This is a genomic window from Chloroflexus sp., from assembly GCF_049970315.1.
Lineage (GTDB): Bacteria > Chloroflexota > Chloroflexia > Chloroflexales > Chloroflexaceae > Chloroflexus.
Genome location: NZ_JBMFNE010000017.1, coordinates 1 through 57,504, shown reverse-complemented (window position 1 = coordinate 57,504; position 57,504 = coordinate 1). Strand labels below are relative to the sequence as shown.

The following is a 57,504-nucleotide window of genomic DNA, read 5'->3' as shown; positions in this document are numbered from 1 at the left end:
GGTTGGTCGAGTTGCAGCCGACTAATGGTCCTGGCGATGGTCAACGGCTGGCCCGCCAGGCGGTTGATTGCGGGTACGATCTCGTCGTGGCTGCCGGTGGCGATGGGACTATTAACGAGGTGGTGAACGGTTTGGTCGGTAGCCAGACGATGTTGGCTACGTTGCCGTTAGGAACGATGAATGTCTGGGCACGAGAATTGGGTTTGCCACTCCAACCACGTGTCGCTGCTCAGACGATGTTGGGGTGGTCGCCGCGATCAATTGATGTCGGGCGCGCCGGCGAACGTTATTTTCTCTTGATGGCGGGGATCGGTTTTGATGCCGCGATTACGGCTAATATTCGTCCTGCAGAAAAACGGCGTTTTGGCGCGTTGGCGTATGTTGCCCGTGGTATCGAAGAGGTAATCCGGATTCGGGGTACACGAGCAAATCTCTTCCTTGATGGTCGTCGGATCAAGGCTCGTGTGCTGATGATCGTGATCGGCAATTCGCAGTTGTATGGTGGTTTAGTCAAGATTACTCACCGTGCCAGTATTGATGATGGGTTGCTCGATGTGTGCGTGATTAAAGGCGACAATGGTCTGAACGCTATCGGTCATTTGATTGCTATTCTCCGGCGCCGATTCAGCCTCAACCCCGACATTGCCTATTATCGTGCCCACGAGATTGAGGTGATTACCCGACCACCCTTGCCGGTCCAAGTCGATGGTGATCCTATCGGAACCACGCCGATGCGGTTTACCGTTGTGCCGGCAGCACTGCGGGCTTTGTTGCCATCTGAGCTGCCCGACGATTTAATCCAGCAACCACCACCGAGTGCGCGCCGCTGGTCACAACGGCTCTTGGCATGGTTGCGTCGCCGTCGGATGGAGGATGAAGCATGAAACTGCACTGGTTGGTGATCATCGCCGGCTTGCTACTTGCCGCGTGTAGTGCCGCGCCGTCACCTGACCAATCACCGGTATCGGCTCCGTTGCAGGGCGACGAATTACCCGGCCGCCTGCTGTTCAGTCGTGAGGGTGGCGTATGGTTGTGGGAAGGCCGAATTGCCCGTCAGTTGATTGCCCCGCCGGCGACCCAGCCGGCCTTTGATCCGCGCGGTGAACGGATCGTCTACGTGGCAGCGCGGGCCGGTGCGAGTGATTTGTGGGTGGCCGATAGTTCAGGGGCGATGCTGGCCCAATTGACTCGCAACGACCCGGTTGCACCACCCGGCAGCATCGAGCGTGTATATGCGGCAATGTGGGCGTTCTATCCGGTTTGGCTTCCCGATGGAAGTGGTGTGTTGGCCGCTGCCCAAGCCGCACCGCCGGTTGGTGATCCACCGACTGATGCGCCGTTTGCCATCTTCCGCTATGACCTCAACGGTCAACGCCAACCGGTATTTGCCGATGCGAATGCCCATATCGGGCGTATCGTCGTTCTTCCCTCTCATGAGAATGAGCTGATTGCCGTGCGCACCGTGCTCGGTAGCGATGGTCAACAGCAGCTCTACCGGATTGCCAGTGGGCAGGCTGAGCCGCTGCCGGGGGCACCTACTCCGGCCTACGATCCGGCGGTAAGCCCTGATGGAAGGTGGATGGTTTTTGCCGTAAGGATCAACGGTGGTAGTGACCTCTACACCTTGCCCGCCGCCGGTGGTTCCCCGGTACGCATCACCGATCTTGGAACGGCGCGCGCACCGGTCTTTTCTCCTGACGGTACTCTGCTGGCTTTTCTCGCCATTCCACCGGGTGAGCGCGGGTTCGATCTCTACCTTGCGACGGTGACGGTCGATGACGAAGGTCTACGCCTTGGCCCGTCACGTCGTTTTTCAACCGGTTTCGCGATCAACCCCGATGCCGGTTTGTCGTGGACACGATAGACGGGGCAATTGGCGCCGTCTATCCGGCCATCGACTCCTGCTGTTGCGGGATGGTCACCGCCACCGGGCGCTCACCAAGGAGATAGGCGATCACATCAGCCGCCGAGTAACCACGGCGCAGATCAAAAATCGTGCGCAGACGTAACAAATCGTCACCGCTCGTCAGCAACGGTGGTTCGATACCAATATCGGTGCGGGCCTGACCAACACCAATATTTGCCATCAGGGCATTGCATAAACAGCGCCGGCCTTCAGTTTCGGCCAGATCGCCCCCTTTCTTGACAAACGTTGCGATCGGCTCACTGGCACAGCGATAACCGATTGTGCCCTTCGGCGTGCGGTACATCGAGCGCAGATAACCGAGATCACAAATACGTTGACGGGGTACGCCTTGGGCTGGATCGTTGTCCCAGCGCACTACCTTAAACGGATAGCCGGTCGGAGAGGCGCGCGGATCGGTAAAGACATCAACTGCATCGCGGGCTGCTGCGTCGAGCACCGAGCGACGCAGGGAATCGTCAAGCCCCGAATCGGTACAAAAGGCAAACAGCGTACCGACTTGGATCCCCATCGCACCAGCAGCCCGTGCGGCAGCCAGCCCTTCCGGTGAAGCGGTACCCCCTGCCAGCCAGAAAGGCAACCCCAGGGCTGCAATCTTGGTCGGATCGACCACATCACGCGGGCCGTACATCGGTTCACCCCGTTCATTAAGACGGAGTTCACCGCGTGGCGGTGCGTTGTGACCTCCTGCCGTTGGACCTTCGATCACCAATCCATCGACGCCGGCAATCTTGCGGGCAAACATTGTCGCTAACGTCACACTAGCGACAATCGGCAAAAAGAGTGGTCGGCGGAAAGGTGGTGGTGAGCCCGGCCAATGCTCAGCCGGATCGAACGTAATATAGGTCGGTGGTGAGCCATCGTCGCCTTCAATTTCAGCGGTGAGGCGTGCGGGTTGGTTGGCGGCTAAGGCATCAAGTGCGGCCGGGATCTCACGCGGAATGCCCGCTCCCATAATAATCACATCGACCCCAGCCAACAAAGCCCCGTAGAGCAAAGCCAAATTCGGTAACTGAATCTTTGTCAGCAGATTCATACCGATTGGGCGCTGGTGCCCCTCTTTGGCCAGCCACACCTCGACAAACGCTGCTAGCATTGCCACCTGTTGTCGTTCCTTGCTCACCTTCAGGTTGTACATCGGTAGCAGCGCATACGGCTCGCCAGGTTCGCGACCGTTAGGGCGGAAGTAGGTTTCCAAAACCCGTTCGGCTACGCCGGGAATGGGAAAATGTGCCATCGCACGGCGCATCGCCCCATCTCGGTCACCATCTTGCAATCGACGGATGAGAATGGTATCGATCCCGGTCCCAGAGACCACACCAAGTTGACCACATGCTGCTACGGCGCGTGCTAGCCGCCAATCAGAGACAGCGGCACCCATGCCACCCTGAATAATCATCGGCAAATCGGTGGCGCGCATTGAGTCGAACTCCTTCACCATTCAATGAGTAGGCAGATCCCTTTACAACTGGCTACAAGATATGGACGCAAGTCCATAAGCTGTGGGTATGTCATCGAGGGTCGTTAATCCTCGTGATCGCTAGAAAGTCAGTCCACAGTGTTTGTATCATACCGCAGAGTAACCAACGGTGCCAGATAAGAATTCGCTACATAGAGCGGCCATCTCCGCGAATCCCATCTTCGCACACAATGAGATCGAGTTGGTAATCGTGTGCTTCTCGCGGCAGTTGCTCAATTTCCTGGGCGGCGAATGCTACTCCAACTGCGAGGGTTGGGGCAGTAGCGAGGAGCATGTCGTAATAACCACCGCCGTAGCCCAACCGATACCGGTCACGATCAAATGCCAGCAACGGGACAATCGTCACCGACCACTCCCCGGGATGAGCCGGATGGATCTGGCGTGGTTGTCGCGTGCCGAACTGACCGCGCACCCATTCCGATTCGGCCAAACTATCAATCCAGCTATGCTCAAGCTGATGGCGACCGACAACAATTGGGACAGCCACCGCTTTGCCGGCAGCCAACGCTGCTGCAATCAGTGGTCTCGTATCAACTTCAGAGCGCATCGGGAAATAACAGTGAATCGCCGAGGAAGTCGCAAATGCCGCTAAGGTCTGGACTAGTGCGCAGATTCGTTCACTCCGTCTTTCCCGTTCGGGTAACGTATCACGCAAGGTCATCATCTTGGCACGTAAGGCAGCCTTCTCGGCAGCAATGTCGGTCATGAAGATAGTCCGTTGGACCACAGCGTTCCTGTGGTCCAACTCGATACTATAGATGCGGTGCCTTTATTTTGCGGATCAGCGAGGCAAACGGCGGCAACGGCTTGGGATTCGGGTTACGTGGGAACCATCCCAAGTCGGCACGTACCGCTTGTTCCTTCAACTCGGTCGCGCCCCAGATGAACGATGCTCCGGTGACACCGAGAAGCGCCGACCAACCGGCATCGGCAACAAATAGTGAGCCAATGATTATCCCGACTCCTAACAGGAGGGGATACGGCCACCATAAATAGCCGAGATGGTATTCCATTCGGATGACCCAGAAAAAGCCAAAGCCGATAATGCCAAGGCTAAAGAGCCCTATCGCTAACCCTTGCCACATCATACATTATACTCCGTAAGATTACTAGTGACGATAAGATTGTCGTCTGCGGATGCCTGCCGGCTCTTACCGAGTTACCCATGGTTATGCAATCTCAGCTTTACGATCTATCGAGTGCGGGGCCGGTTCCATCGGATCGGACGGTTCGCGATCGAGGGGATCGTGAATTGTCGCCGTTCCTGCTGCCAGATACCGTGCATGGCGCGGATTAGCCGGATTGGCCGGGGCATGACCATGGCGCACGCGCCGGTCTTGCCGAACTAGTTCAAAGGCATCCCACCAGAGCGAAATCCCCACCACACTACACACGCCGCTAATTGTGATATTCGGTGCAAAGAGAGCTACCAGGTTCAGAGCAAGACCGGCGATGATCAACACAACCATTGGGGGGCGAATATCGGCGCTTTGTGCTTCGAGCCAACGTACCCCGACGTGTCCCCACCAGATGCTGAGAAACGTAGCGATTGCTAGCCAAAGACCACTTGTTTGTACCATGTCAATCCTCATAAAACTATACAAATATGACTAATCCTTTGCAGTATTACATGGAAGCCTTTGGCTGTCAAGTGAATGATTTCACAGGATATCGAACGGCAGCCATGGTGGCTGCCGTCGTCCGATAGCGGTTGGGGTAGCGTGCTCATGAGGCAAGCGGCGATGAAGTCTCACCTCAACAAGTTATGTCGGTAACCACCCCGCTACTTCTTCATGCATCACGGCACGGAATTGGCCCCAACTGGACCAACGCCCGTTGATCGCCGGATCGGTAGTAGACGGTAACTGTCGTAACTTGTCAGCCAGTGCCGGCAACGTTGGCGGGGCAACGGTGCGCATTTCGGCGACTTGTTCTGTTGGGTCGGCAACGTGGAGCGTACCGCCCAATTCGGTGAGCCAGAAGACGTAGCTCACAAATCGACGGAGAACGGGCTGCCGTGCTTCGTAGGTGATAATACCGAGGAAGCGCTCGATATGCACCGTAAGGCTCGTCTCTTCAGCGACTTCACGCTCAAGCGCGATGGCAATCGGTTCGTTGGGAGCGATACCGCCGGTAAGCAAGCGGAAGACTTCTGGCGGATAGTAGGTTTTACGCGCCACCAGAATACCGCCGTCACGCCGACGCACCACCATTCCCACCTCACCTAACCGATCAGTCTTGATCAGTGGATCAAACTCGCCGTCGGTGAGAACAATGTGACGGTGGTGCGGTACGCCGTAGTGGGCGGCGAGCATGACTACTTCCGCACGGTGGTGTGGTGGTAGCCAATCGAGTGCTGATGGTACGTTCATATGATGATCCGTGCTATGCTCGTTAGGCGAGGTATGAGTTGGTGATCAGCGCAATCTGGCGACGATAGTCAAATCCGTTGCCCGCCAGGTTGCCAACTCTTGATGCGGATGGTGCGAATCACTCCCACCCGACACCAGCAAGTGATGACGCTGAGCCGCGGCCAGTAATCGCTCCCGGGTTGCTGCATCGTGCGTTGGGTAATAGACCTCGATGCCATCAAGTCCAACGGCGGCAAGCGCTGCAATATCCTCGTCGGTAGCGGAGATGGCATAGATCCCTTTGTCTCGTCCGGGATGGGCCAGCACCGCTAACCCACCGAGATCATGTGCCACGCCGATAATCTCATCGACGCCAAGTGGACGGTAAGCGGCGGCAAAGTGTGTGAGAATAAAGCGCATACCGGCTTCTTCATCACTTTCGCCGGCGATCCGACCGGGTAAGTCGTTGTGACGTGCTAATGCAAGAGCGACATCGGCAACCGTCGGGGGGCGATCACGGTCGGTTAGGTCCGGCAAACGGAATCCGGCTGCCGATAAATCGCGCAGCAGTTGCGCTGCATCAGCAGCATTGCGATTGACAACCTCCGCACAGAGATCGAGCAGGGCCGGTGCTTCAGGATCGACGCCATAGACCAACGTGTGCCACAACTTGCCGTTGAAAGCACTATCAATCTCTACCCCACTGACCACTTGCACACCGTAATGCATTCCGGCCATTGCCGTCGTGATCACATTGGCTGTCGTATTATGATCGGTCACAGCAATCATCGTTATCCCACGTGCCGCAGCAGCAACGGCCAGTGCAACCGGTGTCCACGTTGCGTGATGGGGGGTCGCGTTGGTGTGAATGTGTAAATCGATCATGGTCGCTCCAACGGCAGGTTTGCCGCCTGCCACGCTTCAATACCGCCATCGAGAGCAGCTACCGGCCCATAGCCGAGGTCGCGAAAAATCTGCGCTCCACGCTGACCGGCGGTGGGTCGGCTTGCATCACCATACGTAATGATCAATCCATCTTCCGGCAGGGCAGCGAGCTGTTGATTGAGATCAGGGGAAGCCAAACTGAGCGCACCGGGCAGGTGGCCGGTGGTATATGCCTCTCCGGATCGCATATCGACGAAGATAACGTTCCCATTTTGCCAACGCTGGTAGGCTTCGGTGACCGAGATGGTTGGCGCCGGGGGGCTGTTGCTTAAATCGCCGTGTCCTGCGGCTGTCTCAACAGTAGGAGCGGTAGTAGGGGGTGTTGTCGGTGCTGTTGTCCCGGTACCGGTGATGAAAAAAGCCAACAAACCGGCAAGCACGATAATTCCACCGATGATGGCCGGTAGACGCCATGCCGGTGGCTGAGATGATGATGGTTCAAAATGTTCCATACGTCAAAAGTGGTATTGTCTACATCCTTACCGTATTATAATGCAAGTAGTCTATTCGCCGACGCGCTGCGTCATCTAACAGGAACTGCTTCGTATGATTACGGCTCTCCTTCCCAATCTGTACCAGTTGCGCCTCCCTCTGCCCTTTGCCCTTAACCATGTTAACGTCTATTTGCTCCGAGACAGTCAAGGGTGGACGGTGGTCGACACCGGTCTGCACACCCCGGCTGCCGAAACCGGTTGGCAGACGGCGTTTACCGAATTAGGGATCGCTCCCCATCAGATTCATACCATTGTTCTCACCCATTTTCATCCCGATCACTTCGGTATGGCCGGTTGGCTCCACGAACGCTCTGGCGCACGAGTCCTTCTCGCCCTGCGTGAGATTGCATTGGCCGAGGAGGTATGGATCCACCGCGCCGACCATGATGATCCTAGTTTACGACATTTTCTCCGCCATGGTATGCCGGCCGAGCTGGTGAAACAAGTGGTCGGTGCGATTGCGCGGTTACGTACCGGCACTCGTCCTCATCCTCCGTTGACTCCACTACCGGCCGGTACGTGGCTGACCATGGGCGAGCGGCGCTTTCTCGCCATTCATGCCCCTGGTCACAGCGACGGCCAGCTCATCTTTTATGCTCCCGACGAGCGGCTCGCCTTAGTAGGTGACCAAGTCTTGCAGAAGATCACGCCGCATATTGGCGTATGGCCGGAGAGTGACCCCGATCCGTTACGCAAGTATCTCGCATCGTTGCGGGAATTAGCGGCTCTCAATGTCGATCTGGCCTTGCCCGGTCATGGGAAGACCATTACTGCGTGGCAGGAGCGAATTGCCGAATTGCAACATCACCACCAAAACCGTCTTGAGGCTATGCTCCAGGCAGTACAGGATGGCGCCGAAACGGCATTTACCGTTGCGCAACGGGTCTTCGCTGTCGAGCGCTTCACCCCACACGAAGCCCGTTTTGCGATTGCCGAGACAATTGCCCATCTCGAATTACTGGTTGCAGATGGCATGCTCGAACGCTACGACGACGAGGCATTGGTACGTTACCGGCCGAGAGCATCGTTCGCCAATCTGTAATCTACGTCTGAGCTGCATACTTCCCCACCCATGGTACGCTGCGACTATGCCGAGCTGCACCAGCTTGCGTTGCCGGTTATGGTTAAGGATACAAGGCGTACTATGTATGGGTCGTTGGGTAGCGGAACCAACTCTCTTGCTACTTGTCATACTTTGTAGCATAGCGATTATCAGTCTCATAATCGCTCCGGTGTTGTCAATCGTAGCGCTGGGCGCTGCTGTCTTGCTGTTGCTGTGGGAACGCTATCGTCTTGGGCGGGCGATGCGTGCTCTGGCCAACCGTCTTCAATCCGGCTCCTTAGAAGCCAAACTCGAAGTCGGGGTGGGCGCGTGGGGTGAAGTGTGCCACGCAATGAACCGATTGTTACAGCGATGGCGTGCCGAACAACATCGCCAACGCCTACAACCGTCACAACCGGCTATCCAACAACTCGAAACGCTCACCATCCTTCCACCGGTTGAGGGTAAAGTCACGCCGATTGCGGTGGTCGCGGTGGGCCGGTTAGCATTTACCGATCCATTGGCTGAGCTGCGGGCGCGCACACAGATATTGTCTGAATCGGCAGCCCACCAGCGAGCACTCGTCCAGTGGCACGATGGTGTAGCGCTCCTTATCGTGGGTGTCCTCCTCCCCACACCCGACCCGATTCGCAGTGCGGTTAACGTGATCACCACCATTGTAGCCACCGCCAAGACTGCCGGCTTACCACTACCGCCGTTTGCGCTGAGCAGTGGCAATGGGCGGGTCGCCATTGTTCCCCTGCTCGGTCTTTACGTCACCGGCGACATCATCACCCAAACGGCTCAACTCGTTGTGGAAAGCTCACCGGGAACGCTCGTATGTACTGAAGAAGCCGGTATGCAGCTCCGTAGTATCGCTCTGCTGCCGCTTCCTATTGTTCCAGTCACGACCGCGACATACCGGCGGCGTCCTGCCGCAAGCGATGAGATACTTTCGTAATCCTTGCGTTTTACATCAGCCCGGCGTATAATATTGCTACGTATTACTCCGACCAAGCCCCGTCGAATGGCGCGCCGCCGCTTCTGCGCAGGGATTTTTCATGGAAGAGTTGAAGCATGCCGGGAATAACACAAACAATGAGGACGTTCGCCAACCTGATCTAAACGATCTGATGGAGCGTGGCGATCAGGCACTGATGGAACAGATACTGAGCGATCCGGCCCATGCCTACCGTAACCTCAAACACGGTGACACCGTTGATGGACGGATCATGCGGATTGACCGAGATGAAATCCTGGTTGACATAGGCGCCAAAGCCGAAGGTGTCGTCCCTAGCCGGGAGATGCAGACCCTCAGTGAAGACGATCGAGCTGCGCTCAAAGTTGGCGATACCATCCTCGTTTTCGTTGTCCAATCGGAAGACAAAGAAGGACGTGCGATTTTATCAATCGATAAAGCTCGGCAAGAAAAAAGCTGGCGCGCATTGCAAGAGTATTACGAGCGGGGCGAAATTATCTACGCCCGCGTCAAGAATTACAACAAGGGCGGCCTGTTAGTCGATCTCGATGGTGTGCGCGGGTTTGTCCCTGCGTCGCAGGTGTCGAGTGTTAGCCGTGCTTCGGAGGCGCAAAAGCAATCCGAAATGGCGCGGCTAGTAAATGTTGAGCTGCCGCTGAAAGTGATTGAGATCAACCGCAACCGCAACCGCCTGATCCTGTCCGAGCGGCAGGCGTTGGTCGAAACCCGTGAGACGAAGAAAGACGAGTTGCTCGCATCGTTACAAGAGGGTGATGTGCGCGAAGGAGTGGTCTCGTCGGTCTGCGATTTCGGTGTCTTCGTCGATATCGGCGGCGCTGATGGGTTGGTGCATCTGTCCGAGATCTCGTGGTCGCGCGTCAAACATCCGAGCGAAGTGCTCAAGGTGGGTGATAAAGTCAAAGTGTCCATCTTGAACATTGACCACGAGCGCAAACGGATCGCGCTATCGATCAAGCGGACCCAAAGCGAGCCGTGGACACGGGTGGCCGAACGCTATCAGTTGGGGCAAATTGTCGAAGGGACAGTTACACAACTGGCCTCGTTTGGCGCCTTTGTACGGATTGAAGATGGGGTAGAAGGGCTGATCCACGTTTCAGAAATAGGTGATGAGCGTATTCAGCACCCACGTGACGTGCTAAGCGAGGGTCAAGTTGTGCAGGCACGGATCATCCGCATCGATCCGGCACGGAAGCGGATGGGGTTGAGTCTACGGCTCCAACAAGAGCCGTCGGAGGGCGACGCCGAAACGGAGGAGGCTGGCTAAACGCTACCGTCTTGCGCACGATGGCGCTCTGGCGCACGATGGTTTTATCGGAACACAAGTTGTTCTCCCCGGTCTGTCGAGCCGTGTTAGTCATTTCCTCCAAATCAAGCAGGTGGAGAAGAGTATGTCAGACCTCTACAGTAAATTCACTAAGCGTGCCAAGCAGGTATTGCAGTTAGCGGCCGAAGAGGCGCGTGCGTTCAATCATCCATACATTGGCACTGAGCATATTTTGCTGGGCCTGATTCGTGAAAGCGAAGGGATTGCGGCCCGTGTGCTTGATGAACTCGGGGTGAAGCTGCCGCAGGCACGAAGCGCGGTTGAGTTTATCGTTGGCCCCGGTGAGAGTACGTTGGTTACCGATCAGGAACTGACGGCCCGCGCCCAAAAGGTTATTAAATACGCGATTGAAGAGGCCAATCGCCTGAACCATCACTATATCGGTACCGAGCACTTGTTGCTTGGTCTGGTGCGCAATGGTGAAGGTGTTGCCACCGGCGTGCTCGACATTCTCGGCGTCTCACTCGAACAGGTGCGGAATCAGGTGATGCGCACCTTACGCCACGGGACTGCCGGCGCTACCGGTGAGGCGCGCGTGTCTGCTCCTGGTACACCAACGACGCAGCGCCAGTCGAAGACGCCGTACCTTGATGCACTTGGCACCGATCTGACTGAGATGGCCGAGCAGGGACGGCTCGATCCGATTATTGGGCGCCAACATGAAATTGAGCGCGTAATCCAGATTCTCTCACGCCGTACCAAGAATAACCCGGCCCTGATCGGTGAACCTGGTGTTGGGAAGACGGCGATTGTTGAGGGTTTGGCCCAGCGTATCGTGCAGGGTGATGTGCCCGATAGCATCAAAGGTAAACGGGTGGTGACGCTCGATATGGGTGCGCTGGTCGCCGGTACCAAGTATCGTGGCCAGTTTGAAGAGCGTCTCAAGCGTGTGATTGATGAAATTAAAGAGTCACGCTGCATCCTTTTTATCGACGAGTTCCACACGATTATCGGTGCCGGTGGCGCCGAAGGGACGCTCGATGCGGCCAATATCCTCAAGCCGGCTCTCTCGCGCGGTGAGTTGCAAACGATCGGTGCGACGACGCTCGATGAATATCGCAAGTATATCGAGCGTGACGCAGCCCTCGAACGCCGTTTCCAGCCGGTGATGGTCGATGAGCCGTCGATTGAGGATACTATCCAGATTTTGCGCGGGATTAAGTCGCGCTACGAGGATTTCCATCAGTTGCAGATTAGCGATGAGGCTATTCGGGCGGCAGCAGTGCTCTCGGCTCGCTATGTGCCCGACCGCCAGTTGCCGGATAAAGCGATTGACCTTATCGATGAGGCTGCTTCACGAGTGCGGATGTATCGTTCGGCGACGCCGCCACGCTTGCGTGATGCGCTGCGTGGGTTGGAGGCACTGCGGAAGGAACGTGAGGCTGCCCTCGAAGATCATCAGTACGAGCTGGCCGAAAATCTGCGTGAGCGTGAAGAGCGGATGCTCAGCCGTATCCAAGAGATTGAGGCCGAGCTGGGGACGCGCGGCAATGAGCGCTACGACCGGCCTTATGTGACCGAAGAGGATATTGCTGAGGTGGTTGGGATGTGGACGGGTGTGCCCGTTACCCGTCTCACCGGTAACGAGACGCAGCGCCTGATGCATATGGAGGAGTTCCTCCACAGTCGGATTGTTGGTCAGCACGAGGCGATTGTCACTATCTCGAAGGCAGTGCGCCGTGCCCGCGCCGGTTTGAAGGACCCCAAGCGACCTATTGGGAGCTTTATCTTCCTCGGCCCCACCGGCGTCGGGAAGACCGAGCTGGCCAAGGCGCTGGCCGAGTTTATGTTCGGTACCGAAGAGGCGCTGATCAAGATCGATATGTCGGAGTTCCAAGAGCGCCATACCACCTCGCGGTTGGTTGGTTCGCCGCCCGGCTATATCGGTTACGGTGAGGGTGGTCAGTTGACCGATGCGGTGCGTCGCAAGCCCTATAGCGTGGTGCTGTTCGACGAGATCGAGAAGGCCCATCCCGATGCTTTCAACCTCTTGTTGCAAGTGCTCGAAGATGGTCATCTGACCGATGGCAAGGGCCGACGGGTTGATTTCCGCAATACGATCATCATTATGACCAGTAACGTCGGTACCGAGCACATCCGACGAGCGTCACGGATTGGGTTTGGTGGGAACGCGGCGGAGATCGATCAGGCCGATATGCGGCGTAAGGTTGATGAAGCGTTGCGGATGCTCTTCCGACCGGAGTTCCTCAATCGAATCGACGCTACGATCATCTTCCATCCGCTCACGACAGAGGAGATTCAGTCGATCACTCAACTGATGCTTAAGCGGGTGCAGACCCAGCTCGATGAGCACCAGATCAAGTTGGTCGTGCAGCCCGATGCGCTCGAATACCTCGCTCGCCGTGGCTATGACCCGGCCTTCGGTGCGCGCCCGTTGCGGCGAGTGATTACCAACCTGATCGAAGACCCACTGGCCGAAGGGTTGCTCTCCGGTCAGTTCCAAGATGGGGATACGGTGATTGTCGATGTCTATGAGGATCAGTTGCGCCTTCGCTCACAACGCGAGATCGATCAGGAGAAGACGGAAGAAAGCCCGGCGCTGGCATAAGTCCATAATGAGCGGTGGGTCACCGACCCGCCGCTCTGTTGACACATCCGTTGGGCGATAACCTACCGTTTGTTGCCGATTAACGCTCCTAACAGTGCCGCTCTGCCTACCATCCCCACTAATCGTCCTTGGTCATCAACCACCGGCAGCCGCTTGATCCGGTGAGCAATCATCTGCTCGATGGCAGCAGTAATCGGCGTGTCCGGCGTGACGGTGATGACCGGACTCGTCATCACGTTAGCCGCCGTCTGATTCTGGAGGGCCAACGCCAATTCCGGCGAGCGCGCACCACCGCCGATCCACATGGCAAACCGTTGCAGCAATCCCGGTGATACCGGGCGCATCGCTCGCCGTAAAATGTCGCCGTCGCTCACGATTCCGATCACACGCCGATCTTGATCGATAACAACTGCTCGTCGCCGTGGCGTCGAGAGTATCCGATCAAGCGTCTCGCTCAGTGACGTGTCCGGCGTTACCACCGGAACATCGCGAGCCATCACCTCGCCAACCGTTGTTGCCGTGACAAGCTCTGCCGGCAGCGTCTCACGACTGATCGCAAAATTGTTCGCCACCGTCTGCAACAGATCCGACCGACTAACAATACCTACCAATCGCCCCTCGTTATCAACCACCGGCAGCCGTTTGTGGTCATTCTTGGTCATAACCAATGCCGCCTGTGCTAATGAGGCAGTTGCAGGGATTGTGATCGGGTTTGGTGTCATAACCTCACCGATCCGTTCGGGTCGAGATGCGGCTGCCGCTAGTTGGGCTGCCCGATCATTATTCGGCAGGAGTTGCTGCAAGTGAAGTGGTAACTGAATCACACCCCGTTGGAGAAGATCGGCATCGGTAACAATCCCCACTACCTTGCGATCAGTATCGATTACCGGCATCGCGCGTAACCCGCGTTCGATCAACAGGCGCACCACCTCACCTACAGGTGTGTCGACCGTCACCGACACTACGTCATGGGTCATTACGTCGGCAACGGTCAGGTGTGCCGGTAATACTCCACCGGCTCGCCGACCCACTTTCACCACCTGCACCGGCGAGAGCACGATCAAACCCTCTTGCACCAGTTCGCTCAGTTTTGGCAATAATCGTTGCAACCGATCACTGCGGTCGATACACGTAATCACCAACGGTAACCGACTGGGAATGTCCACCAACAGATCACTGTGAAACACACCGTGGGTGCCATAGCCGCCTACACCGCGCAGAACAGTGACGCCGGGCGCACCGGCAGCGCGTAGCGTTTCGACAATGCGCGTCACAATTGTGCGCCCCTCCAAACTGTCACCTTCATCAATATAAATCCAAAGTTGTTGGGTCATGGCCTGTTCCATCGGTGACCTCCTCATTACAAACGAACCTTGACCCATCTATCTATCCGCCGATCCAGCGCCCTAATCCGATACCGATAATTACCGCAATGAGGCCACCAATGACACTTCCGCCAACATAGCTGAGCGCCGCCAGCCAGTTCCCACTATTAAGGAGTGTCACACTCTCGTAGCCGAAGGTTGAGAAGGTAGTGAAACCACCGAGTAAACCCGTCACCAGCATTAGTCGTATCGGTTCGCTGAGTGTCAGTCGGTTAGCGGCCAGCGTCAGCAATAATCCAATGAGTAAACAGCCTAACAGATTGATGATAAAGGTGCCATACGGCCATGTTGTACCGAGGCGTTGAGCTGCCCACAGACCAATGCCATAGCGGAGATTAGCACCAATCGCCGCTCCGAGGGCAATCGCTAGCACATTGCTCATCATCGGTTGTTCGTTCTTTCAGTAACATCGAACCCAACAAAAGCTAATAGTATTGTACAACAATGAGGACTGATGAGAATGGGGTATCGCGCGGAAGGTTCTATGTGGTGGCGTATGCGTAACAACGACTCCCTTCGCCGGCTACGGCGAAGGGAGTCGGCGGAACAATACGCTTTTTGCCTAGGCCCGCACCTCTTGGCGTTGGAAGAGGATGTATCCGATGGCAAACAACACAATTGTGGCTGCGATCAGGCCGGTGGCGTGCGGCCACGTCAGTAGAATACTCTGTGAGGCAGGGAGGGGTGTACCGGCGATTGCATTGTGCAACTGGATCGGTAAGACAATCCCAAGCGCGCGGACGCCTGGGTTCAGCATTGCCAGTGCCACCTCGGAGAAGAGGGTGTTCGGCGACAGCCGGGTCAGCATGAGTTCAAGCTGAATCTGGTTGATCAGGGCCTGCGTGTCACCCGGTGGAACCGGTTGGAGCGTGCGGGCTAGTAAGCTGGCAATAATGCCCCAGAAGACGGTGAAAAAGAGCCAGACGGCTATCGCGCCTAGCGCAGCCGTGGCCGGTTGGCGAAAGATGATCGAGAACAGCATTGCCAGCGCCAACCAAATCCCACCGTAGAAGATGGTGATCAGCAGGAACCAGAGCATGCGAACCGTCTCTTCACTGCTGGGGGGAACCCCCAATTGCAATAGGCCCATCCCAATGATGAGCAGCCAGATCGCGGTGAGGACTAAGGCCAACGTGCCGAGTCCGGCTAAGAACTTCCCTAACAACAAAGCATCGCGGTAGATCGGCTGGGCGAGTACTTTCGAGAGGGTGCGTTGATTAAACTCGCCATTGATCGAATCGAATGCCAACGCAATCGCTAATAGTGGCACCAGCAAGCCAAGAAACCCAACGAACGCCGGCAGTGGATCGCGAGCCGTGGTAAAGAGACGCAAGAAGAGAAAGGTATCGTTACTACTGACCCCGGCGCGCAGATTCTGCGAGGCGGCAAAGACGGTACCGAAGGCTGTCAGTAAGATCAACGCCTCGAGAATCATCATGCGAGCGCTCGTCAGGTAATCGGCCATTTCTTTCGCCACCACCGCCCACAGCCCTGTCCATGGCGACCCTTCGCGTTGGCGGGTGGTCGTTAGGCTACGCGCTTGCTGCATAGGCAGCTCCTTTCTGGAAGTAGCGAGTATAAACCTCATCGAGGCCGGGTGTATCAACGCTCAGGCCGAGCAGACGGCCACCGGCTTCGATGACTTTGCGAGCAATCTCGGCCCGCACGTCGGTGCGTGCTTCGACATGGTAGAAGTGGGTGCCGTTAGCCGAAACGTTCAGGACATCGGGTAGCGACCGCAAGGCAGCAGCGACAGCGTCACCACCCTCTGCTTCAACGTGAATCCGGTACGCACCGCCGAGGACGCGCTGGGCCAATTCGCTGACAGTGCCTTCGAGCACCATCCGTCCTTTGTGGAACAGGCCGACACGGTCGCATATCGCCTGAACCTGCTGCAACAGGTGTGACGAGAGTAAGATGGTGATGCCGCTCGCCTTAAGCTGACGGATCAGATCGAGAAATTCGCGCACGGCCTCTGGGTCAAGCGCTAGTGTTGGCTCGTCCATAATAATTAACTGCGGTTGCTTGATCAACACCTCGGCTACACCAAGACGCTGACGCATACCGCGCGAAAACGTCTTGACCCGCCGGTCAGCGACATGACTCAGTCCGACCTGCTCAAGCGCAGCGGCAATCCGCTTGCTCATATCCGGCTCGCGAAAACCGTTCAGCTTGGCGATGTAGTTCAAGTTTTCCCGTGCTGTCAGATTGTCATAAAAACCAACCTGATCGGGCAAATACCCAACCCGTGCCTTGACACTGAGCGGCTGACGGGCCGGGTCAAGCCCAAGCACGCGCACACTACCGCTCGTCGGCTCGGTGAGACCGAGCAACATTAAGATGGTGGTCGTCTTACCGGCACCGTTTGGACCCAACAGACCGAAAATTTCGCCTTTGCGCACGGTCATGTTCAGATGATCGACGGCGGTAAACGTACCGTATTGCTTCGTCAAATCATGGCATTCAATCACCACGTCGGTCATAGGTGTACTCCTGTTATTGTCTGTCGGTGGTGATGCACATCTGGGCGACGCATGGCGGTGCGTCGCCCTATGGAACGATAAGTTTACCGGCGACCAAATCGCATGACCGCCATACCTACGCCCACCACAGCGATTGCGATCAATGCGATTCCCACCAGACCCCAAATGGTCGAGGTCAGCACGGTGAAACGGAACTCACTGGTGGCAACCGCCGCATCGGTAGGACGTGCAGTGAAGGTTACGAGATAATCACCGGCGATAGCCTGATTCGACGGCTGAACCTTTGCGCTCACTTCAATCTGCTGACCATTGGCCAATTCAGGAATCTGTTTCGGCTCAAACTCAACCGTCCAACCCACGGGTGGTGAGGCGCTTAGTTCAATAGTGCGGGCTGGTGCGCTACCGGTGTTGCGCACGATAAGCTTCACTTCAGTCTGTTCACCGATCCGGGCTTCACCCGACAAGCGGCCATCGGGAGTGGTGAGCAGTAGTTGGGGTTGGCCGGTAATATCGGCGACAAGGCGGGTAGTAGCCTGCAAATCGTTGCCACGTGCGAGAATGCCGATTTCATAGGTACCGGCGGGCACATCACTGAACGGCTGTACCTCAACACTCAAGCTCTTCGACTCGTTGGGGCCGAATGGCACGCTAGTAATGCTCTGCCCTGATAACTTGAAATCGACTTGAAACCCACGCGGTGCTTCGGCCAGTAAGCTCACCGGTACCTCTTCACTACTCTCGTTCTTGAGGGTGACGTTATAGCGGAACGTGGTCGAGGGTGAGCCGCGGAGGGTGGGGAGATCAACTTTGAACGATAATCCACCCGGATTGGTACTCTTCTCTTTGAGAGTCAGAGCAATCGGAAGGGCGACCTCTTGACTTACACCGCTTGCTACCGCGACCATGCGGTACGAGCCAGCCTTTACATCAGCCGGAGGCTCGATCCGCAAGTCGAACGTGGCGTTATTGTTGGGTTCAACGTATGCCGAAGAAATGACCCGCCCATCACCACGGAAGGTGACATTCCAACCTTGTGGTACTTCTCGCAAACCGAGCTGGACGATCTGGGGGGTTGTATCGGTACCGAGGGTTAGTTTGAAGGTGATGATGTCACCAATGGTGGCTTCTTGGGCAGGGTAGCGGGTGTAAAAGAAGAGGTTGCGTTGGTTTTCTTGCGCTGATGCCGGTGTGAATCCTACCATCATTAATAGTACGAGCACGAGTATACTGATGGTGCGAATGGCACGCATCGTCTACCTCCCTTTCCTTTGTGATGACTGAGTAGCCGGTCGCGGAGATCCGCTCAATTCCGAGAAAATAGACCTTGTTGATTAGAAGAGGATTAGTCTTGTGTTAGTAATGTCTATGAAATGAAAGTTCTTAATGGAGTGAGTGGATATTCCTATCATGGTGCTACGAGGCCAATTCTACAACCGAAATCGAGAACACGTTGATGGTGATGCGAATGGGAGATGTTGGAAATTATCACACAATGATCTGATGTCACCAGGTAACAAAATCTGTTATGCTATCAATAATGTGGACGAATGCTAGATACGTCAGTAACCATGCTACATGGACTTCGTGAATTTGCCCTCACCGGCGCCTATAACCTCTTCCTTCACCTACGCCGGGTAGTGCAGTTAATCCTGCGCCCACGTGCGCTTGGGGTGCGGGTGATCGTGCAACATGGTGACGAGTTCTTGTTAGTACGTCATCGCGGGGGGAAAAAACCGTGGGGTTTACCCGGTGGTGCGATTGACCGTGGCGAAGCGCCGGCAGAAGCCGCTCGTCGTGAGGCGTTTGAGGAAAGTGGCTGTTCGGTGACGATTACCGGTTTACACGGCGTTTTTCACTATTTTGCCCATGGGCTGAGTGACTACATTATCGTCTTCACGGCGATAGCCGATAGTCCACCGTCACCACCCCGCGGTGACATCGAAATCTGTGATGCCCAATGGTTTCACATTGACTGTCTCCCGACCGGTATTGAGGCTGGGAGTATGCGTCGAATTATGGAAGTGCGTCGTGGTGAGCATCATCTCTATCGGGCGTGGTAAGTAAGCAACACCCGTCAATCTCTTCATCAATCCTGATAGTTCGCTGAGTGGACTGTGACGCGATTATGTACATTTGTGATTGAGGTCAACTATGCCTTACACGCCAATTCTCGCTACCCTTGGTTACGTTCTCTCGCCCGATCGCCAATCGGTGCTGATGGTGCATCGTAATGCGCGACCCGATGATCAACATTTGGGCAAGTATAATGGTCTCGGCGGTAAACTGGAACGTGACGAAGAGATTGTTGCCGGGATACAGCGCGAATTGCGCGAAGAGGCCGGCATTACTGCGCTCGAACTCACCTTGCGCGGGACGGTGAGTTGGCCCGGTTTTGGTAAGAACGGCGAAGACTGGTTTGCGTTCATCTTCTTAATCACCCGTTTTGAAGGCGAGCCGCCGGCACGTAATGTCGAAGGAACCCTTGAGTGGGTACCGTTGGCACGGATCACGGATCTGCCACTCTGGCCCGGCGACCGTTACTTTCTCCCGCTCGTATTCGACAATGATCCGCGTCCATTCCACGGCGTGATGCCCTACGCCAACGGCCAACCGGTAGGGTGGCGCTACAGCCGTGTACGTGGATCGTGACGATTGTCGGCGGACATACCATCCAACACCGTGGTATAATTGCCTCTACAGCACGAACCGCTGCGCGCTTGCGCATTGAATATTGGTAGAAAACCATGCTTGACATCAAACTCATCCGCGAGCAGCCTGATGAAGTAAAGCGCCAATTGGCTCGCTGTGGTGTTGACGGGGCAATCATCGATCAGGTGCTAGCCTTCGATGAGCAACGGCGTCGTCTGATTTACGAAGTTGAAACGCGCAAAGCAGAGCGGAATGCGGTCTCGAAGCAGATTGGTGCAATGAAAGATCAAGCCGAGCGACAGGCGAAGATTGAGGCAATGCGCCGATTGGGTGATGAGATCGCTGAACTCGATCGCCAACTCGCCGCCGTTGAAGAGCAGCAACGGGCAGCAATGTTGCAGATTCGCAACCTCCCGCATCCTGATGTCCCCGATGGCGTTGATGAGCACGATAACGTGGTTGTCTATCAAGAGGGAGAAGAGCGTCAACTGCCGTTTCCTGCTCGCCCACACTGGGAGCTTGGTGAAGCGTTGGGTATTCTCGACTTCGAGCGGGGCGTCAAGTTGGCCGGATCGCGGTTTTATGTGATGCGTGATGCCGGTGCGCGGCTGCAACGTGCGGTGATCCAGTGGCTGCTCGATCTCCATTTGCAGCAGGGTTACCAAGAGGTCTATACACCGTTTGTGGTGAAAGAGTCGGTATTGTTGGCTTCGGGACAGTTACCAAAGTTCCGTGATAATCTCTACCGCGATGAGGAGTCGGGTTTGTGGCTGGTGCCGACGGCGGAAGTGCCGCTGACCAGTCTCTACGCCGACGAGATTCTGGAGGCGAGTCAGTTGCCGATCTACCACGCCGCTTATACGCCTTGTTTTCGGAAAGAACAGTTGAGTGCCGGGCGTGATGTGCGGGGGATCAAGCGCGGTCACCAATTTGATAAGGTTGAGATGTACATGTTTGTGAAGCCGGAAGAGAGTTATCAGGCGCTCGAGAAGTTGCGGCGTGATGCCGAAGAGTGTACGCGCTTGCTCGGTTTGCCGTTTCGCACTAAGCTGCTCTGTACGGCTGATCTCGGGTTTGGTTCAACTAAGACCTACGATATTGAGGTATGGGCACCGGGCGTGGGGGAGTGGCTTGAAGTCAGCTCATGCTCTAACGTCGAAGCGTTTCAGGCTCGCCGTGCCAATATACGCTACCGGCCCGAACCGGGTGCTAGGCCAGAGTTTGTCCATACGCTGAATGGATCAGGCCTTGGATTACCGCGCACGATTATCGCGATTATGGAGAATTATCAGCAGGAAGACGGCAGTATTCTGATTCCTGAGGTGTTGCGCCCGTATATGGGTGGGATGGAACGGATTGGACCTTAAAAATGCAAAGGCGCGAAGATGTAATAGGTGGTACACTTTACCAAGTGATGATACGTTTACCATGGTAAGAGTTTTTGCGGTTTATTATCGGGTAATAATATTCTCACCGTTATAAGTGCCTTTATGGAATAGTTTATGCCGGTTGTTATTAACCTCACCAGTGCGTCTCACGGTGGCACCAGCTCCAGTTGCGGCACCGGCGACCACAGGAGTTGTGGGCCGGATTGCGGCTGCGGTTGCCCATATACCGGTATGGTTGAACGGGGTCGGGTTGAGCCGGTCGCGTTGATTGAACAATGCCACCCCAACCGATGGCTCGCGCTCGTCATCCCTCCCGGCGAAGACGAAGAGCATCCTGAGCAGGCAATGCTGGTCGCTTACAGTAGTGACCCTGATGAGGTATGGGACGCGGTCAGTCGGATCACGTTCAACCAAGTCGTGCATGTCTATTTTAACGGTGCGCTCGAAGCGTTTCTCGAGCAGTTCGAGGATATGTAGCACCGGTCTTGTCTGCGTCGCTAGTATCGAGCGTGCCGTGACAGTCGTGTGATTCTGATCCTGAGCATAGCCGTATGTTGACCGTGGCCGATTACCTTGCCCAACCGCACGTCCCGCCCGATAGACGAGTATGGTATGGATCGCATCCCGATCAGTTTGGTGATCTGTACGTCCCTGATACGGAGCAGCCGATACCGGTTGTGATCCTTATTCACGGTGGTTGTTGGCAAGCGGTCTACGATCTCGCACCACTCGGCGAGTGTTGTGCTGCACTGCGTACCGCCGGATATGCCGTGTGGAGTCTTGAGTATCGTCGGTTGGGTAACGGTGGTGGTTGGCCGCACACCTTTCACGATGTTGCGGCTGGCGCCGATCACGTGCGGGAACTGGCTCAGGAGTATCCACTCGATCTTTGTCGGGTCATTGTTGTCGGTCATTCAGCCGGTGGTCATCTCGCGCTTTGGCTGGCAGCACGGCCAAAACTTCCCTCTACTAGCCTCTTGTACACTACCGATCCACTACCGATCCGTAGCGTTGTCGCACTGGCTGCCGTGGCCGATCTGGAACAAGGTATCACTGCTACAGGCTGTGGCGCTGCCTGTGCCGACCTGATCGACGATGAACCACAGCGATACGCTGAGGCTTCACCGCATGCATTGCTACCGCTCGGCGTTCCACACCGTCACATCGTTGGCAGCGACGATCGCATTGTACCGCCGACCTACCTTGCCGCCTTTGTCGCCGCTGCCTGCACTGCCGGCGATGATGCGCATCTGAGCATGGTGCCGCATTGTGGTCACTTTGAACTAACCACGCCGCATAGCGCAGCTTGGCCGGCAGTGATGGAGGCAATCAAGGCGGGGGGAGAGGGGAGTTGTGCTCCCGCAGCCAACTGACTGTGGCGAATGTTTGGCGGTGACCGTCAGGGTAGGCGAACAGCATTGTCGTAGCGTAATCCTCTGCGTTGAGTGTAATGAGGCCACAACGCGGCGCTATCGCTCGCTGGCGGTAGGTGCATCAGAACGTAGCGGTTCGTACTCAGCAATCCCTGCGTTAAACGCTAGTATCTTGCGCATCTTTTGCGCTGGTCAAACGGTATATCTATAGTAAGGAGCCGCATTTGATCAGATCACAACGATGACAGCGAAAAACAACCAACTCTACAAAAACAAATACCGCATTCCATCTGCACGTGCTTCATGGTGGAACTACGCCGCGCCGGGGCGTTACTTCATCACCTTCTGCACAGCGCAACGCCAACATCTATTTGGGTTTGTGCGCCACGGGCAGATGTGTTTATCGCCGTTGGGTAACATTGTGCGCGAGGAATGGGAACGATCGTTTGATATTCGTGCCGAATTGGTATGTGACGTGTATGTCATTATGCCGAACCACATTCACGCAATTTTGCGAATCATCGATCTACCCACTGATAGGCCGCACGTCCGTGCGGCCCCCAGACCATCCCCTGATCGCAAACGCATCATCCGACCACCCAAATCCATTTCATCGTTCATTGCCGGATTCAAGGCGGCCGCCACCAAACGGATCAATGAATACCGCCAAACCCCCGGCGTACCGGTCTGGCAACCCCGATTTCATGATCATATTATCCGCAATGATATTGCGTATCAACGTATCATGACGTATATCCGCAATAATCCGGTCCGGTGGGAACGCGACCGATTCCGCGGCGAACGGTCCCCGTAGAGACGCACGGCCGTGCGTCTCTACGGGGACCGTCGTTTCGTCATCGGCGTCGTCGACGTCCCGACCGTTCGGCGTCATCGTCGTTCGGTGTCGTTCGTACCCCGAACGTTTTAACAATTTTTCCATATACAATCTGCACTGAAACGCGCTATAGTACATATAGCGCATTCACTGATGCTCTGTTTCATGATGTCGTTGGTACCGATTGCCTATGTCCCGTCGACTTCGCTATCGCTCATCGTCGTCCCACTTTCTCTCTGTGTTATGGCGCTGGTTGAAACGACTGGTGTTTGGAGTATTCGTACTGGTCATGTTTGGCTGTGCCAGTCTGGTCGCACTCTATTTTTACTACAGCCGCGACCTTCCGCCTCCCGAATTAATCGACCAGTATCGCAGCTTTGAGAACTCCCAGATTTACGCCCGTGATGGCTACACCTTGCTTTACGAGGTGATCGGTCTTGGTGTGCGCGTACCGGTAACCCTCGATCGCATTCCCAAAATCCTTCGTGATGCGACCGTTGCCGTCGAAGATGCCAATTTCTACACGAATCCCGGTGTTGATGTGCCGAGTGTTTTCCGCGCTTTCTGGCAAAACGTAACTGCTGGTACAACCGTCTCCGGCGCGAGCACGATAACTATGCAATTGGTGCGCACGATTTTGCTTACCCCCGAGGAGGCTCAGCAACAGTCAATCGAACGCAAAATTCGTGAAGCAATCTTAGCTATTCGGGTCGGACAAGTATATAGTAAAGACCAGATCCTCTCGCTATATCTCAACGAGGTGTACTACGGTGCACAGGCTTACGGTGTCGAAGCCGCAGCGTTGCGCTATTTCAACAAACACGTCTGGCAATTGAATCGTGGCGAAGCGACACTGCTGGCCGGCTTACCACAGTCACCTTCGAACTACAACCCATTTGAAAACTTACCGTTGGCTCGTCAGCGCCAACGCATTGTGCTCGATCGGATGGTCGAAGCCGGCTTCATTACTCCCGCCGAAGCCGACTCTATCTTCGCCGAACCCATTCAGTTAGTCGCGCCAGCGACACCTATCAAAGCACCGCATTTTGTCTTTTACGTGTACGATCAGCTCGTCCAACGATTCGGTAAGGATATGGTGGATCGAGGTGGCTTGCGCGTCATTACTACCCTCGATCCAACATGGCAGAACCAGGCCGAGCAGGTTGTCGCGGCTAAGATGGCCGAATTGCGAGACCGTAATGCGACCAACGCCGGTGTGGTTGTGCTTGCCCCCGACGGCCAGATTCTGGCGATGGTGGGGAGCGTCGATTACAACGCTCCCGATGGTCAAGTGAATGTGACATTAGCGCCACGTCAGCCCGGTTCGGCATTGAAACCTTTCATCTATGCTGCCGCCTTGCAGAGCGGTTGGACACCGGCGACGATCTTGTTTGATATCCCCTCCCGATGGCAAAAGGATGGGGTTGTGTATGAGCCGCGCAATTACGATGGTCGATTTCGGGGACCGGTGAGTTTGCGGACGGCACTTGCCAATTCGCTCAATATTCCGGCAGTGAAAGCCCTCGAACATGTTGGTGTTGAGAATTTTGTCAATCTCATGAGTGCTTTTGGGATTACGACGTTTACCGATCCGAGTCGTTACGGGCTGGCGATGGCGTTAGGCAGTAATGAGGTTCGCTTGCTCGAACTCACCGGCGCTTATGCTGGCTTGCGCGCCGGTGGCCGGCTTGTGCAGCCGGTTGCCATCTTGCGCGTCACGAATAGTCGTAACGAGATTCTCGAGTCGTGGCAACCGACTCGTGGAAAACCGCTGCTTGGTCCCCACAGCGAACAAATCGCCTTTCTCATTACCGATATCCTCAGCGACAACGCAGCGCGCCGATTGGTCTTCGGACGCAACAACGTTATGGAGCTGCCCGGTATCCCGGCGGCAGTCAAAACCGGTACCAGCAACGATTATCGCGATTCATGGGCAATCGGGTACAGTAGCGAGATAGTTATCGGTGTCTGGGTTGGCAATAACGATGGCCGACCGATGGCTGAAGTTGCCGGTGCTAATGGAGCCGGTCTCATCTGGCGTGAATTGATGCTCCGCTACCACGCCCGTCATCAGGCCCGGCCCTTTTCACCACCGCCGGGGATTGTCGAACTCCCGGTTTGTGCTGACACCGGCGGGCCACCTTTTCCTGAATGCCGACAAGTCATTACCGAGCGCTTCTTCGAGAAAAATGGGCCGGTGAGTACAATGACGTATCAGCTTTACCGTGTTGGTGGTGATGGATCGTGTTTGGCAACCCCCTATACTCCACCTGAAGAAGTCCGCACGATCGCTGTGCTAACGTACCCGCCTGAAGTAGAAGATTGGGCTAGGCGGAATGGTTTGTCGCCACCGACCAAGTATTGTCCACAGCCAAACGATCCAGATCGCGCTATCGCTCTGCTCGATCTTAATGAGAGTAGTGTTGTTACGACCACCCTATTCTTCGTCAAGGGTACGGCACGCGGCCCGTTTATCCTTGACATTGGTCAGGGAATAGACCCAACCGACTGGCAGGTACTCAGCCAAAGTAGCCAGCCGGTTGAGGATAATCTGCTAGGGATGTGGAATGCCGGTAACCAGCAGGCGGGTGATTACACCATTCGTCTGCGTGTAACGATGTCCAACGGCAGTGTTATCGAAGAGCGCCGCCGTATCCGTTATGCACCTTGACTTGCAATTAAGGCCTGCTGCCATGCCGCCTCAACCTGTGCTCGTGTCTGTGCTTGTGTTCCGCTGTTATCGATAATGACATCAGCGCGGCTCAGGCGACTCTCTTGCGGTGGCTGAGCCGCGATCCGCGCCTGTGCTTCTGCCGGCGACATCCCCCGCGTAGTTATCAGGCGCTCAATCTGCTGTTCAACCGGGCACGTCACCACCCAGACCTGATCGCATTCATCGGCCCAACCCGACTCGATCAGCTTGATCGCATCGATCACGACAACTGGCCGTTCGACCGGACGTAAGCGCGTGGCGTATGTTCCGGCACCGGCAACTTCGTGAAGAAAGCGTCGGATCTCAGCACGCACCACCGGATGGACAATCGCCTCTAATTGTTTGAGGGCCTGCGGATCGTTAAACACAATCTCTCCTAACTTGCGCCGATCAATGACTCCACCGGGTGCGGTGAGGATATGCGGTCCAAACGCCTCCACAATGGCCTCATAAACCGGGGTTCCCGGTTGTTGCAGACGATGAGTAACACGATCGGCGTCGATGGTACGCGCACCGAGTGCAGCCAGCATCGCCAGAACAGTACTCTTCCCGCAGGCGATACCACCGGTCAATCCAATGAGGAAGATGCCGGGATGTTTCATACCGCCATCTCCACATATTCCTGCAACACCAGCGCCTCATCGGCAATGCCGGCCAGTTCGAGCAATTCACCGATCAGCTCGGCGCGTCGTTCGGCATCACGCCGACTCCATGTGCGACTCTTGATTTCGAGGAAGGGACCGGGATCGGGTTGACCAACCAGTGTATCGAGGTTGATCGCAAAGTCATGGTCTTTGTACAGAATCCGCCAACGCCGCCGTCGTTTCTCTAACTCTTCAATCCGGTCGGGTTGAAAATATTCACGGTAGAAACGTACCGTATGATCGGCGGGAGCGGTGTACCGTGCTCGCGAGATCATCATCGACTTCGATTGATCAAAACGCCGAGCTTCAGCCATCAGGGTAATTGTGTACTTCGGTTGCGGGCGAGCACCGGGATCGGTCCGGTGATCTTCGCGAATGCGGATACGTTCACCGTTGGCGAAGATAAAGTACGTGTCGTATTGGGTGCGCTCACTCGTTTTCGTAATGGTAATCGCCGGGTGATTGAGTAGTGCTAGCACACGCTCGACATCGGCGGGTTGTAGTCGGGCCTTGACTTGAATCTCGAAGATTTCGGCTTGCTGCACGCCACCCAGGGCCAAAATCTTCGCCAACAGGTTGCGTTCGCGCGTAGCGAGAAACTCGTTAATCCGCGCAGCAATCGCTTGCGCACGTCCGATAATTGCATCTTCATCAATAGTCAAGAGATGGCGATCACGCAGCAACAACTTCCCATCAACGAGCACATCACGTACATCGGCGGCTCGGCTGCTGTAGACGAGATGTGAGTAGATTGCATCAGGAGCGTAGGTGTAGCGAGGAGCACTGTGCAACCGCCGCAACTCGACCACCGTAATGTCGGCCCGTTTACCTACTTCGAGGGAACCGACCAGGTGATCGAGGTGGACTGCTCGTGCGCCCCAGCACGTCGCCAGCGCAAATGCCTCGCGTGCCGGTACTGCGGTCGGGTCACCGCTCAATCCCTTTGGCAACAGCGCAGCCAGTTGGATTTCCGTAAACATATCCTGGTCATCATTGCTGGCCGGCCCATCGGTGCCGAGACCAACCCGCACACCGGTCTCAATCATACGGCGAAAAGGCGCTACACCACTGGCGAGCTTAAGATTACTTGTCGGACAAGGTACAGCACCGGCGCGAGTTTCGCGCAAGAGCCGCAGATCGTCTTCAGTGGCATGCACACAGTGCGCAGCAATGCAGGGCACATCGAACGCTCCCACGCGCTTAGCATAACGGATCGGCGTCACTTCACGGTCGCGAATACTCTCTTCCACCTCGCGTGCCGTCTCCGACAAGTGGGTAATCAGTGGCGCCCCAAACTCAGCACAAAGCGCAGCAGCTTGACGATAGATTTCGTCGGTGCAGGTATAGGGTGCATGTGGTGCAACCGTAGCGATAATCCGTGGATGACCACGCCACTCGGCCATAAACCGACGGGCACGCTCGATCCCGGCATCGAATGAGTCGGCATCAGGTGTTGGCAGGCGCATAACCGTCTGACCACAAATTGCCCGCATCCCGACTTCATCGGCTGCGCGTGCAACTTCCTCTTCAAAATAATACATATCGACAAAGGTTGTTGTTCCGCCACGGATCATCTCGGCACAACTGAGCAGTGTGCCAGTGTAGCTAAACTCAGCATCGACAAACTGACTTTCGACCGGAAACATGTAGCCGAACAGCCAGACATCAAGTTGTTGGTCGGCCACCAAGCCACGTAACAGGCTCATCGGCACATGGGCATGACCGTTGATCAGACCGGGAATAATCGCACAATCACGACAATCAATCGTCTCGGTCGCAGTGTAATGGGCCGCGATCTCAGCACTCGGCCCGACGGCAACGATCATCCCATCACGGATCGCGACAGCACCGTCGGTAAAAATTCGCCACGCTGCATCCATCGTGACGACGGTACCACCGATGAGCAGGGTATCAACACGCTCCATACTTCCTCCTCAACAAGTCCGATGTCTTCTTGGTATTGTACGGGAAAAGCGTGATATGTGCGATCCGTCAGAATCCCGATCTAACTAAAAAGTTGTATCACCCGTCCTAAGCCTGATGGAATGCGCTCTATCATCATGTACAATCACACATATCACCCTCTTTCAGATAACGAAAGCAGCTCATGCATCCAGAACCACGTATTACAGATAGGGAGAATGTCACTGCCGTTGTGACATGTACCCAGCTCGAAAAGCGTGTTTTGCGCCTCGCTTGGCCGGTGATCGGCGAAAATGTATTGCAGACTATGCTCGGTGTCGTCGATACGATGTTGGTCGCAGCGCTAGGAGCAGTGGCGCTTGCCGGCGTTGGTGCTGCGTTGCAAGTGATCTACGTCACAACGGCGGCACTGAGTGCGCTTTCGGTGGGAGTAGCGGTGCTGGTTGCCCAAGCGTATGGCGCCGGTCATCTCACCGAAGCCGGTCGCTTGGCCCGGCAGGGGTTGATCTGGAGTGTCCTGATCGGATTACCGATCACCACTATTGGGGTACCGCTCACCCCCGCCCTTATCGGGCTGTTCGGTCTCGCGCCCGATGTTAGTCTAGTCGGGATTGACTATCTCGCCGTGACTATGAGTACGATCACAACTTTAACAATGATGTTGTTGATCGGCGGCGTCTTGCGCGGGGTTGGCGATTCGCGCACACCGATGCTGATCACTGCATTTGTCAACTTGATCAACGTCATCGCCAGCGCTGCGCTGATATTCGGTTGGCTGGGGTTACCGGTGCTTGGTGCTGTTGGTAGTGCGTGGGGATCGGTCATCGCCCGCCTCATCGGGGCGGTAATTATGGGTGCTGTGCTGTGGCGCGGACGAAACGGTGTGCGAGCCGGTGGTGATGGTTCGTGGCGACCACAGCTTGGCGTATTACGAAAGGTGTTACAGATCGGTCTACCGGCCGCCCTTGAAGAAGTCCTCATCATCGGTGCATTCGCATCACTGACACCGGTCGTTGCTACGCTAGGTACGGTACCGTTGGCAGCGCATCGGGTAGCGATTAATGTTCTCTCGCTCTCGTTCCTACCCGGTATCGGTTTTGGTCTGGCGGCAACAGCTTTGGTTGGGCAGAGTATTGGTGCGCAACGGCCTACCGAAGCGCGAATCGTTGCGACAATCGCACTGCGTTGGGCGATTCTCTGGATGGGTGGGGTAGGTATGATTTTTTTATTCGTTGCCGAAGGCTTAGTTCGCCTGTTCAACAGCGATCCGCAGCTCGTTGCCGAAGGGGCTGCGGCAGTACGGATAGTTGCGTTAACCCAACCGGCTTGGGCGGTGACCTTCGCCCTTGGCGGTGCCTTGCGTGGATTAGGTGACACCTTCACCCCACTTGCCATTAGTGGTATGGTCACCTGGCTCTGTGTTGCGTTAGCCTTGCTCATTGTCACGTGGTGGATACCGGCGTTGTGGGGCATTTGGCTGGCCTTTTTGATCCTTGGTCCCTTTGAGGCAGCGTTCTTTTGGTGGAAGTGGAACCAACGAATAACCACATTCCACGCCGCGATGTCTGCGTAATCGCTGAGGAACTAGTTTCTCCTTGTGAGCGTCTTTACTCTGAGACGTGTAATCTACAACTAAGGAGATACTATTATGGAAAATCGTCTTCTCACAACCATTCTCGCCTTAACAGCCCTCATCGCCGTACTGTCACTGGCCGCGGTCGGCCTGCTCCGCCCCGCTCAAACTGCTGTTGCTCAAACCGGCGTCAGCAATATGCCACAGATTGTTGTGATCGGTACCGGTGAAGTAAAGGTCGAACCTGACATCGCGACGGTAACCATCGGTGTGGAGACCAAAGCCCCGACCACTCAAGAGGCACTCTCCCAAAATAGCACGCAGGCGCAGGCGATCATTGAGCGCATTCGCCAACTTGGTATCGACGCCAAAGATATTCAGACAACCGGCATCAACATTTATCCGGTTTATGATGAAAAAGGTCAAGACATTATCGCGTACACGGTCAGTAATATGGTCACGGTCACCATTCGCAATCTGGCGCAGGCCGGCAACTTGATCGATCAGGTAGTAGAGGTTGGGGCGAATCGGTTGTACGGGGTAAGTTTTGGATTAAGTGATCCGGAAGCGGTAATGACGCAGGCGCGTGAGGCGGCAGTTGCCAATGCGCGAGCACGGGCCGAGCAGATGGCGCGGGCGAGTGGTTCATCGCTAGGTCGGGTGCTGTTCATCACTGAAAACTTCAGCGCTAGCCCTATCACGGTGCCGATGGCAGCCGATGCCTACGGTGCCCCCGCAGCTCGCTCGGCTCCACCGGTGCAACCCGGTCAGCAAACCTACAACGCTTCGGTGCAAGTAACGTTTGAATTGCGCTAAACAACCGGGTTATGTCAGCACCCTATCTGGTATAATACCAATAGCCCATTGGAGCAGCGCGGCGTTGTTGCCTAGCCCACCTTGTTGTGGCCGGCACGAACCGCGCTGTTGCTATCTCTCCATAAGTTTAGATGAGAACGCTATGCCGTTTCGGATCGAAGCGCCCTATCAGCCGACCGGTGATCAACCACAAGCGATAGCGAAACTCGTAGCCGGGTTGCGGGCCGGTTATCGTCATCAAACGCTGCTCGGTGCGACCGGCACCGGTAAAACATTTGTGATGGCGCATATTTTTGCCCAAATTCAGCGCCCCACGCTCGTGCTTGCCCATAACAAGACACTGGTCTCGCAACTATGGGCTGAGTTCCGTGAGTTTTTACCTGATGCCGCAGTTGAGATGTTTATCTCGTACTACGATGAATATACGCCCGAAGCCTATGTACCCTCAAAAGACCTCTACATCGAGAAAGAGGCTAGTATTAATGAAGAAATCGACCGTCTGCGTCACGCGGCGACCCAAGCACTGCTAACCCGTCGCGATGTCCTGATTGTCGCTTCGGTTTCGGCGATCTTTGGTCTCGGTTCACCGCACGACTACGGTCAAGAGAAGATTCTCCTTCGTACCGGTGAGGTCCGTAACCGCGATAAACTGTTACGCCAACTGATCGACCTGCAATTTGAGCGTAACGATGTCGACTTTCAACGCGGTACCTTCCGCGTTCGTGGCGATACCCTCGATATTATTCCCGCGAACGCTGAAACCGCCATCCGGGTTGAGTTCTGGGGTGATGAGGTTGATCGGATCGTCGAACTTGATCCGCTTACCGGCGAGGTGTTGCTGAAGCATACGGCGGTTGAAATTTATCCGGCTAAGCACTTCGTTACCACCAAAGAGAAACTACAATTGGCGATTGTAAGCATCCAAGCCGAGCTGAACGAACGGTTGCAAGAATTAGAGGCTGCCGGCAAGTTACTCGAAGCGCAACGCCTTAAACAACGCACGCTGTACGACCTCGAAATGTTGAGTGAAGTGGGCTACTGTAGTGGGATCGAGAACTATTCACGCCATCTCGACGGACGCGCACCCGGTCAGACACCGTGGACGTTGCTCGATTACTTTCCCGACGATTTTCTGATGTTTATTGACGAAAGTCACATCACCATTCCCCAGTTGCGTGGTATGTACAATGGGGACCGTCAGCGTAAACAGACATTGGTTGATTACGGTTTTCGCTTACCGTCGGCACTCGATAACCGCCCCCTCAAGTTTGAAGAGTTTGAGCAGCACGTCTATCAGGTGATCTACGTCTCGGCGACTCCCGGCCCCTACGAGCGAGAAAAGAGTGAACAGATTGTTGAGCAGATTATCCGTCCGACCGGCCTGCTCGATCCGGATATCGAGGTGCGCCCGACGCGCGGGCAAATCGATGATCTGCTCGGTGAGATACGGCGACGGGTAGAACGTAAACAGCGCGTGTTGGTGACGACTCTCACCAAACGTATGGCCGAAGATTTGGCCGACTACCTCAAAGAGATGGGGGTACGCACGATGTACCTCCACGCTGACATCGACACCATCGAGCGGGTAGAGATTCTGCGTGATCTGCGGCTTGGAGTGTATGATGTAGTCGTGGGGATTAACCTGTTGCGTGAGGGGCTTGATCTCCCTGAGGTGAGTTTGGTGGCGATCCTCGATGCGGATAAAGAGGGGTATCTTCGCTCAGAGACATCGCTTATTCAGATCATTGGTCGAGCGGCGCGGCATATCGAAGGTAAAGTAATCATGTACGCTGATACCGTTACCCGTTCGATGGAAGCCGCCATTCGTGAGACGCAACGCCGACGTGAGATTCAGATGGCGCACAATGTGCGTCACGGCATTACGCCACAAGGGATCGCAAAAGGGGTACGTGATTTGACCGACCGCATTCGTAAGGTGGCTGAAGAGCGCGGTGAGTATGTGACTACCCCGGAGACTGCCGTATCGGTTGATCTGCCACGTGATGAAGTGTTGAAGCTGATCAAAGACCTCGAGAAGCAGATGAAACAGGCCGCCAAAGAGCTTGCCTTTGAGAAAGCAGCGGCGTTGCGTGATCAGATCATCGAGCTGCGACAGGCTTTAGCACTGACTGAGTAGCGAGCACGCTATGGCCGTTCAAGTCTGGATCGGCGAAAAGCCGGAACATCCACAGGAACGTCGAGCAATCCTTGCCTTGGCCCAAACCCTCGAAAAACTTGAGGGTCTGTTCCTTATTCTTTCTAATTTCAGTGTTGGTGGGCGCAGCATCGATTTGGTCATCATTAAGCATGATGCAATCGTTATTATCGAGCTGAAACATTGCGATGGACGGGTGATCGGGAGTGTTAACGGTCCGTGGATTGTTGAGGGGCGTAACGGTGAACAGAAACGCCTCAACCCCGGTCGGAAAAACCCCTACAATCAGGTTATTTCCTATTTTCACGCGCTCACGAACTTCCTCAACGAACACCGGCGCGAGTTCCTTTCTGAGCAGAAAGCGAACACTATCGACTTTCGTACCTGCAAGCGACTCATCGTGATTGCTCCCCGCATCGAGGAGGGTTCCCAACTTGATCTCGATTGGAAAGTCGAAGTACGCGGTCTCGATGAGTTGCCGGCATATATGATTACCGAACGCTCCTCAGAGATTGAGTTGAGTGAAGAAGAGATGTTGGCTATTCCAAAGTTGCTTCACTGCACACCATGGACCGAACTGAATGAGGTAGTACAAAATGAGCAACCGGCCGAATCACCAACATCAGTAGTACTACCGTGGTATACCCAACTCTGGCGGACGTTGCAGACGACGACAGGTCGTTGGGCAGTAGCTTTTGCCGGGCTTGCGTTGGTCTTGCTCCTCTTCCTCTTCTTGCCACCACCGGCGCCTATCCCACGCGCCGATGCTCCATCGGCAGTCTTATCGGTTGGGACGCCATCCGAAGGGTCAATCCTCAGCTTCAACACGACAATGAGTGTGTGTCGTTGGAATGGGTACCAGTTAATCGGCAAACGGTGGGATGCCAAGAGTCAGACGTGGCAGAATGTCGCTGTGGCTGAGGCAACCACCGGAGCTTCTCCTGATATTATCGTGGCGCTCGAACAGGTTGACGCATGTGGTGCCTGGATCGAGATGACGTGGAGTGTGCAAAACAATACTGCCCGTCCGATTAATCTGCCGTTGCGCAACGATAATATCAAGATTAGTGATGGACTTGGCAATGATTACCCACTCTCGAACAACGATTCGCGTCCGAGTACGATAACTGTGCCGCCTGGGGGGCGGCAGCGTGGTGTAGCGGTCGTGCGTCGGCAGTTGGCGGCTAATGCTAGCCTATTGCGGATTACCGTGCTTGATCAGCCCTTTGGCGAGGCCAGTTTTATCATCCCGTTGCAGCCGTAAGTGATAAGCCAACAAAGCCTCACGATTGGCAGCGCAGCGGGTTCTGGGCCTGGGTAAACACCCGCTCGAATTCGGTCAGGTAGGCTGCGGCAAGCACCGGATCGTCGATGATCAGCAAGTTCTCGTCGTTCGTGCGTTCGGCGCGGGCCGTGAAGTTGTAGGAACCGGTGATCACAATTCGGTCATCGATGATAATTACCTTGTGGTGCATCGTGTAACAGTTACCGTCTGCGAGTACTTCGATGCCATTGTCACGGAGAAGGGCAAACTCAGAACCGGTACCATCGGCATTGCGTCGTTCAAACACGCCCTGTACCATAACCCCTGCCTGCCGGCGAGCAATCATTGCCCCGGCAATTGCGTCGCTAGTAAATGAAAAGGCCATAAAGCGCACTGAACGCCGTGCCCCATTGATTATCTCGACAATCCGTGCTGCCGGTCGCTCACGAGGGGTAAAGTAGTTTTCGATGGTCGCCTGCGGAGTGGTAATACGCGAAAAGGGAGTTACAGCCTGTTTACTGTTGCCAAAGCGTCCCGCTGCCATCTCGGCAAACTCGACACGATAATTCTCAACAAGGGAAGGTATTGTAATCCGCAACAGATTATTATTGTTGCGATACGTATCGTTGATGGTCGCATTCCACGAGCCGGTCCAAACGATTTGGTTATCGATAATAATGAATTTGCTATGGAGAAACGCTTGTGTATCTTCCCAGCTAATGGAAATACCGGCATCTTCCAGAATACCAGCGAATTTCGCATCAACCGGATCTTCAAGGCTCTCACGGTCGAGCGCTGCCCGTACTTTCACTCCACGACGGTGCGCCGTCGCGAGGGCTTCGGCCAATGGCTGCAAGGTATATTCAAACGTTGCCAGATCGATACTCTGACGCGCATTCGTTATATCTTGCAAAATATCTTGCAAAAATGGTGGTGTGACACGGTTTCGCGGCACATCGGGGTATACGAGGTATGGGGTGGTAAAATACACGGTAATCTCGCCGCTCCTATCAGGTTGAGGTGGCGTCTCAATCCCAAACGTGGTTGGGTCAAGCCCAAATCGTCGTAAGTCGATAATGCCGGCGGTGACCAGAAACCCGATCAGCAGCGTGAGAAACAGGACGATAATCTGAATGCGGTTGAGCCGTTGTGGAGAGCGTGACGATGGCTTGCGTGCCATGGAATCCTCAGGAAAGGTAATGTAACGAATCCGACGCCTTGTACAGTAACCACGGTTGGTTGACTGATTATCGTTTGATATGAGACAGCAGGGTGAGTGGTAAAGTTTCTAACCAACGGCGCCGATAGGCATGAGTTGATGGCTGTGCTGATGGCAGGCTTGTGGGTTGATCAATCCCACTACCGAGGGTTGGCGGGGACGATGATGGGGCAGCCCGATGAGATGGGTTGGTCGGTAACAAACCGGCTAATGCCCGTTCGGCTGTTGCAATTGTCCCATCGGCACGCGCGGCCATTCGTACCGCCTGTCGCACTGCCTGGGCCACTGCTTCAGCCGCGGCTTCATCGGCTGCTGTGCGTGTCAAATCAGCGGCTTGCGCCGTTGCCCAACGCAAGAGTACTGCTGCCCGTTCATCATCGAGACCGGTAGTTAATCGCTCATCCTCTTGGATTGCCTCAACGGCCAACCGTTGTAGTGGTGTCAGGTTGTGCGTCATTGCGATCCTATCCTCTACAGACCTCAGAGGCGCGAACGCGGATCAAGTGCATCACGCAAGCCATCGCCGACAAAGTTAATACTCAGTACGGTCAGGAAGATCAAACCACCGGGAAAGAGCGCCAACCATGGCGCGGCCTGCAAATATTGGCTGCCGTCCGTTACCAACCGGCCCCATGTCGGTGTATCGGGTGGAAAGCCAACGCCAAGAAATGAGAGGGTGGATTCGGTAATAATCGCACTACCGACTTCGAGTGTTGCTGCCACAATAATTGGCCCGACTGCGTTGGGCAGGATATGACGAAACATAATCGCCGGGCGGCTTACACCGAGTGCGATTGCCGCTTCGACAAACTCCTTCTCTTTGAGCGAGAGGAACGAAGCGCGCACGATACGAGCCGTACTCATCCATGCCAGACACCCGATCACCGTCACCACAATCGTAAAGATACCGGCTTCGGGCGATCCCATCGCTTGAATCACCGGGTCGCGGAACAGATACACGACCAGGAGGGTGAGTGGAATAACCGGTAGGGAAAGAAAGAGGTCGGTGATCCGCATGAGGATCTGATCGACGATCCCACCAAAAAATCCTGCTGTAGCACCAATAATCGTTCCTAGTGAGATGGCAATTGCCATCGCCGTCAGACCAACCAGTAGCGACACTCTGCCCCCGTACAGAGCGCGGGCGAGCAGATCACGACCGAGATCATCGGTTCCGAAGGGATGAATGGCGCTAGGCGCAGAGAGAATATTGAGAAAGTCGAGGTGATCGATTGCCGTTTGCAAATCAACCCGATCTTGAATAAACGGCGAGCCGATAGCTTCAAGCTGGGCAGCCAAGCGTGGGATATATATGTATGGCCCAATAAACGACAATAAAGCGAGTGTCAGGAGAACGATCACACCGAGCATAGCCAACCGATGCTTACGAAAGCGTCGCCATGCGTCACTCAGCAATGTGCGCGGCTTAGCTGGCAGTCGACTCGTCATCTGTTGTGCGCGAGCGCTTGGTGTTAGCCCAACCGCACCGTTCATTTCTATTTCAGACATGGGTCATAACCCTTTCCGCACTTTGTTGTCAACAACAATTATGAATAGCGGACACGCGGATCGAGCACACCGTACAGAATATCGGCGATCAGATTAAAGATGACGGTGAGGATTGCGAAGATAAAGGTCAAAGCCATTACAACTGGTGTATCGGAATTGTTGATCGATGTAATTAGCAGTGCCCCAAGACCGTTAACTCGGAACAGATTCTCGGTAATGATCGCGCCGGCGAAGATCGTTGGAATACCGAGCGCAATCAATGTCACTACTGGGATCAGACTATTGACCAGCACATGACGCAGTACTACCATTCGGTCACTGAGGCCTTTCGCTCGCGCTGTGCGCACATAATCAAGCGTTAAGTTATCGAGCATCGACGAGCGCATAAAGCGAGTGAGAGCTGCTGTTTGCTGAACAACCAACACAGTCACCGGTAGCACCATCTGTCGTACCTGCTGGGTGAAGGTATCCCAATCAACAACTTGTAATGTTGTATTGTAAACAATAGGAAACCATTTCAAATTAATCGCAAATACCAAAATCAAGACCAGACCGGTAAAGAATGAAGGTACTGAAAACCCAATAAAGGCAAAAAAGGTAGCTATATTATCAAAAAGCGAATATTGTTTTACCGCCGAGATAATACCAATCGGGATTGCTAACATTACGGCAATAATGTACGCCGATCCGACTACTACTAAAGTTTGTGGCAAACGTTGCCAAATCAGATCGATTACCGGACCGCGTGTCCCAAACGAGAATCCCCAATCACCACGTAGCAATGAGGTGAGCCAACGCACGTAGCGTATTGGCCATGGCTGATCAAGGCCAAACTGAATGCGGATCAACTCGCGAGTCGATTCGGGAATGGCGGGATTAAGGGCAAATTGGGCTAATGGATCGCCGGGGGCAAGGGCAAGTACAGCAAAGATCACAAAACTGATAATTAAGAGGGTGGGAATCGCTATCAACAATCTTCGAATGATATATTGCAACATAGTAGATTGCCCCAGAGTGTAAACAAAGCATAACCATTATTTATCGAACCTGGCAGAGACGCAGGTTATGCGCCTCTGCCAGGCATCAGCAAATACTACCGCTTACGGAACGCGCCGCCACGTTGCGATGTTCCAAATACTGCTGTCGAACGTGTTGAAGGTTGGTCCTTCGAGGTTCTTCAGCTTCGCGTTGGGTGTGCGTCGGTTAATGAGCGGAATGACGGCCACGTCGTTGACCAGCAAATCATTCATTTGAATCGCCAGTTGTGCGCGGCGCTTTGGATCAAGCTCTTTCTTCAATTGCTCGAACAAGGCATCGTATTCGGGGTTGCAGTAGCGACCGTAGTTGTTGCCGTTCCATTGGTTGGCTGATGAAGCCCGCTCAGCGCAAATCCAGCCTTGCAGATACTGCTGTGGGTCAAGCGAGTCTGGGCCGTTGGTATACATTTGCAGATCGGCGTAAAACTTGTTCAATGTATCGGGATTGCCGGTATCGCCACCGAAGAAAACGGCAGCATCAATCGCCTTGACGTTAACTTGAATACCGATCTCGGCCAGATTCGACTTGATGATCGCCTGTTCGCCTTGCCGCAGGGTGTTGATGCTGGTCTGGAAGCTGACAATCAGCTTAATACCATTCTTCTCTCGCACCGACCCATTGAGCTTCCAACCGGCTTCCTCAAGGAGCCGCTTGGCTTCCTCAACATTGCGCTCGCAGGTGGTGTTGGGTGAATTAACGGCTGCCGGCACCACCAGAATGTTACACGTCGGTTCACCGGTCGGGCCGTAGAGCTGATCGGCAATCGCCTTACGGTCGATTGCTAGCGCGATTGCCTTCCGTACTGCAAGTTCAGTTAAGAATGGGTGAGGCTGATCAGGTTCGCTGCGCTTGTCACCCAAGGCAGGGTCAGGATTGGCGAAGTTGACTACAATGCGCTCAACACCAAACGAACCACCGGCAATCGCATCGCACTTCCCGGCAGCCAAGATCGGTTCGAGCACCGCCTTGGGAATCTGTAAGTTCCACGCAAAGTCGACCTCACCAGTCTCGCAGACTGCTCGCGCCGCCGAGGTGGCATCACCACCACCCTTAATCTCGACTTCGTCGAAGAAGACGTTATCGGCGTCGCGGAAGAAGGGGTTACGCTCGTAGATGACGGTGTCGCCGGGGCGGAACTCACGCAACTTCCACGCATTGGTACCAATCGGAGCCAGATTAGCAGCTTGGCACTCGGCACTCGTGCTGGCGGCGGCGCCGATGCAGTTGCCGAACTGCTTCTGCTGTAAGATCATTCCAAACGGGCCGACGAAGGCGATGTACGGATCGGCCGTCGGTTCTTTCCACGTGATCTTGATCGTCAGGTCATCAATCTTCTCGATATTCTCAATCGGATCAAAGGCCGCTTTGGTGGTGCATGCCGTGGCCGGGTCGGCGCAGTACTTCCACGTGAATATAATGTCTTCCACCGTGAAATCTGTGCCGTCCGACCATTTAAGACCCGGCTTGATCTTCCAGGTCACACTGGTGCCGTCGGCGGCAACACCTCCATTCTCAACAGTCGGAATTTCGGCGGCGAGGAAGGGTACTAGCTCGTCTTTTTCGTTGTAACGGGCAAGCGGTTCAAGTATGACGGTTGCGCCGTCGAAGTCTTTCGTACCGGTGGCAAGGTGTGGATTCAGGGTGGTTACTGCTTGCCAGTAGAGAATCGTCAGTTTGCCGCCCTTCTGTGGTGCCGGTGCAGTAGTAGGTTGGGTCTGCTGTTGACCTGCACCGCAGGCTGCCAAGATCATTGCCGCTACTGCCATGAGGGTCATCCATGCCCAAAGACGTTTGTGCGACACACGAACCTCCTCATTTCTAAAATGACGACCTGATTGATGACCAGAGTTGGCAGCAGCGTTGTTTGTGGGTGAGGATTATGATGCTTCATGATCTAGTAGTAGCCGTCGCATCGACCCACCAGACAGAGTATGGTCACACTCAACTAATGTAATCACGAAGGTATCTTACTCCTCACTGTGAACGCCGCCTAGCGACGTTGTAGTTGTAGACTATCTGTTACCTGGATCCGCTGCTTCCAACTCGACATCCGTTGGTTGGGTGGTTGGGCAGACGGGACACGACATTGTGTCCTTTCACCCATACCTAATGACTTTCACCAATGTTGGGTATGATGAAAGAGCGGCGATCTGCCACCGATCTATCCGCCCTGCGCTACACGGCACTACTGTGTACTGTCCACTACCATCATCTTTGATGTATCCGTTGACACACGTGCAGAATGCCTGAACAGTACCACAGGCTCAGCAAATTGTCAAGAAACTGAGTCATGTTGCCAGAGAATGCGTAATTATTCACGATGTGGCGCGACGGTAAGGGGTTTGCTCGACGTTGATCTACCTTCGTAGTCGTACTACTTGCACAATACACCGCATGCCCGGGCAATTTCGGTGATCAGCCAGCGGCTAACATAGATTTCCTGATCGCTCCGTTGTTGGGCGATACGCTCCATTATCAGATGGGTCGTAGAGATGCCATCTGAGCTGTGAATGGCGAGGAAGGCGTGGTCGGGGCCACGCCGCGCACGGTCGGTGATGATCGCGGCTGTTAGCCCAATGCCGAGCAAAGGCCATTCACCGCTACTCAGCGCTTGCGCACGTTGGTAGGCCCAGGTAGCCATCGCTTGCGCAGTCAACGCGCTGACTGCCGGCGCCGCAAGATTACCGGTGAGCTGGGCCAACGATGGGGGTGAATACGCATCAATTGCTTCGAGGATGGTGCGTGACGATCCGGCAATTGCGTGTAGCCAGGCAAGCCCCAAGCTGCCGGCGCCGGCAAAGGCGAGGACAAGCCGGTGTGGGGCGGCGTGAATAGCGGTGATCGGCTCGATGAGGTCTGGCGGTACGATCATTGAGCAATACTCCGGGTTAAAAGGCTTTGCCAAGCTGCGCAATCAACACTGTCGCCTGCTGGTAAACCGGCAGCAATGCGAAAAGCCTGCACGGCGGTAGCAGTAGTCGGGCCGAATAGACCATCAATGGGTCCGGGATCGAAGCCGAGAGCGGCGAGCCGCCCTTGGAGGTCGGCAACCGCCGGATCGAACTGACGGTGGTTGGCGGGTTGGGGTGAAATGGTCGCAAAGCCGTCACAAGGGCGGATGCTCAAGTCGGCTGTAGGTGTCCACGCAGCGGCAACACCGTTGGCGACGGTTGTGACAATCGGTAGGGTGGGATCGGTTGGTAACCAGATCAGGTTCGCTTGTTCGGCGAATTGAACCAAAGCACCGCGTACTTGTGGGTCCCACAAGACCAACAGCGGTTCGCCAAGTCGTTCAGGCCGTATTGGCGTTATGATGCCATCATTGCCGACACGTACCATCTGGGGGTGAAAAGGATAATCCCATTGATACGCTTGTACTGGTACCAGCTCGATAAAAGCATAGATGTCGCCATCCGCCATCCGTTGTGGTGCGCGCACGAGGGGGATGATCGTCTCGCTACTCGCTACTACCGGCGATTCGGTGCCATGCTCGACATCGATCCGATACAGACCGAAACGTAGATCAGGACCGGGTCCACCGCCAGCCACGGTCAATTCGTCTCCGTTAACACTCCATATCTCTTCTTCACAACAACTGAAGGCACGGACAACCCGATCGTCTGGCCCGATAATGACTGCTTCACCGCCGGGAATACCGATTTCCGGTCGCATCACGGCGTATAATAACAACCGCTGACCATCGGGAGACCATGACACCGGTATGTAGCGCCACGACGGGTTGGCGAAATCCGGTGTGACCGGTTCGGGATCATCGACCTGTAACAGTCGTGGTCGTCCGCCACGTAGCTCGCTAATGTAAACACCACTGGGCGCGTCTGTACCGAGCAGATCGGGGGTCGGATCGTCCAGGCGGTAGACAACACGCTGGCCGTCGGGCGAAATCCGCGGACGGCTAATGGTTTGCGCACCGATCACAACCCGGCGGCCCGCACCGTCGAGGGCTATCAAGTTATTTTCAGTTACGTAGACCAGTGTGCCGTTATTCGCAACGCTCAGTTCGCGCACCGGTTGCAGTTCGTAGGTGATCTGGGTGAGCTGTTGACCGTTGGGAGCGAGTCTCACGACCTGATCGTTCTGAATCAGATATACCGACGCCGGTAGGGTCGTCATCGGTGTTGCTGTTGGTTGGGCTGTCGTGGGCGTGATCGGTTGGGGGCGAGGTGTTCGAGTTGGCCGCTCTCCCGATGGTGTGGACGTAGACAACGGTACTGACGTGGGCGAAGCCGGTGTGCAGGACGTGAGGAGAATGACGGCTATCCACCAGATCAACCAGCGTTGTTTCATAAGGAGGCGCTCCTGGGCAACGGTCAGGGCGAACTTCAAGTATCATCATATCGTACACCGCTCTTGAGCGTCGGCGCCAGAAGGGAGATACAAGCGTGACAGTGACACAGTTTTCGATTGAGCACGTATTGGACACTCTCGAACATGAATTGACTAAATACACGCCCCCGTTGATCGATCAGATGGGTGAGGTCAGTCAAACGCCATTCCGGATTTTAATCGCGACTATTCTGAGTCTACGTACAAAAGATACGCTTACCGCAGTTGTAGCCCCTCGCTTATTCGCAGTTGCCGATACACCGGAAGCAATGCTCGCGCTGGGCGTTGATCGGATCGCCGAACTGATCTACCCGGTCGGGTTTTACCGCGTCAAAGCCCGGCAAATTGTTGCCATCTGCCAAATCCTCCTTGAAAAGTACGGCGGTGAAGTGCCGTCAGACCTCGATGAGTTGCTGAAACTGCCCGGTGTTGGGCGCAAAACGGCGAATCTGGTGATAACGGCTGGGTTTGGGCTGCCGGGGATTTGTGTTGATGTGCATGTGCATCGGATCTGTAATCGTTGGGGATATGTACAGACGCGCACACCAGAAGAGACAGAGATGGCACTGCGGGCGAAGCTGCCACAACGCTATTGGATTCCGATCAATCGGTTACTGGTGACGTTGGGGCAAAATATTTGTCATCCAACGTCACCACGTTGTAGTATCTGTCCGATCCGTGATCTCTGTCCGCGTATCGGTGTGACCCGTAGTCGGTAAGCTATTTTGCCGGCTATCCAGTCTATCGCTTCCGTAACGCCTCTAGCCGTTTCAGTGTCTCGATATGGCTCGCCTTGGTAATCGGGTAAAAGGCTGTGAGGATCATACCGCAGATTAGAATGAGGGTTGGCATCGGGCCGATCAGTAGACGGATTGCCAATAGCGCACTTTCGGGCTGCTGACCGGGCGGTAAGCTTTCATTAAAGCCGGCAAATTGCAGGGCCTGCCCGACCAAAAACAAACCGATGGCCAAGCCCATCTTCTGCAATAGTACCATAAAGCCGTAAAACATCCCCTCACGACGTTGACCGGTCTCGAGTTCATCAAGTTCAATGACGTCGGGCATCATACTCCATGGAATGAGATAGGCGGTAGCAACGCCGGCACCGGCAATCACTCCGAGGATAATGGCAAGGCTGATCTGCTCGGGTTGGAGGAAAAAGAGAAACGCTTGAACACCGATCCAGATGAGACTGCCGATCATGTAGACTGCTTTCTTGCCAACGCGACGACTAACAGCACTCCAGACAAAGAGAAACACGAGGGCCGATCCTTGCACGGCAAAGAGCATAACGGGAATGAGGTCGTTAGCACTCCCAAACGTGAGGCCAAAGGCTGTGGTTGGAAATTGTGGCACACTACCCAGCCAGAAGACGATAAAGAAGGTGAGCACGCTCGATGTGACCTGCACGGCTAGCCACGAAAACATATAGATACCAACCACAAAGAGAAAAGGACGATTTTTGAACACATAGCGGATCTGATCGAGCAAGCTCAGCTCTTCAGCACCCGGTTCGGGTTCGTACCGTTCGCGCGTTCCGAAGAAGCACCAGAGAAATGGGACGGCGATCAAGACGCCAACCACAGCTCCCGATACGAGATAACCGACTCGCTGATCGGCAAACTGGCCGACGATGATCTGGTGCAAAATACCGCCGAGAAGGCTTCCGCCAATGCTAAAGGCGAAGCGGTATGAATTGAGGGCAGTGCGTTCGTCGTAATCGCGGGTGAGTTCGGGGGTGAGCGCAGTGTACGGTACATTTACTACCGTGAAGGCGGTATCAAACAGCAGGGCGATGATGAGATAATAGATAAACTTCCCGGTCACATCAAATGGTGGTACTACCCATTGCAAAAAGAAGAGCAGGCCAAACGGTGCTGCGCCGAACAGTAACCACGGTCGGCGTCGTCCCCAACGTGTTTGGGTCTTATCGGTCAACCAACCGATAATAGGATCATTGACGGCATCCCAGATTTTGACGATCAGGAGGATCGTACCGGCAAGGCCGGGTGGTAAACCGGCAATCGTCGTGAGAAAGTAGAGTTGGAAGAACGAGGCGACAATGGTGGCAATAGCTGGGCCGAGATCACCGGCACCAAAGGCAAGACGAGTTGCCAGTGACAGGCGCTCAGCATTTGCCGACGTCGTGGCGGCCATAGAACGTTGCTCCTTTGGTGTGTCATCAGATGAACGGTGTTCCTATTGTACCACTGCCGGCTTTGTAACACGCAATGGTAGGATTGCATTTGTGTGGGCAAAGTCGTACTTCTGCAGATTGAGGGTTTGATATGGCAGTGCTTGAGTTGTTGCGCATTAATCTGCTTTCACCAATGGTGTTAGCCTTCGCATTAGGCATTGTGGCGACACTTGTAGGCAGCGATCTGAAACTTCCTGATGAGTTGTATACCACGCTTTCGATCTACTTATTACTGGCGATTGGTTTGAAAGGAGGTATTGCGCTTGCCGAAACCAGTCTCGCTGTCTTTTGGGCGCCGGCTTTGGCGACGTTTCTGCTCGGCGTCATTATTCCGATCATCGCGTACATCGTTGCTCGGCGGATCGGCAAACTCAGTGTAGCCGACGCGGCTGCACTGGCGGCACACTATGGTTCGGTGTCGGCAGTGACGTTTGCCGCATCGCAGACGTTTCTCGATACCATCGGAATTCGTTATGAGGGCTTTATGCCGGCCTTGGTTGCCATTCTCGAGGTACCGGCTATTGTGATTTCTTTGCTCATTGCGCAGATGGCTGGTGGTCAGCAAGGTGGTGATTGGCAAAAAGCGGTTTACGAACTTATCACCAGTAAAAGTATCTTACTGCTAGTTGGTGGGATGATCATCGGTTGGCTAACCGGTCCAGGCGGAGGTAAAGAAGTGGCACCGTTGTTTCTTGATCTCTTCAAAGGAGCTTTGACCTTTTTCTTGCTTGAGCTTGGTATGGTCGCCGCACGGCGGTTTCGCGATTTGCCCAGTGCCGGTTTATTTCTGCTTGGGTTTGGTATTATTATGCCGATAGTCAATGGGCTGCTTGGTGTTTGGTTTGGGCATTGGGCCGGGTTGTCACTTGGTGGTAGTACGATTCTTGGCGTATTAGCGGCGAGTGCATCGTACATTGCGGCTCCGGCAGCGGTGCGTATTGCGTTGCCTCAAGCGAATCCGGGCTTCTATCTAACAGCAGCTCTTGGGATTACCTTTCCGTTTAATCTTGCGATAGGCTTGCCGTTGTATTACACCTTTGCGACATGGATTACCGGTGGGGTGTCAGGGTAGAAGGGGTTGTCAATGGAATTGACGACAATCAAATTGGTGACGATTATTACTGAGGCAATCCTCGAAGAGCGGATCTTACGCGAATTGCGTCAGTTAGGTGCTCGCGGCTATACCGTCGGTGAAGTGCGTGGTGAAGGTACCCGCGGCGTTCACGCCAGTGAGTGGGAAGGTAAGAGCTTGCGGATTGAGACATTGGTTGCGCCGGAAGTAGCCGAACAGATCTTGCAGCATCTGGCTACTACCTATTTTCCCTATTTCGCCGTGATTGCGTACATGATCGATGTGCAGGTGGTGCGGGGTGATAAGTTTCGTGGGTGATGATGAACGTGTGGAACGCAAAGTCGCAAAGGATGATACTGTATCCGGATGGGACGAATGAAGAAAGCTCGACGCCATCCGTGCTCATCCGTCCCATCCGTCGCATCCGTGTCCCGTTGCTAAAGTGCGAGCACACGGATGGAACGGATGGTGGATAATAGCTGGGTGCATGGCAATGCGATCTCCATACGTAACCCATTGTTCGTTTATCGTACCCGATCAAGCGCGATCTTCCACAGCGCTAAACCGAGTGTCTGAGGATCATGGCGGATGGTATCGGCTTTTTGCCACAGGTCACGATTGCCGGGATCAGGTTCGGCCAAATCACGCACCAGCGGCTCGACGCCGAGGGCACGAATCGCTTGTCGGTCGGCATCGGTCGGTAGGAGTGGATGCAGGTCGGAAGCTTGGTAGTGAGCAGCGACTGCCGGATGGAGGGCGTTCGCATCGTTAATTAACGCTACGTCAAGCACACCTGGGCCGAGGACTTCGACAAGACGGGCCACGTGGTCGGCTACGGTCATACCATCGGTCTGACCGGGTTGAGTTGTTGTGTTGCAAACAAATACGATGGTTGCTGGTGTGGTGCGGAGGGTCTCGACGACACCATCAAAGCAGAGGGTTGCTAGGAGCGATGTGTAGAAGCTACCGGGGCCGATTACGATCAGATCGGCGGTAGCCAGTGCGGTCAGCGCAGGCGAGTACGCTGCTGCCGGTGGGTCGAGGAAGAGGCGGCGAATCGGTGGTTTGCCAAGTGCCCGCACGGCAACCTCATCGGTGACGATGCGCCCGTCGGTCAACTCGGCACACAAACGGGTATTGGCCGTCGAAACGGGTAGAATGTGCTCTGGGCAACCCAACAACTCGCGTGCAGTCGCTGCTGCGGCGGCAATGTCTCCTTCCATCTGTACTAATCCGCCCAACATCAGATTCCCGATTGCCATTCCATCGAGAAGGGGAAAGGACGGGCTTTTGAGTCGGTATTGCATTAAGCGGGCAAGCGTTTGGTTTGGTGTGGCAGCTAATGTGGCCAGTACGTTACGTAGATCGCCGGGGGCCGGAATATCGGCGATCTGACGCGCAATACCAGTACTGCGCCCCGAATCGGTTACGGCAATGATCGCGGTACGTTCGGCGAAGAAGGGGCGGGTACCGAGTAGGGTCTGGGCACTACCGCTACCGCCACCAAGGGCAACCAGTCGTAAGGAGGGGAGATTTGTCATAGTATGGGTCCTTTGAAAGCTTGACAGTCAGAGCTAGAATGCGATATAAGATGAGCCAGGCTGGGCAGCTCAATCACAGTTTACGTACTAGCTTTGCGATAGAAGATGAACTCCTCAAATCCTTCGTACCGACGATGTGAGCGTTCGGTCTCTTTTACCAAAGCGAATCTCAATGGATTGGTATTCGGTCTGTTACCGGCGTTGTTGCTCGTAATAGGTTACGCTATTATTCATCACAATCTCGCAATTGTAGTTACATGGAAATTGTTGTTCGTCATGGTGATCGGGATCGTTGTTCACGAAGCGTTGCACGCAATCGGATGGTTGCTCGCCGGTCGAATATCGCTACGTGCCCTGCGGATTGGGTTTGACGTCAAGACGTTCACACCGTTTGCGCATGTGTCCCAACCATTACCGATTAACGCCTACCGCTTTGGCACACTCTTACCATGCATTGTACTCGGTATTGTGCCGGCGATCATCGGCATAATGACTCGCTGGCCGGAGGCAACTATTTTTGGTGCATTGTTTACGCTTGCCGCCGGCGGTGATCTGCTGATTCTCTGGCTCTTACGGCGTGATCCGGCCGAGGCCTTAGTCGTTGATTACCCCGATCGGGTCGGTTGCGAGGTGTGGTTACCGGCTAACAATTCTTGATAGAGGGTGAGCGTCTGTCGAGCCACGACCGGCCAATCGAATGTTGAGCGCACAATGCGCTCACTCTCTGCCCCCCATTCTGACCACTGTGCGCGGGCGGCTAAAGCTGCGCGGAGTTGGGCGGTGAGATCATCAATATCACCCGGTTTGACCAACAAGCCGTTACGTCCCGGAAAGACTTTATCGGGAATACCGCCGATGGCACTGGCGACCACCGGCCGGCGATGGATCATCGCCTCAAGCGTCACCAGCGAACTGCCTTCATAGCGGGTTGGGTGAACGAAGAGGTCGATCTCTTCATACAGACTATGCAGTTCTTCGTCACTCAGGCGTCCGACCAGTACGGTATGTTCGGCGATCCCTGCTTCACGGATTTGCTGTTCGAGCGCAGTGCGGGCCGATCCACTGCCGACCAGTAGCCAGCGCCAGTTGGGCGGCAATTCGTCTCGTAGGCGGGCTAGGGCGGCAATAAGCACATCAAACCCCTTATTGGGTTCGAGGCGTCCGACACTTAGCAAGATCGGGTTACCGCTGGTAAGGCCGAGACGAAAACGGAGGGCGGTACGAAGTTCGCTGCGTACCTGAGATAAACATTCGGCAACGTCGATAGCTGATGGGATGACCACAACTCGGGTCGGATCGACGCCGAGGTAGCGCGGCAAATCGTCCTTGGTGCATGAATCGGTTGCGATTGCGCGGTCGGCCTGACGATGGCCGTAGGCATAGAGGAAGCGAAACGGTGCATAAGCCAGCCATTTGACGCGGTCGGGGGTACGGAATTCTTCCATACCGTGTGGGTTGGCAACGAACGGCGTGGTCTGTAAACGGGGATCGCGGTGGCGGGCGGCGGCGTAGCCAAAAGCGCACAGCCCTTGCGTATGTACCACGTCGAAATCGCCATGTAGTACGTGCCGGGCGACCCGTCGCCCAACACGCCAACTGTAGATCGGAAAGTTGATCTGTCGACCGATCACACCATTTGGTGGGAGGATAGGTGAGGTATAGTCGTAGCGCAGGGTTTCAATCGCGTGCGGCCGCAGATCGCCCGGTGTCGCGTTAGGGGGTGGTGATTGGACGTATAGCGTGACGACAACTCCGAGTTGCGTCAGATATTTGGTGAGGTGATACACGTGGCGTTCAATGCCGCCATATCCGTGAAGGGGAAAAACAGCGCGAGCCACCATTGCCACCCGGATCGGATGGCCTGACTGTGGATGGGTAGCGTCCATGGCTGCGCGATCCTCCCGTATTGCTTATCGGCTCATCATGCTATATGGCATGCTGCTAACTGTCGCGATAATACCATAAAATGAGAAATTTTTCATATTGGCGGCGAACAAGCGGATGCTGCCTATTCACCGCGATACGCGGATACTTCATTACGAGCGTAGCCTCAAGACTCCCTCAATTGAGTGATAGTGTTACATCTGTCGGAAGAGTGAGCCTCGTTGTGCCAAAGCCCATGCATTATTCGGATCGATTTCAATGGCGCGGGTCAGATCAAGATAAGCCTCTTCAAATATCTTTAGTGCCTGATAGGTAGCGCCACGCCGGCTGAGTACCCACGAATCATTTGGTTGCAATTCGAGGGCGCGGTTGAAATCTTCTAACGCTTCGTTGTACTGGTGCAGCAAGCGGTAGGTTTCACCCCGTTCGGCCAGAATCCATACCATGTCGGGTTTTTGCTCAAGTGCATTGTTGAAATCGGCGAGCGCCTCGTGATAACGATTGAGTGCCCGGTATACTTGCCCTCGGCTGCCAATAGCCCATGCATGATCGGGTTGAAGCTCAATCGCACGACTGAAATCGGTCAGCGCTTCATGGTAGCGACGGCGCAGACGGAGCAACTCACCTCGTTCGACGAGCGCACCGACGTGATTGGGGTTGAGTTCGAGGACGCGGCTAAAGTCGGCGAGTGCTTCATCGAGTCGGTCGAGGTTGCGGTACAAGAGACCGCGCTGCATATATACCCATTCATAAGCCGGATCAAGCTCAAGCGCACGATTGAAATCGGCCAATGCCGCTTCGGGATCACCGAGCGCACGGAAAGTGGCACCGCGACTCCCTAATGCCCATGCATATTGGGGATCAAGTTCGATTGCCCGGTTGAGATCAAGCAAGGCACTCTCAAAATCATCGGCCAGGCGACGTGTTTCACCGCGCTCGGCGTACAGCCACGCGATAGTATCTTGTAAGGCAATGGCCGCATCGAAATCGGCGATGGCTGCCGGATAGTTGCGGAGTTCACGGTAAGCAATGCCGCGATGACCTAACGCCCACACATAGTCCGGATCGATGTTTAACGCTTGGTTGAAGGCTTCAATTGCTTCATGGAGGCGACGTAATGCCCGCAAGGTTTCGCCACGTTCGGCATACACCCATGCCAGCAGTGGGTTCAGCGCCAATGCTGCCTCGAAATCGGCAAGTGCCTCGTGATGACGGCGTAGTGCGCGCCATACTTGTCCGCGGCTTCCCAATGCCCATGGATATTCAGGTCGGAGTTCAATGGCGCGTGAGAAGGCGGTAAGAGCCTCTTCGTAACGGCGCATCAGGCGTAGCGTTTCGCCTCGTTCGGCGTGGTATGCTGCATCGTTCGGTTCTAGCTCACACGCTCGACGAAGATCGGCCAATGACTCCTCCATTCTTCCCAATTCGCGCAAGACTTGTCCGCGCTGGAAGTAGGCCCATGCATAATCTGGATCGATGGCGATGGCTCGATTGAAATCGGCCAGTGCTGCTTCACGCCGATCTTGATACAAGCTGTCAAGATTCATACTGCACCTTTTAGCTACGCTATTGGTTATTCTATGGATTGTTACGCAGTATGTAGTTTTTAGGTTACAGATACGATAGCAACGGCTTCGATGAGCATCCAGTTGGGAGTGAGAGTCGCGGTCGGTATCACTCGCGTCGGGTTGGACCGAGTAGACCGCCTAAACCAAGGGCCACAATCTCCCGTCGTCCTAATCGCTCGTTCGCCATCAATCGTGGCAAGATCAGATCAACAATGTTTTGGTCACGCGAACGTACACATCCGGGGGCGCCGATGATCGGAATTGTATCGTGTTCGTGCGGCAAATAGGCGAGCAAGAGCAGGTTACCCGGCTCTACCGGTGCGCCGTAATGGGTGATTTCGCCACCTAAGCGTCGTATAGCGCGCGGAATCACATCATCGCGATCAACCACCGAAGTTTCACCGGCGGTGATAATCAGATCGGCGCCGATAGTGAGGAGGGCTGCGAGGCTATCGGCAATTGCATACTCGTCAGGGATAGTGCGGCAACAGTCGATCATTGTTGCGCCCAAATCAGCAATCCGTCCGGCAATTGCCGGTAACATCCCGCGTTCTACCCGGGCCCGAGCAGCCTGACTACTCACCAACACAACTCCGATCCGCCGTCGCACGAGGGTCGCTACGTACAAGACACCGGTAGGCCCGACAGCGGCAGCAGCTTGTGCGAGATCGGCGGATGGTACGGCAAAGGGGATAATCTTGATCGTCGCCAACATCTGGCCGGGATGCACGAGTGTGGAGGGGGGTAAGGTAGCGACAGTCAGCCCGTCGATCATATTGATCGCAAAGAGAGATTCGGCATCGATCATGAGTGGACCATTGATCGCAGCCCGTACATTGACGCGCCCAGCGTGTGGTTCATCAATGATAATGCCCGGCCCGGCTACTATGTTCGCCAACTGTATTGCTGCTTCGTCTTCGTGAACATCGTCGGGGTTCAGGATAGCAACTCGTACCGCACTATAGCCAAGTTCGGCCAAGCGTGGCAGATCTTCGGCCCGTAACCGCCACCCCTTTCTAAACGCCTTACGCCCTTGCCCATCGGCCAAATTGTGGCAGAGAATATGCCCAACTGCTGCTGCCGGTGGCAAGGTTTCAATTCGCATAGTTGTACCTATAGGTTACATATGGTGCCTATTTAACTCATGGTACCATGTTCTCGGTAAGATTGAGTAAGGAGCATGCGACAACTATGCTAAAAAGTGCAACGATGCCCCGTGAGCGTGGTCTAGGTTATGCTTTGCTCGGTGGCCTAGCTATCACGATAATTGCTGCCTTAGTCGGTGTTACTTTCATTTATTGGTTTACGACCATCCAGCGAGGGCCAGCACCGGCAGAACTCTTACCGGCAGATGTGCAGCTCTATGCCAGTCTGTCGCCGACGCTGAGTGATGTACCGGAGCAACCGCGGATCGAGTTGGCGTTGAAAGAGGTGTTTGGCTTGTCGATGCCGGCTGATGCTGCGGCGAATGTGGCTGCCCTGCTAGGCGTGAAGCTTGATAGCGACGTGATTACGTGGGTTGGCAGTGATATTGCGATTGTCGTGCGTGATTTTACGCCGGTGACGCGCGACGTAGCCGCTGACTTGATCACGAACGGTGAGGTGATGATCTTTTTAGCCTCGCGTAACGATCCGCAGGCACGAATGTTTCTTGATAAACATTTGGAAGTGCGTCGTCTGCGTGGTGAGACATTTACCGAGCAGCGGGTTGGCGAGACGATCATCTACGTCGGCGAGATCGATAGTCCCCTGCGCGCAGTCGGCTTGATCGAACACTACATTGTCTTCGCCAACCGACCGGAACCCTTGCTCGATCTGGCAGCCGGTCCCGGTCGGCCAAACCGTCTTATCGATGTGCCGGCATATCAGCAGTTTCGCGAGACGATAGCTGCGGTGCGTTCGGGTGCCATCTATACCGATGGCTCACCGGTGTCGGAAGCAGCTCGGGCAGCGGTACGGGCGTGGTTGGTGCGGCTGTTGACGTCGCAGATCACACCGTAGCGGATAACATGGATACGACGGATGAGCATGGAATGCGTCATGCGTTTTCTCTATCCCGTCCGTGTGCTATCACTCTAGACAGTGCCCACGGATCGGACGGATGGGCGCGGATCGGGCTTTATCACCATCCGCGTTCCATCCGTCGCATTCGTGTCCCATAATGGTTCGATGCGAACTCTATTCACCGTCTTGCTTTTCCACGATCTGCACTTTACTACTAGATGGTGGCGGTGTTGGACGGCGGTTCCAATTCAACACCTGTCCGATCAGCGTCCACATACGCTGTTCAACTTGGGCTTCGCGCCCACGTAGCAATAGGCTTGCACCACCGAGGATGAGGATACCCGGCCAGACCAGATGGAAGAGTGAAAGCAGGGCCAGCCCTATGCCCCACAACAGCGCTTGCAACGCTTCATCGGTACGACCAAGGCTGCGCTGGCGACGGTAGATGACGATACCGCCACCGGCCAGCAGCGTAGCCGGTACGAGCCACCACAATTTGAAGATCGTTACGATCCCTAATGTAATAAGGATCAGACCGATCCAGCGGGTCTGTTCGTTTTGGAACGACATAGCAAACTCCTTACGCTAACGAGCTACTGTTTTCTGCGAGTAAGACGGTAGGTGGAGTGCAAAAGTTGCAGCAGGCTGTGGTACCATACAGTTTGTGAGCGGCTTTGCTGCTCTCCCCACGCTTTCACCGCAACACCGCGTGCAGCATGAGAGGTTCAGTGATGTCTACACCACGCAGCGCCGAGCGCGTTCGTCAGTTTGGCACGACTATCTTTGCCGAGATGAGTGCTCTTGCCGTTCAATGCGGTGCCGTGAATCTCGGTCAAGGCTTTCCTGATTTTGCCGGGCCAGAATGGGTGAAGCAAGCTGCAGCTGAAGCCATCGCTGCCGATGCGAACCAATACGCACCCTATATCGGTGTCCCCCGCTTGCGCGAGGCAATTGCAGCGACATGGCAAGCGCACGGCTGGCGCTCCATCGATCCTCAACGTGAAGTGACCGTCACGAGCGGTGCGACTGAAGCCCTCTTTGGTGCTGTGCAGGCGCTGATTAACCCCGGTGACGAGGTCATTCTGTTCGAGCCGTTCTACGATGCGTATCTGCCTGATGTCACGATGGCCGGTGGGATACCGCGGTTTGTGCGGTTACATCCACCAACATCCGGCCAGTCGGGCTGGTGGTTCGATCTGGCAGAATTGCAGGCAGCGTTCTCGCCACGTACCCGTCTCTTGATGCTCAACACGCCGCATAACCCGACCGGCAAGGTCTTTCGTCGTGATGAACTCGAGCAGATTGCTGAACTGTGCCAACGATACGATGTGATTGTGGTGTCTGACGAGGTGTACGATCAACTGGTTTTTGCCGGAGCCGAGCACATTCCAATTGCGACTCTGTCGGGGATGTGGGAGCGGACGCTCACGATCAATAGTCTAGGCAAAACGTTTAGTCTTACCGGTTGGAAGATTGGGTATGCGGTTGGCTCTGCTGAGCTAAACACTGCACTGCGCGCTGCTCACCAATGGATTACGTTTGCTACTGCAACGCCATTGCAATATGCTGCTGCTGCCGCGCTAGAAGGAGCATTGCACAACGGGTATTACGATCAATTTCGTGCTGAATATACCGCACGCTATCATCTGCTTGCCGAGATTTTGGAGAGCGTTGGATTACCAGTTTTACCAACCGAAGGTAGTTATTTCTTGATGGCCGACATCTCAGCGACCGGATTTCACGACGATGTTGCCTTTTGCCGGTATTTGACCCAAGAGGTTGGGGTGGCTGCGATCCCACCATCGGCATTCTATGCTCGCCAGCACGATTTGCCGTTGTTGGCGCGGTTTTGTTTTGCCAAGCGTGACGAGACCCTGCGCGCTGCGCAACAGCGATTGTTGGCGTGGCGGCAGCGGAATCGTTGAGATTGGTTGGTATGGTATCGTGTTCAACGGCGACACGACAATAGACTAGAAAGTGAGAAGCCTTTGATGGAGTCCAGGTTACAAGAACTTCGTGCCCGTCTCCTCGAGATCGACGATATTAACAGTGCTGCCGCAGTGTTGGGGTGGGATCAGAGTACGTATATGCCACCTGGTGGTGCTGCGGCACGCGCACGCCAACTGGCGACCCTCTCGCGGTTGGCTCACGTGCGGAGCACCGATCCGGCGTTGGGTGCTCTGTTGGCCGAATTGATGCCGTATGCTGAACAATTGCCCTACGACCATCCCGATGCCGCACTGATTAGGGTAGCCCATCGCAACTACGAGCGTATGACCCGAATTCCGGTGGAGCTGGCAAGTGAGATCGCTTCGCATACTGCTGCGAGCTATCAGGCATGGACGCAGGCGCGACCGGCGAATGATTTTGCCACGATGTTGCCCTATCTCGAGCGAACGCTTGAGCTGAGTCGACGAGTTGCCGATTGTTTCCCCGGCTATGATCATCCCGCCGATCCGCTGATCGACTTTAGCGACTACGGGATGCGGGCATCTGAGATTCGCGATCTTTTTGCTCGACTGCGTGCCGAGCTGACCCCGATCATTCGCGCAATTGTGGCCCAGCCGCCAATTGACGATTCGTGTCTGCGCAAGTATTACCCGCGCAACGATCAACTGGCTTTTGGTGAGCAGATCATTCGTTGTTTTGGGTATGATTTCGAGCGCGGTCGGCAGGATTTAACCCATCATCCGTTTGCTACGAAGTTTTCGATTGGCGATGTGCGGATTACCACCCGCATCAACGAGCACGATCTCGGAGATGGGTTGTTTAGCACTCTGCACGAGTCGGGTCATGCGATGTATGAGCAGGGGATCGATCCGGCATTTGAAGGGACACCGCTCTGCAATGGTGTTTCGGCGGGTGTTCACGAGAGTCAATCGCGTTTGTGGGAAAATCTGATCGGTCGTTCTCGGCCATTCTGGGAATATTTTTACCCTGAATTACAACAGACCTTCCCGCAGCAGTTAGGGAATGTTTCGCTCGACGAGTTCTATCGAGCGATTAACCGCGTGCAACCGTCGCTCATCCGTACCGATGCCGATGAAGTGACATACAATCTCCACGTGATGATCCGGTTTGATCTCGAGTTAGCGTTGCTCGAAGGCAGTCTGAAGCTCACCGATCTGCCTGAAGCGTGGAATGCTCGCTATGCGGAAGATTTGGGGGTTGTCGTCCCCGATTACCGTGATGGCGTGTTGCAGGATGTGCATTGGTTTGGTGGATTGATCGGTGGTGCGTTTCAGGGCTATACCATTGGTAATATCCTGAGCGCGCAATTTCTTGCCGCGGCGCGGTCTGCTCACCCCGAAATCGATGCTGAGATCGGACAGGGTGAGTTTGCGACGTTGCATGGATGGTTGCGGGAGCATATCTACCGTCACGGCAGTGTCTTTACGCCTGCGGAGTTGATCGAGCGGGCAACCGGTCGGTCAATGCAGATCGAGCCGTACCTCCAATACCTACGGCAGAAGTATTCGGCCATTTACGGGATCGAGTTATAGAAGCCGGTCAGTAGCGATACAGGGGCTACACTTGCTACGCCAGGCGAGAGGTAGCCCCTGTTTAACGAATGGTGTAGGCACTGAGTATGCTCCTCTCGCCGAGTATTTGGCTTTGGTTTTGAAAACTCGCCTGTGCCCGCTCGATAAATGCGCGTGCCTCTTGGAAACGAAGCGCAGCCCGGTTGGCATTGGCAACATCATACGTGCTGTAGAACTCAAGAATAGCGTCGAGACCGGCTAGTTCGAATTCGAGACCACGTCGGTAATCTTCGTGAGCTGGGGTTAGCACTCCCGGTACTCGTAGTTCGCCGAGGTTGGCTAACGCTTGCGCCACTGCGGCGCGCAGACGTTGCGTTGCAGCCACATGGTTGATCGATGCGCCACCGGGCTGTCCTGTCTCTTGGCGGTAGGTGTCGGTCGCTTTCCGCAGTTCGGCGCGAATTGTGTCGATGGCAGTTAGATACGATACCGTTAGACTCTCGACTACAGCGAGTGGTTCGGCCTCAAGTTCAGGGACAGGCGTGGGAGTGGCGAATGGCAGTACTGGGTCGTTTGTGATGGTAAAGGTTTGATCCTGTTCAGCGGCGAGGGCGGCAAGAGTTTGCTCGCGTGCTGCGCGGACGCTCTGGTGGAGCAAGAGGGCGACTGTCAGCAAGACGATTGGCAGTAGCCAGAGCACTACACGCACGCGCGAGGTTTCATGGCGCTGCCAGCGCCATTGTAACCACCAGTCGCGATTCGGCGAGGCGGTAGCTTGCTCTGCAGGGGTTGCTACCGGCGTCGATTCGGCTGTAAGAGCGGTAAGGTCTGCTACCTGACGCGCAGTTGTTGTCCCTTGACGGGCAAGGTAGGCCAGGCCACGGTGGGCGTGCGGATTGTGAGGATTGATCCGTAAAACAGCGTGCAAGCAAAACGCACGTTGTTCTGGATCGTCAACAACTTCGCTCAACCACAACCATGCCCGTTCGTCGCGCGGGTCGAGCTTGAGGGCGCGGGCTAAGAGGCCGGCTGCGACGCGACGTTGCCCGCCGCGGGCTGCCGCAATGCCGCGCTCAACAAGTTCACGTGCTTCGGTTGGATTGGCTCGTACTCCGGGTTCACCTGCGGTGGTTGTCATAGAACGGTTTTGGTGTGTGTTGACAGTATATGTCGATCCTTAGAGATTATCCCATGATGCCGTTGGACGACTGGTACCGGTAGCGGCGGGTGTCGGGCCGGGTAGCGGCGCACACCGTGCCAGTAGCGGCGCACACCGTGCCAGTAGCGGCGCACACCGTGCCAGTAGCGGCGCACAC

The 57,504-nt window shown here is 55.1% G+C and carries 52 protein-coding genes (1 of these 52 only partly in view); 24 read left to right on the top strand and 28 right to left on the bottom strand.

Annotated elements, in window-relative coordinates:
- Together ACP5OT_RS12330 and ACP5OT_RS12325 are read left to right on the top strand one after the other, a co-directional pair.
- Positions 1-884, top strand: the 3' portion of a protein-coding gene (locus ACP5OT_RS12330; RefSeq protein ID WP_424676451.1) for a diacylglycerol/lipid kinase family protein. Its footprint begins 97 nt before the window's first position; only the last 884 of its 981 coding nucleotides appear in the window; its start codon lies off the left edge, out of view; the stop codon is at positions 882-884.
- On the top strand, positions 881-1,864 hold the full coding sequence (locus ACP5OT_RS12325) for a TolB family protein (protein WP_424676452.1): 984 nt from the start codon (positions 881-883) through the stop codon (positions 1,862-1,864). Before ACP5OT_RS12330 ends, ACP5OT_RS12325 begins: the two co-directional genes overlap by 4 nt.
- Before the next feature lie 19 nt (positions 1,865-1,883).
- On the opposite strand, the gene ACP5OT_RS12320 is transcribed toward ACP5OT_RS12325, so the two are convergent.
- The 7 genes from ACP5OT_RS12320 to ACP5OT_RS12290 form a co-directional block, all read right to left on the bottom strand.
- Positions 1,884-3,344 (bottom strand): nitronate monooxygenase, encoded by a 1,461-nt coding sequence (locus tag ACP5OT_RS12320; protein WP_424676453.1) that lies wholly within the window; start codon positions 3,342-3,344, stop codon positions 1,884-1,886.
- Between the two features lie 187 nt (positions 3,345-3,531).
- A complete protein-coding gene (locus tag ACP5OT_RS12315; protein WP_428132274.1) occupies positions 3,532-4,131 on the bottom strand; it encodes a 5-formyltetrahydrofolate cyclo-ligase in 600 nt (199 codons plus the stop codon).
- Positions 4,132-4,156: 25 nt separating this feature from the next.
- Positions 4,157-4,492 (bottom strand): DUF4491 family protein, encoded by a 336-nt coding sequence (locus ACP5OT_RS12310; RefSeq protein WP_424676455.1) that lies wholly within the window; start codon positions 4,490-4,492, stop codon positions 4,157-4,159.
- Positions 4,493-4,573: 81 nt separating this feature from the next.
- Positions 4,574-4,984, bottom strand: a complete 411-nt coding sequence (locus ACP5OT_RS12305) for a DUF4491 family protein (RefSeq protein WP_424676456.1) — start codon at positions 4,982-4,984, stop codon at positions 4,574-4,576.
- A gap of 183 nt (positions 4,985-5,167) precedes the next feature.
- The gene (locus ACP5OT_RS12300; protein WP_428132272.1) at positions 5,168-5,776 is read right to left on the bottom strand and encodes an NUDIX hydrolase; all 609 of its coding nucleotides are present in this window, start codon (positions 5,774-5,776) and stop codon (positions 5,168-5,170) included.
- Between the two features lie 45 nt (positions 5,777-5,821).
- Positions 5,822-6,640 carry a PHP domain-containing protein gene (locus tag ACP5OT_RS12295; RefSeq protein WP_424676458.1) on the bottom strand — a complete coding sequence of 273 codons (819 nt, stop codon included), beginning with the start codon at positions 6,638-6,640 and terminating at the stop codon, positions 5,822-5,824.
- Positions 6,637-7,152, bottom strand: a complete 516-nt coding sequence (locus ACP5OT_RS12290) for a rhodanese-like domain-containing protein (RefSeq protein ID WP_424676459.1) — start codon at positions 7,150-7,152, stop codon at positions 6,637-6,639. The genes ACP5OT_RS12295 and ACP5OT_RS12290 overlap by 4 nt, the downstream gene beginning before the upstream one ends.
- Before the next feature lie 94 nt (positions 7,153-7,246).
- On the opposite strand from ACP5OT_RS12290, the gene ACP5OT_RS12285 reads away from it, so the two are divergent.
- The 4 genes from ACP5OT_RS12285 to ACP5OT_RS12270 all read left to right on the top strand — a co-directional run bounded on the left by ACP5OT_RS12285 (position 7,247) and on the right by ACP5OT_RS12270 (position 13,129).
- Positions 7,247-8,236 (top strand): MBL fold metallo-hydrolase, encoded by a 990-nt coding sequence (locus ACP5OT_RS12285; protein WP_428132270.1) that lies wholly within the window; start codon positions 7,247-7,249, stop codon positions 8,234-8,236.
- 106 nt (positions 8,237-8,342) lie between these two features.
- A complete protein-coding gene (locus ACP5OT_RS12280) occupies positions 8,343-9,197 on the top strand; it encodes a DUF3329 domain-containing protein (RefSeq protein ID WP_424676461.1) in 855 nt (284 codons plus the stop codon).
- 100 nt (positions 9,198-9,297) lie between these two features.
- Positions 9,298-10,500 (top strand): 30S ribosomal protein S1, encoded by a 1,203-nt coding sequence (gene rpsA, locus ACP5OT_RS12275; protein ID WP_424676462.1) that lies wholly within the window; start codon positions 9,298-9,300, stop codon positions 10,498-10,500.
- Between the two features lie 124 nt (positions 10,501-10,624).
- Positions 10,625-13,129, top strand: a complete 2,505-nt coding sequence (locus ACP5OT_RS12270) for an ATP-dependent Clp protease ATP-binding subunit (RefSeq protein WP_424676463.1) — start codon at positions 10,625-10,627, stop codon at positions 13,127-13,129.
- Positions 13,130-13,191: 62 nt separating this feature from the next.
- Here the strand turns inward: ACP5OT_RS12270 and ACP5OT_RS12265 are convergent, their stop codons facing one another.
- The 5 genes from ACP5OT_RS12265 to ACP5OT_RS12245 form a co-directional block, all read right to left on the bottom strand.
- A complete protein-coding gene (locus ACP5OT_RS12265) occupies positions 13,192-14,475 on the bottom strand; it encodes a DUF190 domain-containing protein (RefSeq protein WP_424676464.1) in 1,284 nt (427 codons plus the stop codon).
- A 40-nt stretch (positions 14,476-14,515) separates the two neighbouring features.
- Positions 14,516-14,896 (bottom strand): fluoride efflux transporter CrcB, encoded by a 381-nt coding sequence (gene crcB, locus ACP5OT_RS12260; protein WP_424676474.1) that lies wholly within the window; start codon positions 14,894-14,896, stop codon positions 14,516-14,518.
- Positions 14,897-15,076: 180 nt separating this feature from the next.
- Positions 15,077-16,063, bottom strand: a complete 987-nt coding sequence (locus ACP5OT_RS12255; protein WP_424676465.1) for an ABC transporter permease — start codon at positions 16,061-16,063, stop codon at positions 15,077-15,079.
- A complete protein-coding gene (locus tag ACP5OT_RS12250) occupies positions 16,047-16,997 on the bottom strand; it encodes an ABC transporter ATP-binding protein (RefSeq protein ID WP_424676466.1) in 951 nt (316 codons plus the stop codon). Before ACP5OT_RS12250 ends, ACP5OT_RS12255 begins: the two co-directional genes overlap by 17 nt.
- A gap of 83 nt (positions 16,998-17,080) precedes the next feature.
- Positions 17,081-18,247, bottom strand: a complete 1,167-nt coding sequence (locus ACP5OT_RS12245; RefSeq protein WP_428132267.1) for an NEW3 domain-containing protein — start codon at positions 18,245-18,247, stop codon at positions 17,081-17,083.
- A 318-nt stretch (positions 18,248-18,565) separates the two neighbouring features.
- Between ACP5OT_RS12245 and ACP5OT_RS12240 the strand changes: the two genes are divergently transcribed.
- From ACP5OT_RS12240 to ACP5OT_RS12210, 7 genes are all read left to right on the top strand, one after another.
- Entirely contained in the window at positions 18,566-19,057 is a 492-nt protein-coding gene (locus tag ACP5OT_RS12240) for an NUDIX domain-containing protein (protein WP_424676468.1), read from the top strand.
- A gap of 91 nt (positions 19,058-19,148) precedes the next feature.
- Positions 19,149-19,646 carry an NUDIX hydrolase gene (locus ACP5OT_RS12235; protein WP_424676469.1) on the top strand — a complete coding sequence of 166 codons (498 nt, stop codon included), beginning with the start codon at positions 19,149-19,151 and terminating at the stop codon, positions 19,644-19,646.
- 95 nt (positions 19,647-19,741) lie between these two features.
- Positions 19,742-21,013: a serine--tRNA ligase gene (gene serS, locus ACP5OT_RS12230; protein ID WP_424676470.1), complete on the top strand. Its 1,272-nt coding sequence runs from the start codon at positions 19,742-19,744 to the stop codon at positions 21,011-21,013.
- A 135-nt stretch (positions 21,014-21,148) separates the two neighbouring features.
- Positions 21,149-21,511, top strand: coding sequence for a hypothetical protein (locus ACP5OT_RS12225; RefSeq protein ID WP_424676471.1), 363 nt, complete (start codon positions 21,149-21,151; stop codon positions 21,509-21,511).
- 74 nt (positions 21,512-21,585) lie between these two features.
- A complete protein-coding gene (locus ACP5OT_RS12220) occupies positions 21,586-22,407 on the top strand; it encodes an alpha/beta hydrolase family protein (RefSeq protein ID WP_424676472.1) in 822 nt (273 codons plus the stop codon).
- Between the two features lie 241 nt (positions 22,408-22,648).
- Positions 22,649-23,221, top strand: coding sequence for a transposase (locus tag ACP5OT_RS12215; protein WP_428111794.1), 573 nt, complete (start codon positions 22,649-22,651; stop codon positions 23,219-23,221).
- A gap of 211 nt (positions 23,222-23,432) precedes the next feature.
- Positions 23,433-25,913 (top strand): transglycosylase domain-containing protein, encoded by a 2,481-nt coding sequence (locus ACP5OT_RS12210; RefSeq protein WP_424676273.1) that lies wholly within the window; start codon positions 23,433-23,435, stop codon positions 25,911-25,913.
- Here ACP5OT_RS12210 and coaE read toward each other — a convergent pair.
- Together coaE and ACP5OT_RS12200 are read right to left on the bottom strand one after the other, a co-directional pair.
- A complete protein-coding gene (gene coaE / locus ACP5OT_RS12205) occupies positions 25,901-26,557 on the bottom strand; it encodes a dephospho-CoA kinase (protein ID WP_424676274.1) in 657 nt (218 codons plus the stop codon). The two genes, ACP5OT_RS12210 and coaE, sit on opposite strands and share 13 nt — an antisense overlap.
- Positions 26,554-28,524 carry an amidohydrolase family protein gene (locus ACP5OT_RS12200; RefSeq protein ID WP_424676275.1) on the bottom strand — a complete coding sequence of 657 codons (1,971 nt, stop codon included), beginning with the start codon at positions 28,522-28,524 and terminating at the stop codon, positions 26,554-26,556. The genes coaE and ACP5OT_RS12200 overlap by 4 nt, the downstream gene beginning before the upstream one ends.
- 182 nt (positions 28,525-28,706) lie before the next feature.
- Here ACP5OT_RS12200 and ACP5OT_RS12195 point away from each other — a divergent pair, with 182 nt between their 5' ends.
- From ACP5OT_RS12195 to ACP5OT_RS12180, 4 genes are all read left to right on the top strand, one after another.
- The gene (locus ACP5OT_RS12195; protein WP_424676276.1) at positions 28,707-30,095 is read left to right on the top strand and encodes an MATE family efflux transporter; all 1,389 of its coding nucleotides are present in this window, start codon (positions 28,707-28,709) and stop codon (positions 30,093-30,095) included.
- Positions 30,096-30,170: 75 nt separating this feature from the next.
- Positions 30,171-30,911, top strand: coding sequence for an SIMPL domain-containing protein (locus tag ACP5OT_RS12190; protein ID WP_424676277.1), 741 nt, complete (start codon positions 30,171-30,173; stop codon positions 30,909-30,911).
- 142 nt (positions 30,912-31,053) lie between these two features.
- Positions 31,054-33,048 carry an excinuclease ABC subunit UvrB gene (uvrB, locus tag ACP5OT_RS12185; protein ID WP_428111798.1) on the top strand — a complete coding sequence of 665 codons (1,995 nt, stop codon included), beginning with the start codon at positions 31,054-31,056 and terminating at the stop codon, positions 33,046-33,048.
- A 10-nt stretch (positions 33,049-33,058) separates the two neighbouring features.
- Positions 33,059-34,330 (top strand): nuclease-related domain-containing protein, encoded by a 1,272-nt coding sequence (locus tag ACP5OT_RS12180; RefSeq protein WP_424676279.1) that lies wholly within the window; start codon positions 33,059-33,061, stop codon positions 34,328-34,330.
- A 19-nt stretch (positions 34,331-34,349) separates the two neighbouring features.
- On the opposite strand, the gene ACP5OT_RS12175 is transcribed toward ACP5OT_RS12180, so the two are convergent.
- The 7 genes from ACP5OT_RS12175 to ACP5OT_RS12145 form a co-directional block, all read right to left on the bottom strand.
- The gene (locus ACP5OT_RS12175) at positions 34,350-35,510 is read right to left on the bottom strand and encodes a phospholipase D-like domain-containing protein (protein WP_424676280.1); all 1,161 of its coding nucleotides are present in this window, start codon (positions 35,508-35,510) and stop codon (positions 34,350-34,352) included.
- Positions 35,511-35,577: 67 nt separating this feature from the next.
- Positions 35,578-36,006, bottom strand: coding sequence for a hypothetical protein (locus tag ACP5OT_RS12170; protein WP_428132264.1), 429 nt, complete (start codon positions 36,004-36,006; stop codon positions 35,578-35,580).
- 23 nt (positions 36,007-36,029) lie between these two features.
- Entirely contained in the window at positions 36,030-37,058 is a 1,029-nt protein-coding gene (locus tag ACP5OT_RS12165; RefSeq protein ID WP_424676282.1) for an ABC transporter permease, read from the bottom strand.
- 38 nt (positions 37,059-37,096) lie between these two features.
- The gene (locus tag ACP5OT_RS12160; RefSeq protein ID WP_424676283.1) at positions 37,097-38,056 is read right to left on the bottom strand and encodes an ABC transporter permease; all 960 of its coding nucleotides are present in this window, start codon (positions 38,054-38,056) and stop codon (positions 37,097-37,099) included.
- A 102-nt stretch (positions 38,057-38,158) separates the two neighbouring features.
- Complete coding sequence (locus ACP5OT_RS12155; RefSeq protein ID WP_428132293.1) at positions 38,159-39,862, bottom strand: peptide ABC transporter substrate-binding protein; 1,704 nt, start codon at positions 39,860-39,862, stop codon at positions 38,159-38,161.
- A 608-nt stretch (positions 39,863-40,470) separates the two neighbouring features.
- A complete protein-coding gene (locus tag ACP5OT_RS12150; protein ID WP_424676284.1) occupies positions 40,471-40,968 on the bottom strand; it encodes a hypothetical protein in 498 nt (165 codons plus the stop codon).
- Positions 40,965-42,401: a peptidoglycan-binding protein gene (locus ACP5OT_RS12145; RefSeq protein ID WP_428111810.1), complete on the bottom strand. Its 1,437-nt coding sequence runs from the start codon at positions 42,399-42,401 to the stop codon at positions 40,965-40,967. The genes ACP5OT_RS12150 and ACP5OT_RS12145 overlap by 4 nt, the downstream gene beginning before the upstream one ends.
- A 95-nt stretch (positions 42,402-42,496) precedes the next feature.
- On the opposite strand from ACP5OT_RS12145, the gene ACP5OT_RS12140 reads away from it, so the two are divergent.
- Entirely contained in the window at positions 42,497-43,159 is a 663-nt protein-coding gene (locus ACP5OT_RS12140; RefSeq protein WP_424676286.1) for an endonuclease III domain-containing protein, read from the top strand.
- 22 nt (positions 43,160-43,181) lie between these two features.
- On the opposite strand, the gene ACP5OT_RS12135 is transcribed toward ACP5OT_RS12140, so the two are convergent.
- Positions 43,182-44,597 carry an MFS transporter gene (locus ACP5OT_RS12135; protein WP_424676287.1) on the bottom strand — a complete coding sequence of 472 codons (1,416 nt, stop codon included), beginning with the start codon at positions 44,595-44,597 and terminating at the stop codon, positions 43,182-43,184.
- A 131-nt stretch (positions 44,598-44,728) separates the two neighbouring features.
- On the opposite strand from ACP5OT_RS12135, the gene ACP5OT_RS12130 reads away from it, so the two are divergent.
- Positions 44,729-45,709: a sodium-dependent bicarbonate transport family permease gene (locus ACP5OT_RS12130; RefSeq protein ID WP_428111814.1), complete on the top strand. Its 981-nt coding sequence runs from the start codon at positions 44,729-44,731 to the stop codon at positions 45,707-45,709.
- Positions 45,710-45,721: 12 nt separating this feature from the next.
- A complete protein-coding gene (locus ACP5OT_RS12125; protein WP_424676289.1) occupies positions 45,722-46,027 on the top strand; it encodes a P-II family nitrogen regulator in 306 nt (101 codons plus the stop codon).
- 206 nt (positions 46,028-46,233) lie between these two features.
- On the opposite strand, the gene ACP5OT_RS12120 is transcribed toward ACP5OT_RS12125, so the two are convergent.
- Positions 46,234-47,250, bottom strand: coding sequence for a gluconeogenesis factor YvcK family protein (locus tag ACP5OT_RS12120; protein ID WP_424676290.1), 1,017 nt, complete (start codon positions 47,248-47,250; stop codon positions 46,234-46,236).
- Positions 47,251-47,355: 105 nt separating this feature from the next.
- Between ACP5OT_RS12120 and ACP5OT_RS12115 the strand changes: the two genes are divergently transcribed.
- The gene (locus ACP5OT_RS12115; RefSeq protein WP_424676291.1) at positions 47,356-47,907 is read left to right on the top strand and encodes a DUF3267 domain-containing protein; all 552 of its coding nucleotides are present in this window, start codon (positions 47,356-47,358) and stop codon (positions 47,905-47,907) included.
- On the opposite strand, the gene ACP5OT_RS12110 is transcribed toward ACP5OT_RS12115, so the two are convergent.
- The 3 genes from ACP5OT_RS12110 to ACP5OT_RS12100 all read right to left on the bottom strand — a co-directional run bounded on the left by ACP5OT_RS12110 (position 47,856) and on the right by ACP5OT_RS12100 (position 51,807).
- A complete protein-coding gene (locus ACP5OT_RS12110; protein WP_424676292.1) occupies positions 47,856-49,136 on the bottom strand; it encodes a glycosyltransferase family 4 protein in 1,281 nt (426 codons plus the stop codon). The genes ACP5OT_RS12115 and ACP5OT_RS12110 overlap by 52 nt on opposite strands.
- Positions 49,137-49,328: 192 nt before the next feature.
- A complete protein-coding gene (locus tag ACP5OT_RS12105) occupies positions 49,329-50,681 on the bottom strand; it encodes a tetratricopeptide repeat protein (RefSeq protein ID WP_424676293.1) in 1,353 nt (450 codons plus the stop codon).
- 127 nt (positions 50,682-50,808) lie between these two features.
- Positions 50,809-51,807: a molybdopterin-binding protein gene (locus ACP5OT_RS12100; protein ID WP_424676294.1), complete on the bottom strand. Its 999-nt coding sequence runs from the start codon at positions 51,805-51,807 to the stop codon at positions 50,809-50,811.
- 86 nt (positions 51,808-51,893) lie between these two features.
- On the opposite strand from ACP5OT_RS12100, the gene ACP5OT_RS12095 reads away from it, so the two are divergent.
- Positions 51,894-52,703 (top strand): hypothetical protein, encoded by an 810-nt coding sequence (locus ACP5OT_RS12095; protein WP_424676295.1) that lies wholly within the window; start codon positions 51,894-51,896, stop codon positions 52,701-52,703.
- A gap of 177 nt (positions 52,704-52,880) precedes the next feature.
- On the opposite strand, the gene ACP5OT_RS12090 is transcribed toward ACP5OT_RS12095, so the two are convergent.
- Entirely contained in the window at positions 52,881-53,276 is a 396-nt protein-coding gene (locus ACP5OT_RS12090) for a hypothetical protein (RefSeq protein WP_428132260.1), read from the bottom strand.
- Between the two features lie 161 nt (positions 53,277-53,437).
- On the opposite strand from ACP5OT_RS12090, the gene ACP5OT_RS12085 reads away from it, so the two are divergent.
- Together ACP5OT_RS12085 and ACP5OT_RS12080 are read left to right on the top strand one after the other, a co-directional pair.
- Entirely contained in the window at positions 53,438-54,631 is a 1,194-nt protein-coding gene (locus ACP5OT_RS12085) for a methionine aminotransferase (RefSeq protein ID WP_424676297.1), read from the top strand.
- Positions 54,632-54,697: 66 nt separating this feature from the next.
- Positions 54,698-56,209 carry a carboxypeptidase M32 gene (locus ACP5OT_RS12080; protein WP_424676298.1) on the top strand — a complete coding sequence of 504 codons (1,512 nt, stop codon included), beginning with the start codon at positions 54,698-54,700 and terminating at the stop codon, positions 56,207-56,209.
- Positions 56,210-56,270: 61 nt separating this feature from the next.
- On the opposite strand, the gene ACP5OT_RS12075 is transcribed toward ACP5OT_RS12080, so the two are convergent.
- Positions 56,271-57,326: a hypothetical protein gene (locus ACP5OT_RS12075; RefSeq protein ID WP_424676299.1), complete on the bottom strand. Its 1,056-nt coding sequence runs from the start codon at positions 57,324-57,326 to the stop codon at positions 56,271-56,273.
- Between the last annotated feature and the right edge of the window lie 178 nt (positions 57,327-57,504).

What these genes read in the sequence shown, in the direction of transcription:
- ACP5OT_RS12325 (WP_424676452.1), top strand. Translation starts at nt 881, where the DNA reads ATGAAACTGCACTGGTTGGTGATCATCGCCGGCTTGCTACTTGCCGCG.
- ACP5OT_RS12320 (WP_424676453.1), bottom strand. Translation starts at nt 3,344, where the DNA reads ATGCGCGCCACCGATTTGCCGATGATTATTCAGGGTGGCATGGGTGCC.
- ACP5OT_RS12310 (WP_424676455.1), bottom strand. Translation starts at nt 4,492, where the DNA reads ATGATGTGGCAAGGGTTAGCGATAGGGCTCTTTAGCCTTGGCATTATC.
- ACP5OT_RS12305 (WP_424676456.1), bottom strand. Translation starts at nt 4,984, where the DNA reads ATGGTACAAACAAGTGGTCTTTGGCTAGCAATCGCTACGTTTCTCAGC.
- ACP5OT_RS12300 (WP_428132272.1), bottom strand. Translation starts at nt 5,776, where the DNA reads ATGAACGTACCATCAGCACTCGATTGGCTACCACCACACCACCGTGCG.
- ACP5OT_RS12295 (WP_424676458.1), bottom strand. Translation starts at nt 6,640, where the DNA reads ATGATCGATTTACACATTCACACCAACGCGACCCCCCATCACGCAACG.
- ACP5OT_RS12290 (WP_424676459.1), bottom strand. Translation starts at nt 7,152, where the DNA reads ATGGAACATTTTGAACCATCATCATCTCAGCCACCGGCATGGCGTCTA.
- ACP5OT_RS12285 (WP_428132270.1), top strand. Translation starts at nt 7,247, where the DNA reads ATGATTACGGCTCTCCTTCCCAATCTGTACCAGTTGCGCCTCCCTCTG.
- ACP5OT_RS12280 (WP_424676461.1), top strand. Translation starts at nt 8,343, where the DNA reads ATGGGTCGTTGGGTAGCGGAACCAACTCTCTTGCTACTTGTCATACTT.
- rpsA (WP_424676462.1), top strand. Translation starts at nt 9,298, where the DNA reads ATGGAAGAGTTGAAGCATGCCGGGAATAACACAAACAATGAGGACGTT.
- ACP5OT_RS12270 (WP_424676463.1), top strand. Translation starts at nt 10,625, where the DNA reads ATGTCAGACCTCTACAGTAAATTCACTAAGCGTGCCAAGCAGGTATTG.
- ACP5OT_RS12265 (WP_424676464.1), bottom strand. Translation starts at nt 14,475, where the DNA reads ATGGAACAGGCCATGACCCAACAACTTTGGATTTATATTGATGAAGGT.
- crcB (WP_424676474.1), bottom strand. Translation starts at nt 14,896, where the DNA reads ATGAGCAATGTGCTAGCGATTGCCCTCGGAGCGGCGATTGGTGCTAAT.
- ACP5OT_RS12255 (WP_424676465.1), bottom strand. Translation starts at nt 16,063, where the DNA reads ATGCAGCAAGCGCGTAGCCTAACGACCACCCGCCAACGCGAAGGGTCG.
- ACP5OT_RS12250 (WP_424676466.1), bottom strand. Translation starts at nt 16,997, where the DNA reads ATGACCGACGTGGTGATTGAATGCCATGATTTGACGAAGCAATACGGT.
- ACP5OT_RS12245 (WP_428132267.1), bottom strand. Translation starts at nt 18,247, where the DNA reads ATGCGTGCCATTCGCACCATCAGTATACTCGTGCTCGTACTATTAATG.
- ACP5OT_RS12240 (WP_424676468.1), top strand. Translation starts at nt 18,566, where the DNA reads ATGCTACATGGACTTCGTGAATTTGCCCTCACCGGCGCCTATAACCTC.
- ACP5OT_RS12235 (WP_424676469.1), top strand. Translation starts at nt 19,149, where the DNA reads ATGCCTTACACGCCAATTCTCGCTACCCTTGGTTACGTTCTCTCGCCC.
- serS (WP_424676470.1), top strand. Translation starts at nt 19,742, where the DNA reads ATGCTTGACATCAAACTCATCCGCGAGCAGCCTGATGAAGTAAAGCGC.
- ACP5OT_RS12225 (WP_424676471.1), top strand. Translation starts at nt 21,149, where the DNA reads ATGCCGGTTGTTATTAACCTCACCAGTGCGTCTCACGGTGGCACCAGC.
- ACP5OT_RS12220 (WP_424676472.1), top strand. Translation starts at nt 21,586, where the DNA reads ATGTTGACCGTGGCCGATTACCTTGCCCAACCGCACGTCCCGCCCGAT.
- ACP5OT_RS12215 (WP_428111794.1), top strand. Translation starts at nt 22,649, where the DNA reads ATGACAGCGAAAAACAACCAACTCTACAAAAACAAATACCGCATTCCA.
- ACP5OT_RS12210 (WP_424676273.1), top strand. Translation starts at nt 23,433, where the DNA reads ATGTCCCGTCGACTTCGCTATCGCTCATCGTCGTCCCACTTTCTCTCT.
- coaE (WP_424676274.1), bottom strand. Translation starts at nt 26,557, where the DNA reads ATGAAACATCCCGGCATCTTCCTCATTGGATTGACCGGTGGTATCGCC.
- ACP5OT_RS12200 (WP_424676275.1), bottom strand. Translation starts at nt 28,524, where the DNA reads ATGGAGCGTGTTGATACCCTGCTCATCGGTGGTACCGTCGTCACGATG.
- ACP5OT_RS12195 (WP_424676276.1), top strand. Translation starts at nt 28,707, where the DNA reads ATGCATCCAGAACCACGTATTACAGATAGGGAGAATGTCACTGCCGTT.
- ACP5OT_RS12190 (WP_424676277.1), top strand. Translation starts at nt 30,171, where the DNA reads ATGGAAAATCGTCTTCTCACAACCATTCTCGCCTTAACAGCCCTCATC.
- uvrB (WP_428111798.1), top strand. Translation starts at nt 31,054, where the DNA reads ATGCCGTTTCGGATCGAAGCGCCCTATCAGCCGACCGGTGATCAACCA.
- ACP5OT_RS12180 (WP_424676279.1), top strand. Translation starts at nt 33,059, where the DNA reads ATGGCCGTTCAAGTCTGGATCGGCGAAAAGCCGGAACATCCACAGGAA.
- ACP5OT_RS12175 (WP_424676280.1), bottom strand. Translation starts at nt 35,510, where the DNA reads ATGGCACGCAAGCCATCGTCACGCTCTCCACAACGGCTCAACCGCATT.
- ACP5OT_RS12170 (WP_428132264.1), bottom strand. Translation starts at nt 36,006, where the DNA reads ATGACGCACAACCTGACACCACTACAACGGTTGGCCGTTGAGGCAATC.
- ACP5OT_RS12165 (WP_424676282.1), bottom strand. Translation starts at nt 37,058, where the DNA reads ATGTCTGAAATAGAAATGAACGGTGCGGTTGGGCTAACACCAAGCGCT.
- ACP5OT_RS12160 (WP_424676283.1), bottom strand. Translation starts at nt 38,056, where the DNA reads ATGTTGCAATATATCATTCGAAGATTGTTGATAGCGATTCCCACCCTC.
- ACP5OT_RS12155 (WP_428132293.1), bottom strand. Translation starts at nt 39,862, where the DNA reads ATGGCAGTAGCGGCAATGATCTTGGCAGCCTGCGGTGCAGGTCAACAG.
- ACP5OT_RS12150 (WP_424676284.1), bottom strand. Translation starts at nt 40,968, where the DNA reads ATGATCGTACCGCCAGACCTCATCGAGCCGATCACCGCTATTCACGCC.
- ACP5OT_RS12145 (WP_428111810.1), bottom strand. Translation starts at nt 42,401, where the DNA reads ATGAAACAACGCTGGTTGATCTGGTGGATAGCCGTCATTCTCCTCACG.
- ACP5OT_RS12135 (WP_424676287.1), bottom strand. Translation starts at nt 44,597, where the DNA reads ATGGCCGCCACGACGTCGGCAAATGCTGAGCGCCTGTCACTGGCAACT.
- ACP5OT_RS12130 (WP_428111814.1), top strand. Translation starts at nt 44,729, where the DNA reads ATGGCAGTGCTTGAGTTGTTGCGCATTAATCTGCTTTCACCAATGGTG.
- ACP5OT_RS12125 (WP_424676289.1), top strand. Translation starts at nt 45,722, where the DNA reads ATGGAATTGACGACAATCAAATTGGTGACGATTATTACTGAGGCAATC.
- ACP5OT_RS12120 (WP_424676290.1), bottom strand. Translation starts at nt 47,250, where the DNA reads ATGACAAATCTCCCCTCCTTACGACTGGTTGCCCTTGGTGGCGGTAGC.
- ACP5OT_RS12115 (WP_424676291.1), top strand. Translation starts at nt 47,356, where the DNA reads ATGAACTCCTCAAATCCTTCGTACCGACGATGTGAGCGTTCGGTCTCT.
- ACP5OT_RS12110 (WP_424676292.1), bottom strand. Translation starts at nt 49,136, where the DNA reads ATGGACGCTACCCATCCACAGTCAGGCCATCCGATCCGGGTGGCAATG.
- ACP5OT_RS12105 (WP_424676293.1), bottom strand. Translation starts at nt 50,681, where the DNA reads ATGAATCTTGACAGCTTGTATCAAGATCGGCGTGAAGCAGCACTGGCC.
- ACP5OT_RS12100 (WP_424676294.1), bottom strand. Translation starts at nt 51,807, where the DNA reads ATGCGAATTGAAACCTTGCCACCGGCAGCAGCAGTTGGGCATATTCTC.
- ACP5OT_RS12095 (WP_424676295.1), top strand. Translation starts at nt 51,894, where the DNA reads ATGCTAAAAAGTGCAACGATGCCCCGTGAGCGTGGTCTAGGTTATGCT.
- ACP5OT_RS12090 (WP_428132260.1), bottom strand. Translation starts at nt 53,276, where the DNA reads ATGTCGTTCCAAAACGAACAGACCCGCTGGATCGGTCTGATCCTTATT.
- ACP5OT_RS12085 (WP_424676297.1), top strand. Translation starts at nt 53,438, where the DNA reads ATGTCTACACCACGCAGCGCCGAGCGCGTTCGTCAGTTTGGCACGACT.
- ACP5OT_RS12080 (WP_424676298.1), top strand. Translation starts at nt 54,698, where the DNA reads ATGGAGTCCAGGTTACAAGAACTTCGTGCCCGTCTCCTCGAGATCGAC.
- ACP5OT_RS12075 (WP_424676299.1), bottom strand. Translation starts at nt 57,326, where the DNA reads ATGACAACCACCGCAGGTGAACCCGGAGTACGAGCCAATCCAACCGAA.